The organism is uncultured Turicimonas sp., assembly GCF_902477955.1.
In the GTDB taxonomy this organism is placed as follows: domain Bacteria; phylum Pseudomonadota; class Gammaproteobacteria; order Burkholderiales; family Burkholderiaceae_F; genus Turicimonas.
This window is the reverse complement of record NZ_CABSJB010000016.1, coordinates 1-57,671: the sequence shown is the minus strand read 5'-3', so window position 1 is coordinate 57,671 and position 57,671 is coordinate 1. Positions and strand designations below refer to the sequence as shown.

Sequence of the window (57,671 nt, the reverse complement as noted above, 5' to 3'; positions counted from 1 at the left end):
GACGCCCAATGCGATGGCGACAAAGTAGGCCACAATCGTGATAATCCAACCTTTATTGATATCCGGACCCTGCTGCATCGGGCCGGCATTTAGAGCAGCCGACATGGAAAATCCTTTTTCTGAATAAGTTGTAATAAAGTGTTATTAGATTATGGATGACAGAGCACGCCTTCTTTGAATTTTCGGATAGTTTTTTGATCACCTGAGAGCGAGTTTTCACTTGTCTTCTTAGGCTGCCGGCTAATCTATCCTTATTTCTAGTGAGAATCTCAAGTGAAGACGATAGATTTTCCAAGGCTTCTTTGATATCCGGTGTTATCATGCCGGCAGGCTTTTAGAACATTGAGAGGAATTCGAATTGCATTACTACAAACTTCCTATCGTATGCTTCATCGCTGTTTGCTCTTTGGTTCTTCCCTGCTCAGCAAGTGCCGTTTCGGCTCAACAGCTTCTGGAATACCAAAACAGCACTATTCAAATTGAAAACGCAAAACGGCCCTCCGTTTCTATGTCCTATCCGGTTTTCGGTAAGAAAAATATTGATAAAGCCATTAAATTCTTCGTCGACAATCAAGCAAGCGCCTATCTGCAAATGGCAAATGAAAATTTTGAAGAGATGGATGAAGAAAGCAGAAAGCTTGCTCAGTGGGATATGAACGGCTCTTTCACAGTTACTCAACCTTCTAAAGACATTGTGAGCATAGTGTTCACCATTGAGTCTTACTCGGGAGGCGCTCATGGCAACTATTCCGAAGATGTCCTCAATTTTGACTTAAAGACTGACCGAGAACTTCAGTTCCAAGATTTGTTTGAGGAACCTTCCGTGGCATTAAAGCTTCTGTCTCAGTTCTGCGCATCGGCACTTAAAGAAAAAATCGGTGAACAAGCCGACGCAGACATGATTGCCTACGGAACGTACCCTACGCTTGCAAATTTCAGTGAAATCCAATTGGCTCCGGGTAAAGTCATTATTCATTTTCAGCCTTATCAGGTTGCACCGTGGGTAGAGGGAGCTCCGCAGATTGTCGTTCCATTGGAAAAGCTCTCAGAGGCAAAACCGGAAGCACAGGTCTTCTCGCCGAATTAAACCTACCAACCTCTTTCCTCGAAGGACTGCCCCATGAAACCTCATATCAGCAATTCTTTACTGAGTGCGCCGGCGGTCATGTTCATGATGTGCTGCGACATGCGGAATTTTTCGGCAGTGGCCAATGCCCTGGGCATAACGCAGTCAGCAGTTTCTAAGACCATGCAGAAATTCGAAAAAGAGCTTGGATTTGAACTTTTTATCCGCAGTTCTCGGCCTCTGGCGCTAACTCCCGAAGCTCGTCTTCTGCATAAAAACCTTCATGGACTGAAAGGAGAAATGCTTCGCTCGCTGTCCTCCCTGCAGAGCAAAAATTACATCAAACCTATTCTTCGCGTTGGAATCCTCGAAAGCCTTCATTTGCATCTGGGATTTGAGATTATCAAGCACGCGCTTCCGAATCTTTCACAAATCACGATGATTTCTGCAAGTGCGAATGTCCTGATGCAAAGACTCGTTGAACGTAAGCTGGATCTGATTATCACCAACGTAGTGTCCAGTGAAACTCCGCACATCTTCACAAAAAGGATTTTTACCGAACCATCCATCCTCATGCTTCCGAAAAGCTTTGAAAAGGAAAAAGATCAAACTTGGAGTTGGCAGAGGCTTGCCACTTGCGGACTGCCCTTAGTGAGGTATTGGAGCGAAACCGGCGCCGGCGAAATTAATGACACCTTCATGAGAGTTCACGGGCTCACCTTTCCCGATAGAATTTCCGTGGACACGAATGCACTAATGGTTAAATTAATCTCCGAGGGCATCGGCTGGGGATTCTCACGGCCGACCACAATCCTTCAGAACCTTCATATGCTGCCTAATCTAATTGTTAGACCCATGCAGCCTCCGCTGTTTTCTCGGGAAGTATTTCTCATTGGCCGCGAGCAAGAGTTCCTTATTGAATCAGGAATCATCTATGACGTCAGCACGCGGTATGTAGAGCGGCAGCTTATTCCTCAGATTCTTGATTTTGCTCCATGGGTCAAAGACGGTTTTAAGGTGGGATAATTGAGAACCTTTTCTCACTTTTAAGAATTATTCAGAGTTATATTCTAATTTTTCCCCGGGTTTTCCAGAGTTCTTAGGGCAATACTATTCCTACTAGTCATACTTGGCATTCTAATGACTTGGCCAAGAGGTCTTAAAATTTCTTCAAGTTCTAAGAATATGGAACTGACCTCCCCAACTTCCTTCTAAGGAGACTCTTATGCCCATTACCGGATGGATTGCAATTCTGGTACTCATTCTCATGGGTTACCTTCTCATCAAACAATACGAAACTCGTCTAGTCCTTTTTGGAGGCGGCTTCCTCCTCTGCTGCTTAGCCCTGGACCCGATGGCAGGTTTAAATGCTTTCGCAAAAACCATGGTTAATCCAGCCTTAATCGGAGCCATCTGTTCCGCTACCGGTTTTGCCTACTGCGTTACATTTACTGAATGCGACCGCTCTTTAGTTCATTATCTGACCCGTCCTATCAGAAATGTTGGTCTTTTAATGATCCCAATCACATCATTGCTGACGTTCGGCATCAATATCGCCATTCCATCAGCAGCCGGTGTTGGCGCTGTCGTAGGTACGACAATGATTCCCCTGCTCTTAAGAGCCGGATTTAAACCCGCAGCTGCTGCAGCTGCCGTTCTAATGGGAACCACAGGTTCTTTGCTCTCTCCGGGCCTGTCCCACAACGCCTATGTTTCTGATATGGCTCACATGACCATCATGGAGCTCATTTCTTATCACGGCAAGTTCTCCTTGATGATCGGTGTTGTCGGTGCAATCGGCCTTTTCATTGTTTGCTGGCTCCTTGGCGACAACAAGGGCGAAAAAACATCAGTCCAAGCATTAGAACAGCAAGAAGCAACCACCGATTTCAAACCAAGCCCAATTAAAGCCCTCGTTCCATTGATTCCAATCGTCTTAATGCTTGTTTTCACCTTCTGGGTTCCAACCGTTAAGATGGGTGTTGCTCAGGCCATGGTCATTGGTACAATTGTCTGTCTCCTCGTCAGCTTCAAAAAGCCTCAGCAATTCTCTAAAGAATTCTTCAAAGGCATGGGCGACTCTTACGGGGCCATCATGGGCATTATCATTGCGGCAGGTGTGCTCGCTGCAGGTTTAACAGCCTCCGGCCTTATCAAAGGTTTGATCAGCGTAATGGTTCAATCTAATGAAATCGCTCAATGGGGCGGCTCCATCGGTCCGTTTGTTCTTTCCGTCCTGATGGGAAGCGGTGACGCAGGTGCGATGGCCTTCAACTCTGCAGTAACACCTCATGCTGCCGAGTTCGGCATGAATATCCACAGTCTTGGCTCTCTTGCATTCTTGGCAGGCGCAGCTGGCCGTACAGCATCTCCGATCGCCGGTATTACCATTCTGGTAGCAGGATTGGCTAAAGCAAATCCTTTCGATGTAGCTAAACGCACTTTCGTTCCGATGATTGTTGCGGTTGTACTGCTTGCCATCTTTATGCGTTAATAATTAACTAAACCCCTACATCATTATGACTAAACCTCATATTGTCATTATCGGTACCGGAGGGACTATTGTCAGCTCCGGTGCCTCAGGGGCGCAAATGACCGGATACAGTATCCAAGGTTTGGATGTCCGCAGCATTATCTCTGCAGTTCCTGCTTTGGCTGAAATCGCTAACATTGATGCCCTGCCTCTTCTGAACATTGGGTCAAGCAACATCAAGCTCTCAGATTGGCTAAAGCTTACCTGCACTATCAACAAGTTGGCTGAGGATCCCAAGATTCATGGATTTGTTATCACCCACGGCACAGATACCATGGAAGAAACGGCTTTTTTCCTGAATCTGACCCTTAAGACCGAGAAACCAGTTGTTTTGACGGGCTCTATGAGGCCTGCGACGGCGATATCAGCTGACGGCCCGCTCAATCTGCTGAATGCAGTAAGACTTGCCTCGTCAAAACAGGCTTGGAACAAAGGTGTCCTTGTATCTTTAAACGGTCAAATTCACGGAGCAAGAGACGTTTCCAAAACCAACACGGTTTCCGTTGAGACCTTTTGCTCACTCACTTCAGGCCCGCTGGGATACATCATCGGAGAGGATATTGATTTCCTGACTCAATCCGTTAAACCTCATACTTTGAGTTCTAAATTCCATATTTCAGAAAGTTTCAAAGCTGAAGATTTTCCCCGAGTTGAAATCATTCTTTCTCATGCTGATGAAGACGGGCATCAACTCGAACGGTGTTTAGCTTCTAAACCCGATGGAATTATCCTAGAACTAACCGGAAACAGTACTGTCCCGGCAGTTGTCGAGAAAGTGGTGAAAGATTCGGAGCATCAACCTGCTGTTGTGAGAGCCAGCAGAACCGGATCCGGACCGGTCACCAAAGGCAAAGCCGAATGGCAGGAAATGCAAATAATTCCCGGAGGAACCTTGTCTGCTCAAAAATGCAGGATTCTTCTTCAACTTGCACTTCACAGGTTTGGCCGAAATCAGAAACTTCTTGAAAAAATTTTCCAAACTTACTAGGCTTAGGTATTCATCTCAATCACAATGGAGAACAACATAATGTACGACTTACTTCTTAAAAACGCTTGGGTAGTCGATCCTCTCAACTCCGTCAATGGAGTTGCTGACGTTGCTATTCAGGACGGCAAGATCGCGAAAGTCCAAAGAGAAATTCAGGAAGAAGCCAAAGAAGTTATTGACTTCACCGGTAAAACTCTTCAGCCGGGCATCATCGACAGTCACGTTCACCTTGGAACAATGTGGGGCTCTCCATTCGGTCCGAGAATGCTTGCAATGAACGGCGTAACTACCTGCTTGGATATGGCAGGTCCGCTTGATGACATCTTAGACAATGTTCCGGAATACGGAGTAGGCATCAACATGGCAATCCTTCAGTTTGCCTCCCCTCCGTTCACTTTCAAGAACTCCACTCCAAGTCAGCAAGAGATGATTGACCTTATCGACAAATCTCTCGCAGACGGTGCTTTAGGTGTCAAGCTCCTTGGCGGCCATTATCCTTTGGATCCAGAAGTTTCCGCTCTTCTCATCAGAACGGCTCTTGAAAGACGCGCTTATGTTGCCTGGCATGCCGGCACTACGAAGAACGGCTCCAACATTAATGGCATGATTGAAGCCGTTAAGATGGCCGACGGATATCCGATGCATCTGGCTCACATTAATGCGTACTGCCGCGGCGCTATCCATGAAGCAATGGAAGAGACAAAAATTGCTATCGATTTGCTCAAAGCTAATCCGAACATTTTCTGCGAAAGCTATGTTTCTCCGAAGAACGGTACTCGTTTGACTTGCAATCCTGACGGCACTATCCAATCTAAGGTTACAGGCAACTGCTTAAGAGCCTTTGGATTTACAGAAGATGCCGACGGCGTCAGAAAAGCTCTCCTTGCCCGCAAAGCTTTTGCTGTATACGACGCTGGCGGATACTCTGATCTGATGACCGGTGAAGAAGCACTTAAGTTATGGGAAGCTGCCAAGACTAACGTTGGCGGAAGCTTCAATATCAATCCTCCGCTTCCACGCATTGCCTTAGCTCAGGCTAAACGCGATGACGGAGCCTTTGTTGTTGACGCAATTTCTACTGACGGCGGCTGCATTCCACGCAACGTCATTCTTTCTCAAGGCTTGTCCTTAGTTAAGCTCGACATCTTGTCTCTCAGCGAATTCGCTCAGAAGACTTCTTTGAACCCAGCCCGCATGCTTCGTTTAGAAAACAAAGGACATTTGTCTGTCGGAGCTGATGCCGACATTACTGTCTACGATTTGGCAACTCAAACTCCGGTTGCTTCTTTCGTCGACGGCAAGAAGATTCTCTTCAATGGTGAATTGGTTTCTAAAGGCGCAACCGTTATCTGTACTGAACACGGTAAAGACGCTATTGAAGCCCGCGGCATGAAAGCTATCGTTGTTGACCCAGGTAAGCAGATTGAGAGAATCACAGCTCTCTAGTCTTTAGCCGGTAACTGGTTTCGAGTGCGGAAGGATCTTTGGTCTTTCCGCTTTTTCATTTTCTTTTCCTGCGCAAAAAGCGTTCCGAAAACTTCGGCAGTCTGCTCTCAGAGCTGAGTTTTAACGACTGCTGGGCCTAAACACATAGATTTCGGGAACCAAACAAGCGGAAGAAGTTTTATGAGACGAGACCACCTCCAAAGATACTCGGAGGTGGTGAAAATACGATATTGATATTAAGAAACGCTAAACACTGTTTCTAAAGTGCATATGTCGAAATCTTTCCTTCGCACGGGCGTCCATCTGTGATCCAGAGGCGGCGAGCGGTGAGGTCCATAACAATGCCGTAAATTGTGCAGAACCTCTTGTACTTAGAGTCGATTGGATCCTCGTGTGAACAAACCGAGTCTGGGAAATTTTGATGGGAAGATAAAACTCCAAAAATCGTTTTCTCATCAACCGGGAATTCAAGCTCTTTCGCCTTGCGACGCAGAGTGTTTAGACGCATAAATGTTTCGGGCAAGTCCCGCTTAAACGTATCTTGGGCCAAGAAAAGCGGCGACAGATAATGGTTTGTGTGACAGATTGGTTCGCCTTCGCTCATAAGCACATCGAAATTGTCGGGAGTGTATTCGAGACAGAACATGTAGTCCGAAGCCGTGCCAATATCAAAATTACCTGAGCCAGCTCTTTGTGCCAAAGAAACTACTTCAACGGCATCGCTCGCCTTAGTAGTATTAAGAATCATACGATACAGAACGTGAAGAGGCATACCAACCTTACCTTTTCCGACGCTCAAAGCATTGAGGCACACACCGATGCCGGCGGAGTTCAAGCCTTTTCCTCCAACCATGCCGGCTTCAACGGCGATAAGCTGATCAGGTTTTCCTTCTTTCTGAATCTTTAAGACGCAAACGTTCTCAACTGCCGGAATAAGCCAGTCCCAAGTCTGTCCCATATACACATGGCCGTCTTTTCCGTGTTTGGAAAGGAAACCGATAAAACTGCAGCCGTCAGGACGCGCAAAAATAACTTCGCTGCGGCAATTTAGCGTAAGAATATCTTCAAAAGAAAGTTCAGCACCTTCGGCAATTGCACGCATTTCTTCTAAGAGATCAGACGCACTCTTTTCGATAAGAGGAATAAAACTCTGAGCCAAATGTTGAGCCTCGTTCCACTCCATATGAGCGTATTCTTTGAAAAAGACTTTGTAGAATTCCAGGTTGCGATGAATCATGACTTTCGCTTCTTGACCATATTTCAGACCAATTTCTCTGGAAGTCCCGCTTAGTTCAATAAAAATATGTTGAGGCTTCATTGTTTTTCTCCTAACGTTTTGAGACAATTCATTATCCTCACAAATACTCACAATTGTCCAGAAAAAATTTTGAGTCTTCATGATGAGAATTTCTCCTCTCAAACAATCTAAAACAGAAAGCTTTATTCGAACTAACCATTGATATTAATTGCGTTTTGTATGAGTGCAGCACCATCTTTAAGAACTGTTAGTCGATACAGATATAGTGAGTCTTCGCTGTACTAACGACATCTGTAAAAACAGCAAACGATGCCTAGATCGAAAGTGTTCCTTGAAGAAGCGGATATGTGAATAAGTAGCTGTTTACTTCATGCCTCCAGCCAAACTTAAACGTATAAGTTCGGACCATTAAGTCTCTCCAAAAAATAACCGACCTCACTGACGGAAGTCGGCCGAACTAAAGTTCAAGGAGAAAAGTACCAATCAATCAAGAAAATAGAATTAAGGAACTTTATATTCAAAGTTGTGGCACTGCCCACAGAAGTTTTCCGAAGGCTCATGGCCTATATGGCAATTGTTGCACTCTAATTTATTTTGATAATGAGGAGATGTATGCGGGTTTTGCGGCTTAACCGAGGCGGTCTTTGCGGTTAAAGCCTCAAGTTCATGACATTTGACACAATTGTTGATAGTCGGCATCTGCGGCTTTTCTTTGGAAACATGACAGGCTTCGCAAGGAACCCCTTTTGATGTATGTCCGTCCGCAAAACCTGCCGCCTGAGCGCACATGCATCCTGAACCCAACATAAAACTTACCAAACAGCTTACGAGTAAAGAATTTCTCATTTATCCTCTCCTGCTAGGGGTGCCGCAGCACCCCTACTAGCCTTAAATTAGCCTTGAGTTGCAGCGGCTGTACCGGCAGCTCTTCCCATAACTAAGCAGTCAAGAATTGCGTTTGTACCCATGCGAACTGCGCCATGAGTTCCGCCTGTAGCCTCACCTGCAGCGTAAAGTCCGGGGATAGGTTCAAGAGTTGAGACATCCAGTACCTTGCCGTCAATAGTAGTTGCCAAGCCGCCCATGCAGTGGTGAACTTTAGGAGACATTTCCATAGCATACCAAGGGCCTTCTTCCATTGGCTTCAGATCCTTAACGATTCTTCCAAATTGAGGATCTTTGCCGTCCTTGAAATACCCGTTAAGCTGGGCAATACTTGCTTTAAGAGTATCGGCCGGCATCTTCCAATCAGCAGCTAACGCATCCAAGGAATCATACTGTTTGATGAGGTTATCCTTAAGTGCCTTATCCATGAATCCTGGACGACGACCTTCAAGAGAAGCTGTCGCTGCTTTATTGGCAACGGCAACTGCCTTGAGACCTTTGCCTTGTTCAACAAGGATCGCATCGGCACGAACCTTTCGGTTAGCATTTTCGTTAACGAAGCGCTTGCCTTCTGTATTAACCCAGATACCTGCCTCGCCGGCAACGTACTGGCCGAAGTTCCAGGTGTAGCCCATGCCTTTTTCAAGCGGATTGTTCCATGGAGTGCACTGAATCCAATCGGACTGGATCATCATTCCTCCGATACGTGCTGCTTCCTTCCACATTTCTGAAGTGGCACCCGGCTGATTCGTTGTTTTGAAAATTTCAGTTAATTTCGGATCCAAAAGACTTCTGTACTTTACGTCGGCACCAAAACCGCCATGAGCAAGTAAAACTGCCTTTGTAGCCTGAATGTTTTTAGGTCTGCCGGAACCTTCTTTACCAAAGCGATAACCTTCGCGCACGCACAGACCAACGACGCGGCCGTTGTCATCACGATAAATACGTTCAACGTAGTTTCTGGTTCTCGGTTCAATACCTTTTTTCTTTAGGTAGGCAGCAAGCGGCATGATAATGCCTGAGCCAGATCCTGCGGTTGTTGTCACAGCGCGGGGGACACTGTGGCCGCCGGTAAATCCAACTACCGGCATGAATTCAACACCGATTTCGTCAACGAGCCATTTGTAATTGTCATTGGCATGCTCTGCGACAAACTTCACTTTCTTCGGATCGTTGAGGAAAAGACCGTTTCTGAGCATATCCTGAGCGAGCAGTTCTGGAGAGTCTTTAACGTTTTTTGCAGCCTGCTGAGGAGTTCCTACAGCGCACATGTCACCGGCGTTGATGACAGAGTTTCCACCGATGGTCGGCATCTTCTCAAGAATGATTACCTTGGCACCTGCGTTGCTGGCGCCGACGGCAGCTGAGAGACCGGCAAAACCGGAACCAACAATAATGATATCTGTGGTTTCATCCCATTGGGTAGGAATCTTAGTTGTTTGAGCAATAGCAGCTGCTGCCGGAATAAAACCAGCGGCAGCAAGAGCTGTGGATTTCAAAATATTTCGACGAGAAAGCTGAACAGTCATTTTTTATCTCCTTTGATTTGGGTTGATGCGTTTTCTTGCATCTGGGAGAAATTTTAGAAATTCAGCTTCAACGGAGAAATAGAAGGTTCTCAATCCTTTATTGACAATTAATCAAAATAAATAAGGGTTTACACTGCTGTCTTTTTTGTTCTTTTTGACTTAAAAAAAGCTTGCTCGGGATGATAGAAATCCTCCTCGTCGGTAAAGACATCTCGAAGGTTTTTATTCATCAAACTCAAGGCCTTTAGCGTTCTTTGGTTTGAAGCTTTACCTTCATAAAGCGTCATCCAGTCAACAAAAGTTTTAATTCTTTCATCTGACTTATATAGCTTCTCGGTCGTCACCACCGAAGCCATAAACGGCGTTCTTCGCCAGTTATTAAGAACTGGAACCAGAAGTCCGTTTTCCAACTCATCAATGAAAAAACCTACAGGCAAGTCAAAAACAATGCCAACTCCTTGAACTGCAAGCTTTTTGAGAAGGATCGAATTTTCTGCTTTAATTTCCTTTCCCCAGGAAAGAGCCTTGAAATCCGTGCCGTTGGTGACCAAGTCTTTGGAAATCGGGAAATTGTTTCCGGAACGCGTAAGCCCTACATGCAGAGCAGAGTCCTGAGGATTTTCCAGCATGCCATATTGCTGAATGTAGGATGGAGAGGCGAAAGCTAGGCATGGCAATGTGGCATAAGGCTTGATAACAAATCCTTGCCGATTGAAACGGTGTACGGCAAAAAGAACTTCAATTTTTCCATCCGCCAAATCCTTCAAGTTCCTTTCAGTGAGAGTGTCGAACGTGATATCGGGATAACATTTCATGTATTCAAGCAGACGCGGCATCAGCCAACCGTGGCCGTATCCTTGGGCTGCAGAAACAGTGATAACTGCCTGTGTTGCTCGTGTTTTACGCCGGGCTGCTTTTCCGATTCGATGTAGCATTTGCTCCTGGAGAGCCAAAAGCTTGCAAGCATCTTCATAAAGATCGTCTCCTTCCGCAGTAGCGATAAAGGGGCGCCGGTTGCGATAAAGTAGCTGAACTCCAAGCGCCTCCTCGAGACTATCCAAATGTCGGCTTGCGGCTGCCGGGTCAATATCTAACATGATGCTGGTTTGCGTAAGGTTGCCGGTTTCAAGAGCATTAACGAACACCCTCCACGCAAGGAGGCTATCTTCTTTTTTCATTTGGGGCTTCCAGTAAGGTTAGTCCTGATTGCAAAAGGATCGCTTTAAAGAGAGAATGAGAGATGAAATTTTGGCACTTCAATCCTCCTCTCCTATCTCCTTAAACACAAATTAACTACTTTGATATTTTATCAATGTAGGGTCGAAAATTCGTTGGCAAAATTTTTCAGAAAATCCATACAGAAATTTATGTTTTTCTTTAACCTCTTAGTTCGTTATCGAGGAAAACTAAGGAATGGGCGGCAAAAACTTATAAGTATTTTTCTCGGAACTCTGCGTGATACTTTCTTCCGCAAATTTAACCCAGCAGGCACTCCAATTCATTCTTTCACGCATCTCCAACCTTTCCAAAACAATCCGCATAACCAACAAGATTGGAAGATGCCAACCGAAGTTATCCTTGGTTTACTCGGTTCCCAAATCCTTAGTTTTTGCGAAGGATGTTTCTCTTTGTAAGTTAGAGTGAAAATTTTTTGGCTACTGCCAGCAAAGAAGTTGAAACGATGCAAGGATGGTATAGCTTTTCTTGAATTCTTTCCCATAAGTAAGACGAATGATGTTGGTATGCTTGCCCAACCTTACAACCATTGAAAATCTCAAAACCTTAAATGATCTTGCATCAGGTTATATTGTTCTTGTCAGATTTAACTAATAGCTTCGAAAGGAAGTCAAGACGCTGATTTGTCGTACGGAGATTTTTACAAAGCGACAAGCGGCCAAATTTACTTCTCCTTTAATCTGAACGCTCGGCATTCAGCAAATATAGTGCGAATATTAAAAACCTTAATAAACCAAATAGCAATAAATAATAAGAGACAAAGGATTATTCGCTCTTCTAGAGAATTGAAGCCGTAAAGAGGATTAGGTTTTCGTAGTTCCGAAACGCGATCTCTTTGCGACTTATTTGTCCTTTCTCAACCTCTTAAAACTTAAATCGGATTGAAGAAAGGCTAAGCAAATGTGTTAAAAGCAAAATTCTTAGGAGAAGACATGAAAAAGCTTGTGGTGGTTGCTTTGGCGTCAATGTCCGCGATGGGTATCGTGCAGGCGCAATCAGATGTCACATTGTATGGTGTTTTAGATGGCGGCATCACAGTATCTAAACTGAAAGGAGATGATACAAAGGTCCAAATGAGTAACGGCAACCTTTATGGAAACCGTTGGGGTCTTAAAGGCACGGAAGAGCTGGGCGGAGGGAACTACGTTGGATTTGTTCTTGAGCAAGGATTCAAAATGAGCTCGGGGGCGGAACATAAAACCGGAAAGGCTTTTAGCCGACAAACTACGTTAAAAGTTGGCGGCCAATGGGGTGAAATCGGACTCGGGAGATTTGGTGGATTAGGTTCTGATCTCGGTTCATATTCAATGCTTGGAGGCACTCCGCTTATGACCGGTTACTCAATCCTAGGAGATATGTACGGAAGTTTTTACCTCACGGATCGTTATGACAATTCTATCGTTTATGTATCCCCCAATTTTGGAGGCTGGAAACTTCAAATGATGTATTCAAACGGAGTAACCGGTGACGATAGTAAATGGTCAAGAAACGGACACTACTATGGTGTCGGTGTTGCCTATGACTCGGGCGCTTTGAAAACAAATTTGATCTACGAAGTCTTGGATAATAAAAACAAAAAGCAAATTGATGGATCAAATTACAAGGCAACTCAACTTCTCAATCTGGGAATGTCCTACGATTTTGGCACGATAAAAATCTACGGTGCTTATGAGCTTGCCATCCACTCCCCACTACCCGGAGTGGATTGGAAGAAATATGAAGCCGGAACGAATGTTATTCCTCCAATCTTGCAATCAACAGGAAAAGGGGCGAATTTTAATGCCTTTTCCCTTGGCGCGAGCGCACCTTTATGGGGAGGAACTCTCATGGGGCAAACTCAGTATGCTTTCGGCAAAGTAAAAGATAAGATGAATCCTGACATTTCGGGTGAGGACAAATTCAATACCTTCTCGATTGGAGCTGCCTACGTTTATCCTATCTCTAAACGTACCGGACTTTACAGCTATGGCGGTTGGAGCACGGCAGGCAAAGCCGCTAAGTTAGTAAATGACTTGAGAGGCTGGACTGGTATTTTTGGCATGTATCACAGGTTTTAACCTCTTCGAGGTCTTAGAAAGACCCTATAGCTGAGATTTTGTGCCGAGGAAGTCTATAAAAGGTTTTACTTCCTCGGCCATTTTTGCTAATCCGGGGAGAAGATAGTTGGCTGGGATTACACCAACTCCCTGAAATCTTTTTTTGCAATGGATTCAGATAACTTTAAATAAGGAGCTAATTCAGGAAATCTAGATGTCATTACCGGAACAAACTTGTCCATTATTGCCGACACTAACAAAGATATTAATAGATTTTCAAATTTGGGCATCATCCATTGCTTATGAACAAAATAAAAAGGCTTATAAAAGCGGGTATAAGGAGGGCGAATGATGGTTATATTTTTGAGAAAGTCTCGACCTATCCAAAGTTCAAGGGGAGTTAGCAATGTCCAGCCGTGACCTGAATTTACAATCTGACAGACAGTTGAGAAGTCGTCCAATTCAATACTTTTAGGAGGCTTAATACCCAAGTTATTAAGAAATCTTGTCTGTGTCAACTTATCAAAGGATAAGTTGGAAAGATAGATAAAACTTAATCTGCTCATAAGCTCTAAATTCTCACCGACGGTGGAATTAGCGTGCGTCAGAAGAGACTTTGGAAGCACAATAACGTACTCTTCAGTAAAAATTAGTTCGGAAACGATTCCTTCCTCTTCCTGAAGATCCATATTCAGTATGGCTATATCTATTCTGTTTTTCTTTATCCAATCAGCCAGCTCCAAAGTGGAACCTTCTTCAATGACTAGTTTCTGAGTATGTTCTAATAAATTCGGCACAAAATAAGGGTTGATATTAGGGCAAAAAGAATCAACTGTTCCAATTCGAAAAGAAGGAAGGAATCCTTTTTTAAAAGTCTTAATATAGTTTTTAGTTTGATCATCCAATTCGACAAATTTTTCAAATTGATGAGAAAGCATCCGTCCTAAAGGCGTGAGTTTAATGGGACGTTCATTATGGTAGTAGATGTCGCCTTCGACCTCAGATTCTATTTTTTTGAGGATGACAGAGACGGTAGGCTGGGAAATATTTAGCTCTTGGGCTGCTTTACTAATACTTCCTAACCGTTGTACAGCCAACAAGATTTTTGCATTTTGCAGAGTACCCATGTCTATCAGCGTATTAGCAAATTTAATATAAACGATACAGAAATATTATAAATCGTAATACACAACTCCTGATGTCGATACAGTGAAACTGTTCTTATTAACCACAAGGAGAAAGCTCTAACAAGGAGAGCAGGAGTTATTCAAAATGTCTACAGTCATTCAATTTTTAATAGTAATCGGCGCCATTTTGCTTGGTACGCGATTTGGTGGAATGGGGATCGGTATTATCAGCTGCTTAGGTCTGGGAATATTAACCTTATTTTTTGGAGTTACTCCCGGAGCGCTTCCAGCAGATGTTTGTTTTATTATTTTGTGCGTTTGCACGTGTTCTGCTGTTATTGAACAGTGCGGAGGCCTAGATCTTCTGACGGCGATAGGAGCAAAGATTCTTAGGAAACATCCTAAGCACCTAACCACTCTGGCTCCTCTGGTAATGTTCTTTTTAACATTCTTTGCGGGCACAGCAATGGTTTGCTTTGCACTGCAGCCAGTTATTTTTGAAGTAGCTTACCGAAATGGAATTCGGCCAGAAAGGGCTATGGTAACCGGAACGATGGCTGCTCAGTGCGCTATAACCGCAAGTCCGATTTCTGCGGCAACCGCGGCGATGATCGGTCTTTTCATCCACTACGGACATCCGGAAATTTCACTGCCTCAAATTCTGATGGTGAGCTTGCCTGCCGGTTTGATCGGAGTACTTGCCACTTCGCTCTTTTTTATGAAATGGGGCAAGGAATTGGATAAGGATGAGGAATTTCAACGTCGTTTAAAAAACGGTCAAATTGAGTCTCCTAAAATTGTAGAACTTAAGGACATAGGCTTGAAAGGAAAATTCTCATTAGGATTTTTCCTGTTAGGCCTTATTTACATCGTTTTGGCAGGTATCTACCCTGAATTAAGAACTCCCTATGCTGCCAAACAGCCCATGGGAATGGCAGCCACTATTGAACTCACTATGCTTCTTGTCGGAGCGATCTTGGTTATTGTCTGCCGACCAAGCGTTAAGAAATTAGCCTCGAGTCAAATTTTGCAATCTGCAGTGACGACAATGGTTTGCATTGTTGGATGTACTTGGCTTGCTGACTCTTTCGTTGCAGCTAATAAAGATGTGTTATTAGAAACATTCGGATCCTTGGTTCAAGCCGAGCCATGGACTTTTGCTTTTGTCTTGTTTTTAATGGCGGCAATAATGAACTCTCAGGGTGCCACAACAAGAGCAATTATGCCGCTGGGATTTGCGCTTGGCCTCTCACCTTTAGCTCTTATTGCCATGTATCCGGCGGTAAACGGCTTCGCTCTCTTTCCAATTAATGGTCCGGCGATTGCTGCTTGCTCTTTAGATCGTTCCGGCACGACCACAATGGGTAAATACCTCATCGATAATCCATTTCAAATCTTCGGCACTATTTGTGCAGTTATCTCCGTGTCATTGGGGTTTCTCATTGTTTGGCTTCTGTAATTGTTAAAAAGGAAAGCAAATGGACTATCAAACTATTTCTGAATATGTTGACTCCCATAGTGAGGAAGCCACTACATTTCTTCAAAACTATCTTCGAGTTCCCTCTCCAACCGGGCAAGAAAAGGAATCTGCTCTTTACCTCGCTAGTTTTTTGGAGAATAACGGATTTAACCCCGAACTTCTAGAAGGGGAAAAAGATCGTCCGAACCTTCTCATGGACTGGAAAGGAGGCGAGGGCAAAACATTGTTATTTAACGGACACTTGGATGTCTTTCCACCCGAATCTAACCCTACCAGAGATCCGTGGTCCGGCGAAATAATTGGCGACAAAATATATGCCCGCGGGGCAACAGACATGAAAAGCGGGAATGCTGCGGGGATTATGGCTATCACCTTTTTAAAAAGATTAGGTTTTAAGCCATCCGGCACTATCTCTCTTGCTCTAAATTGTGATGAAGAACAAGGAAGCCGCGCTGGACTGCTTTACTGTATAGAGAAAGGACTCATGAAGGCCGACTTCACGATCTGCATGGAAGCTTCCGAGGAGACCATTATTGTGGATACAGACGGCCGCATTGCTTGGAAACTGGAAATTACGAGCGATGGTTGGCATGCCGGAACTCGTCTAGCACAAGAAGATGCCCTGCAAAAAGCTCATAAGGTTATTGAAAAAATCCATCAATACGACAAAAAGCTAATGGCGGAAAGATATTTCCCGGAAGATACGTCTGGCGCTGTTATTTCGGTCACTTCGATAAGCGCGGGATTTGAAGGAAAAACAGTAAACATGCATCCGGCAAAATGTACTCTCTGGATCGACAGGAGGTACACAAGGGGAGAAAGCATTGAGAGCGCCCAACAAGAATTTCTCGCACTTTTAGATAACATACCTCAAATTAAAGAAGCTTATAGCCTTACAACTTTATTTGCCGGTCCACGACTGGTAATTGATTCCAATCATCCCGATATTATTAGATGTATGGATGTCTACCGCACGGTTTTCTCGAAACCCCTCAGGCCGGGCAGAAGATCTGGGGCCGGCGATGCAGCTAAATTAGCGAACGCTTACAAGCAAAATGTCCCCCACTTCGGGCCAGGTATTTTTGCCGTGCTAGGCTCTGATGACGAACATGTAAATTTGAGTCAGTATTTAAAATTCATTAAGACTTATATGCTTTTCAGCATTGGCTATTTTGAAAGTCAGAAGTAATACTTAATAATCCCAGGCTCCCAAGAAGTTGTATCGTGTGCAATTACTTGGGAGTTTGGCTGAATCGTTTTCAATGGGGAGACAGTTAAGTCAATACTTTTAATAGTTTTTGAGAAATTTTCTTAACTATCTTTTTGTAGGACGAGTTTTATATTTTATAAGCTAAACGTCTTAGCAACCCAGAAATATCATCAATCCTTCATAACTTTATCAGCTGTCCTTCACCGCATTCTTTCATTCGCTTAAACAAAGAGCTCTTTTTTCGTTAGGTAGCTAGGTTAGTTCCGATAATAAGAAGTCTCTGTTTCGTTCAATAGGCTCAAACCTTTCCAAGAATGCCTTTAATCATGTTCAGGGAGTTAGGTTTCAACTTTTTGCGAGTAATTTTGCCGAGAATAACTGGAGTTTCAACCGAAAATTCATTGAATTTATGAGATATTCAAGAAAATATATTTATTTGGTTTCCAACCTTAGGAAGTTGTCATAAATTTGCCTTTCTCAACGTTCCTTGATTATTAAGGCTAACGCCTTGCGGTTAGTGATAGAGCTGGGAGATTTCCTCAAACGAGAACATTGCCAATGATGAACGCTCAAACTCATCCCGTAACAATGCAAACTAACTAATAACTCGGCTAAACTCTTGGATCGATTTTTAGGTTAATTTTTATATGGGTTTCAATAGATTAGTTAGTTGCTTATGCGCCGCGGCGATAGCTTTTACCGCTATCCCTATGACTGCTGACGCAGCAGCTGTGCCTGCTTCTAAGAAGGAGCTGAATCTGGTCTTTGATCCGCCAAAACCTAAAAAATTCTCTCCTGATAGCTTGCCTGAGATTGAGCTCACCGGAGGACTCCTTTTCCAACTAATCGCCAGCGAAATTGCTTTGCAGCGTAATGAATTAGGAGCGGCATACAGCACTTACATGAATGTAGCCGAAGAAACAGGTGACCCAAGACTGGCAGAAAGAGCTGTTCAGATTGCACAAGTTGCCAAAGCTCCTCGTGAAATCATGCGGTCAGTGCTGCTGTGGAATAAACTAGCCCCCGGCAATAGACATGCTCAGGAGATGCTCATTCGCATTGGCCTCCACTACCAGGAATACAACAAGATTCTGTTGACTACACAGTCTTTCTTATCCCAGGTAGAGGATCCGGGAAAAGTCATCCTTGGGCTGCAGAGCCAACTTTTAATCGGAAAAGACAGGAAGAAGGCTCTGACGTTCTTTCGCAAAGCTACTGAGAAGTTCAAGAGACTTCCGGAAACGAAACTCGGTTTAGCCCGATTAGAAGGACTGGCCGGCAACCAAAAAGCAGCCGAAAAGTTTGCTAAAGAGAGCTACAAGCAGAAACCCAATCCGGAAAGCGTAATGACACTAGTTTCTGTCTTGTTGCAGAAGAAGTCCAATGCAGGTCAAAAAGAGGCTCGCCAGGTTCTCGGCCAGTATCTGGCAAAGAATCCTAAAGATTTAAGAATCCGGGATTCGTATGCTCAACTCTTGCTGCTCTCTTCCGACTACAACCAGTTAATTGAGTTGGTCAAGAAATATCCGGACGACTACGAATTTGAACTAAGTACTGCAGTTTCTCTGCTTCAAAATAATCATGAAGCAGAAGCAGAGGCCTTGCTTACTAAATTAGCAAAGCTTCCTCAAGACGATGCTGAGAACGGAACTATCCCACAGAAGGCTCTCTTGCTGCTGAGCGAAGTTGCCCTGGAAAACAAAAAATATGAAGAGGCTCTCGCGCTTGCTGATCGCGTTGTCGGCTCAATGAAGCCTGCCGCTTTGATTCAGAAAGCCAATGTTTATTCTCATGAAGATAAACATAAGGAAGCACTTGAAGTCCTCAAGCAAGTTGACCCCGGCGACAACAACGCCGTAGCCGAAGAGGTCGCAGCAGTTGAGTCTCGTTTGATCGCTGAACTTAACGGCGATACAGAAGCTCTTAAGACCTTAGAAAAGTATTTGCAAAAGTATCCTGAATCTAAGAGTCTCTTCTATGAAGCAGCCATGATCGCTGAGCGCTTGGATCTTATTTCTATGGCGGAGAATTATTTAAAGAGAGCCCTAGAGATAGACCCCAACTTTGCTAATGCTTATAACTCTTTAGGTTACACACTTCTTGAAAGAACTAACCGTCTGAAAGAGGCAGGGGAAAACATTCGCAAGGCGTATCAGCTTGATCCGTCTAATCCGTATATTTTGGATTCCATGGGCTGGCTAAGCTTTAAAGAAAAAAATTACACCGAAGCAATCGGATATCTCAACGATGCTTTACAGCTTCTTGAGAGCGAAGACATCATGCTTCACCTTGCAGAAGCCTATTGGGTTTCCAATCAAAAGGACGAAGCTCGCCTGGTCTTAAAGAGAGCTAAAGAACTTTGGCCTGATTCAGAAGACACTGAAGCGTTAATCAAAAGACTTGGAATCAAAGAATGAAGAAATTTGGTTTCTCCGTTTTGATTGCAGCGATGCTGGTTTTAGCAGGCTGTTCTACACCATCCATTCAAAAGAGTGCTGCTATTGAAGAGTGGCATGGCCGTTTTTCCATTACTCTTTTGAAAGACGGAAAAGCTGACAGGAATTCCGGAACTTTCTTGCTGACCTCTTCTGCGGAACAGAAAGAATTAATTCTGAAAGGGCCGTTGGGAGCCAATGCTGCCACACTGACAGAAAACTCAGACGGGGCTGTTCTTGCCATTTCTAATGAAGAGCCGATTAAAGCCCGCAGAAGCCAAGAAATTACGGAAAGAGTCATTGGCGCTCCTTTAGATCTCACTGACTTGGTAGATTGGCTCTCTGCCAAGAAAGACGCTCAACAATCAGAAAAAGAATTAGCCGCCTCCGGTTGGGAATTGACGGCTGAAAGAAATAGCGAAAACAAACTCACGAGAATTATGATGAAAAGACAAGAGTCCTACCGCACTCCTGCTGTGACTCTGATCCTTTTGCCAAGATAGAAGATAGTTATAAGATCTGCAAGCCTTAGCGGGGAAGGGACAGAGTTCCTCTTTGTTTTCAAACTTTGAATTGTTGCAAATTAATAGGAGGTCTCCTTTTTAGACTCAATTGGTTACAGCTGTTAAGTTAAGAAATCAATTAAATTATCGTAGGCTAATTGTAGAAGCGTCTCTCCTCTTGCTTCAGCACAGCTGGGAAGCCAATCTGTGTAAGAAGGAGATGCTATATTTTCTGCCAAAACGAAATATTTTTGTTGGGATTGCAGAGCCGCCACGGACTTTTTAGAAAGATGAAGCGTCTCTATAATTTTTGCCGCCTCAGCCGGATCCTTCTCCGCTAACGCGGTGTAGATTTTCTTTTTTAAATCCCAAGAATTATTCTTTAAGGAGCTGTTCACATCCTTGGGCAGCAATAACAGATTTCCGATACCGTCAAGCTTATGCTTCCCTTGAGGGGTATAGAACTCCGAATACTTTTTCTGCGTCCAGTCTTTGTCGGGGGTTTGAGGGGCAATGTGTTCAATTGTTGCGTCAATCCAAGTCTCTACGTCTAAAACAGAAACACTTCCTTTTTTCCCTCGGATAAGCTTGTCATGAGAACAAATAGTGTCATTAGCTGCAAACATAAGTATGAACTTAGCTACAACGGAATTGTTATAGATGGGAACTTCTTTCGCAGTTTCTATCCATTTATTTCTATCCCCTATTCCTTCCATTCTCAGTTTTTCTCTCATTGCCGCTTTTAGCTCATTGACTTTTGCAATTTGTCCGTAAGAAAAACCTTTTTCTAACAAAGAGAGAGGCTTAAGACGTTGGATTCCTTTATCATCCTTAAACCCCTCTCTACAGAAGGAGCGATACACGTCGTCTATTCCATCTGTTCCTCCTTTTGCTCCTCGCCATAGAGCCGAGAATGCAGCACACGCTTTTACGGCCTCTAAAAAATCTCTATTTGTCTCTGTCGAGGGGAATAAGCGTGTTAGGCGATAAAAATGAAACAAGGTACCAATCGTAATTGAATGCTTGATGTCATATAAAAAATAAAAACAAAGCTTAAGAAGCTCTTTCTCACTTGACGACAGACCGCTACATGTTGAATTTAGTCCGCTCTTCTCCTTATCCCACCAAATATGTCTAAAAAACTCTGTTAAATGAAAGAGATCTCGAACGAAATCTACCTTAGCAGATTCAGAAAGCTGGTCGTAAACTTTCAAAAACTGACGTTGGTCATTGAGGTGTTTACTTAGTTTTGTTCCATTTATAATTAATGCGAATGCAATCAGCACCTCGTTAGTTCTCGTATTTTTCGCTTTCGTTTTTTCAGCCTCAAGATTTCTCTCTACTTGTTCCATCCATTTGTAGGTGTCCGTTTCCTTTATCCCCTGGAGTTTCTGACCCCTATATACCTGTGGCTTGAAAGTCTCAATAGCTGTTAGAGGCTCTCCTGAAGCATTTAAAGCCTCAAAAATTTCAAAAGCTTACTCGTCAGCCCTAGTCTCTACCTTTGTTAAAGCGACTCTTCCGAGAAGGTAAGAGGCGAGTCCAAGGAACTGTAATAACTTAAGACTCAGCTTAGCTTGCTCCGTATCCTTACCCAGACTCGTTGTTGCTAACGCATCAAACTCGTCTCGAAAAAGTCTCTCCTGGATATCTTTCTTGTTTACCATGGCCTCTCTATCCAGGACTTCAATTTCTTCCGTATCAAAGGACTCGCTTTTATTATTCTCAATGGCTTTTTCAAATACGTCCAACAAGCTTCGCAAGTGGTTATAGGCAGTTTCTACCTTTTTAAAGTTGTCTTTTTCTTCGCAAGCGACTGGAATTAACGTGCCAAGATCAAAGATATATTCCTCTTCTAATGCGGATGGATTGCTATGGAGCTTAACAGCGTGGGCGTTGTATTTATTAAGAAAAAGGGCGAGGGGAGAGTGATAACAGTTGCCACTCGGCTCCCATTTGTCTATATTCACACGGATTATCCTTGGGTAGAAAAACGCAGTCCCTTCCGGATTGAAAAATGACTGATCTGTACACAAAATTTTTCTAAGAACATTCTGTGTTGAATTCGTTATTTCCGAGATAGTCTCCTCTAGTCGTTTATCCGAGTCCTCAAAATGTAGTTTTGAATAAAGGGCACTAATTTTCTCATGAAGAGCTGCTATAAATAAGAGCAAAGTAGAAATTCGCTGTTGTCCGTCTATAACAGAAAGAATGTTCCCGGGAAGAGAACGTTTTGTCCCGAAGATTTCATTCCCCACTTGAGTTACTGTAATTACGGCTCCAAGGTAGGTTGCTGATTTGATATTATCCTTGAGACTGGCATATCCATGAGAAATATCTGAAACGAGTTTGGTGATTTTATGGCTGTCCCAAGAGTAAGGCCGTTGATATACAGGAATACAAAACCCTGTACCTTGTGCAAGAAAAAATGTTTGGACACAGCTCGTCTCTGGTTTAAAGTATTCGCTAAGATCTTCCATTTTTTACCTTTACTTCGTGCAAATTGAGCAAGCTCCGTTACCCTCGTCTGAATTGTACAGATCGTCTATGTCCAACACCTGTTCTAAACCTCTGCGTAAAGGGTTTACCCTTCTAGATCTGTGTTCTCTTTCTTGCCTTTTTTTGAAATCGGCCTTAATTTCTTTAATTCTCTGAGGCTGAGATAGTTGCTTCAGCGACTCCCCTTGAGACCATGTAAAAGGAGACCCATTTTCTAAAGAGTCTTTTTCATAAGCCATAGCCTCTGCAAATTTATCTGGATGTCGCTCCAACAAATGAACCCATTCTATTTTTTGTTGAAAAAAACAAAATGTGCAACCGGATCTTGATCTCCATTCGTAATAACTAGGCAAGCCGATTCCTGAACTTTCTAGTATTTCGTACACTTGCGCCTTATCGATTCCATCTTCTCTAAAAGGCAAAATTATGTGAACATCATTATGTTCAGATTGCATTGCGGTTCGGTACGGTTCGTCAGAACGAATAGCAACGTAACTAAAAACTTTATCTCCCTTTTTAAGCATTTCACTCATCCACTCTTTAAGGGGAGCTAGCTTGAGCATTCTTGTACACCAACGAGTATTTGGAGAAGGTAAGAAGTTATTGTAAAGTTTGAGGTAATAATTAAAATCTCTTTTTGGATTTAACACCCTAATAGACTTACCTAAAAATCCTTCTAATCTTCCTAAAAATTCGTAGACCTCCGGTAGTTCTTTTCCAGTATCCGTAAAGAAATACTCAATGTCTAATTCAGGATGATTGTTGCACATATAAACCGCCAAAGCCGCCGAATCCTTTCCCCCAGAGATGCCCAAGATGTGTCTATTAGCCATTTTTCTTCTCCAGCTCAAGACCACTTTCGATCAAAACTGCAATTGCAAGTTCTTTAGGCAGCGTTTTAAGTCCTTTCAGAATATTGTCACGAACCTTCTTCGCCTCTAGAGGCAGTTTTGACGGGATATCGACCACGACATCTGTCCGTCCCTTTTCTCCAGCTAAGACCAAGCCGAACAATCGACGCGCTCCAGTACCTGCTTCATCTAGAGTCGCCAACCCTTCTAGATGCCTAAAAGAGAAAGCCAAATCTGAAATTTTTGTGCGCGCATTATCGATATCAGAATCTGTCCACTTTCCAGAAAGCTTTCCTGTGGTCAATCCCAAAATTTTTTCCACCTCCTCATCTTCGCCTCTAAAATCAATGAGGTTTGAAATGAACCGTTTAAGTTGAAGATGATTCGTCAAATTTATAATCTTTTTAGCTCTAGCTCGGAGCTCTTTTTCCTTTCCCTCTTCAGCATCAATTGCCCGATAGAGGATGACCTTAATTTCATGGATCAAATTTTTGTTTAATTTCTCCAACTCGTCCAAAACTTCTTTTGTCCTTGAAACAATAAGACTATTCTCTTTTGTTTCAAAGATTTTAGGAAGCTCTGTATAAAGCAACTCCACGGGATCGTGAGCCTTCAAAACAGCTTCTCGATAAGCCTTTGTTCTCGGCGATGCACGAACAGTGATTTGTACCCATTTAGGCTGTTCGAGAAGTATTTTGACTAATGAACGTGCAATTGAAAGGGTATCCCGAGCTTTCAGCGATTCATCGTAATTTTTCAGAATAGCAAAGAATTTTTCACCTAAGTCATTATTGGCAGGTTTATTCTTGTGATATCGAATCTTGAGATGTTTAGGGTTTGCTAAGAACAAATCCACTACCTCGGGAGTCAAAAAAGGTTCATACATATCGTCCTGGTAAAAAGACATAGACTCCTTATTTACCAGAAAAAAATACATCAAAAAAATTGGCATCGCTGCAGCTTTTAGTCCAAAAGGTGGTTTTTGCCACAAAGAATAGAGTTCTAGAACATCTATAATTTTTCTTTCGGAAAGAATCTGTTCCGTCTTTTTCCAAAATCGTCTAATTCGCTCTGAATTCTCTCGTAGGTCTTGGGGAAGTGTGAATGCATAAGTTCCATCCGATTGCTGACGATGAAGAGCATTATTTTCGAACAGAGTCATGTAAATCATGACTTCAGCCGGTGTCCCTGTCATTCCTAAGCGCTTCTTTTCCTCCTGATTGACCATGGCGAAAATGAGTTTCTTTAGGGCCGTACGGCCTGCAACTGAAGTCTTATTTCTATTTACTAACTCGTTATGAAAGTATGGAGTCAACGGATAAATCTTGTGACATAGATCTGAAAGCAATGCATTTAACTCTCGGTCATCGTGGCTCTCTCTTAAAACACCTCCGGGTAATATCCAGCTTATTCCTTGGTGTAAATGACTAACCTCTTCTCGGAACTGTGAAAGGAGCTGATCAATATTTTTAGCCACCTCAGCTCGAGAAACCCTATCTCCTTCTAACAGTGGATCCTGAGAAATTCTTCGCATGATAAGAATTTCTTGAGCAAAACTTGCTAATTTTTTTGCGTTATTTGGGATAGCAATCAGCATTAACTTAGAAGGATTTAATTGCAAAAACTCTTTAAGACGGAAAATAAACGCAGCCCTTTCCTGTGAGCTCTCAAAAATGTCTAGAAGCAGATAAATTCTGTTAATACCGTCATCTTTTGGATCTTTCACTGCGTAGTTGATCTGCTCTCGAGATGAAAACTCAAAGTTGAATAAACGGATATTGCCCGTTTCTGCATAGTATCTTTTAGCTACAATTGAAGGCAACCGAACGTATTTGTTGAGCGCCTCGGTATCAATTTGAAGCTCTTTGTATTTCGTCTTTTCTTTTTCAATATCAAAGTTCCCGGCATCGTATAAGGCATACGTATCATGTTCTCTTCGGGAGATGATAATCTTCCACTCAACTAAATCCTGCAGAATAATGCCGATCTTTTTTAAAGATAAGTATGGCTGACTTGCTTGAAGGATAAGTTTATTGCTGTCAATTCCAGTCCCAGTATTAAAAATGGAAATCATCGCAATAACTTGGACCATGCGTACATGATCTTCAGAACCTTTATTTTTTGTCCTTTCTATACAGTCAATTGCGTTAACCCAACGATGCCCATCACTGCGATCAGGAATAATTAAATGAGAAAAATTATTATTAAGATAATCCCAGAGGTGATATGGACTATAGAGCTCGGTTGACTCGGTGGAGGTAGTTTCTAAGAAATGTTGAAAGCCAAATGGTTCACGAGAAGTCAAAAAACTGAAGATTGAACGAGCATTCTGCCAAAAGTTTCTTCTAGAAATAGATCCCAACAATAAGCATACAATTGGATTTACTGGCCAACTCTTTAAAAATGATGTTCTATAAATCTCTGTGGAAATTAAACTTTTCTCTTGAAAATGTTTTAATACACAAGATACTGCTTTTTCAACAACGAGTCTGCTTTTTTCTGGAACACTTTCCTGTGCTATAGCTTCGCTAAGTATCTTTAGCGTCTCTTCCATATGTGATATCAAGGGAAGATCTAGAAAACGGCCTTGGACTTTGGCCCACTCATCTTTTTCACTTCGATTATCGGAATAGGCAGATAAGTTTTGATGAAGGATGCCTATAAAAACGAAATTAGATCCAGATGAATTTATGATCTCGGCCAAATCCTGCAAGACGGCGCAATTCTCCATTTGCCCTCCCGCTACATACCGGCCAAGCTCGTCAATCATTAACAATGTTGGTTCTTTGATAATTGACGGATGAGCTTTCAGATTATCAATAAAGTCACTTTGACGGAGATCTGGAAAGAATACTTTATTTAAGTCTTCGGCAAGAGAACCTTTCCGGCCATTAAAAACAATGACTCTACGGCCCGGTTCGCTTAGTTTTTTCACGTTCTCTTCTTCTTTTAGCCCCGTGAGTTTGTCCTTAGCTACCTTCTTTAGGCTATCTTCCTGCCCAGCCAAAGCACACAGAAAAAGTCCGAGAGAAGATTTTCCACAACCGTATGGCCCAGTGATTGTGAAAGCTCTCTGATTCGTTTGGGAAAGATAAAGCGCCAGAGTCTCAAGAATCTGGATGCTTGAACCCAATAGCTGATAGTCTCCCATACAATCGGAACCATCGAACAAACGCTGCCGTTCGGCAGCAATATTTACGGATCTCTGAAATCTTGATGAGACACTAACAATTGAGTTGAGCTGATTCATTGTTTTTACACTTAGAAAGACGCTTTAAATAAGGATTCTTTGAGGACGGCGAGAGTTTTTGCGTCACTAGTACGGCGAACCAGTGTTTTTACTCCCAATTGATCAGTCCATACTAGCAAACCTCCAGTCAATTCAGACGCCTGCTCTAACCGATCATTCAGTCCTGCTTCTGATAGTTTGAACACCCTACCAGGAGAATTCTCTGCATAGGCAATTTGATACCAATCCAAAGTATTCATCATTGAAAGCCTTTCGTCGTTTTTCCACATATCTAAGATGGTGTAAAAAAACAATGGTGTCGGCAAATTCGAACGTACGTCCCGGAAGAGCTCCACCACTCCTTGGGAAGAATAGTGAAACAAGCCCAGGTCTCCGAATAAAGTTTCAGCGCTATCTTCTGTTTCTCCTCCCTGATGTTTGTTAGAGACCTGGGGAAGATAGGAGCGGAAGAGAACCTCAACATCTCTTTTGATTGAATTAAGAGAAGGTTTGTGTCCATAGGACATAGCATACTCGGTCACCTCTTCGGCCAATTTCTCTCGTGAAATCAAGTTATTATTCACACAATTGAAGAGATACCAAAACGTAGTTAGTCGGCTCCTGTCCGAACACAATTTCCAATGAGCAAACCAAGAAGTAGTCAGGCTTTGCATATATGGATCAAGTCCCTGGTCATCATTTTCACCAAAGATGAGTTCTGCCTCATGGGTAGGAGCTAACTTGCTAGATGGATCTAAGATGCCGCATGCCACAGACCAAAAACGAAGGCTGGATACCATATTTTTCCCAAGTCCCAACTGCATAATAGTACCCTCGTCCCTAAAATTAGGTTCTCCTCCCGCACATAATGCAGACTGAGCAAAACGAACCGCCTTTCTCAACCATAACTGCTTGAGGGTGAAGGTTTCATGGCCGGCAAACCGTAGTTCACTTGTATGATTGTTATACATGGCTTCTTAAATAGTTTCTTTTCTATCAGGCTTGAAAGAATGCTTTCAATATCCTTCTGGTTATTCGAACCAGAATCCTGAAATCTACACCGTAACGATACACGAAACAATTGGGACCTTCTCCACCTCCCGATCAAGAGAATATAGCAACACAATCAGTTACAGCCTTTCAATAGAACCTAAGCAACCTCTCAAAAAACAAAGAAATTACAGAAAGAGTCATCGACGCTCCCTCCGACCTCACTGACTTGGTAGATTGGCTTTTTGCCAAGATAGACGCTCAACAATCAAAAAAAAAGAATTAGCCGCCTCCGGTTGGGAATTGACGGCTGAAAGAAATAGTGAAAACAAACTCACGAGAATCGTGATGAAAAGACAAGAATCTTATCGCACGCCTGCTGTAACGCTTATTCTTCTCCCTAGATAACGGGCCGTTATATCAGAAAAATCCTACATCCTCTCTACAAACTCTAAGGCCGATGTTACAGCAGCGAAGAAGTTCTTAATGCTGCCGTTTTGAGTCTTATTGTTGATATTTTCCTGCGCCGTTCGCCACCACTGAAGAACCTCTTCAGAAGCAAATCTTTGGGCCTCTTTCACCTTGTTTTGCGCTAACAGATGACTTAGAAACGTAAGTTCAATTGCCAAATGGTCATCGGGAAGAGTTGAAGTGTTGCTCAGGCCGCTGTCGTGATAAGTTTTAAAAGCCTCCCGAGTTTTTTCTCCTGCAACGGCGATTAAACCGCCGCTCCAAAAAGAATGGGTCAACCCAATAGTTGTATCTCCGACTCCGTAGAAAAGCTTTGCAAATTTTTTTTCAAACTCTTCGTCAAAAACAACATTTTGGAAAACTGCTCCGGGATAATCCACACCCTCTGCAAAAGCATTGAAGGCAATTTGTGCCTTTTCGTAGTCTGAGCTGTTGTCTTGCGGCTCGAGAACAATCCGGCTCAAAACCATAAGGATTCTTGCCATTGCTTCTGCACAGTCTTCTCGAGTGATTTCTTGATAATCCATATTTATCCTTTTTTCCGCAATTTTGGCCGATTATTTATTGTTATTCGCAGGACGCGGCACCCCGCTAAAGCAGGGCGCCGCTGCGAGATTATGCTCTCACCTTGCGACCGGTAAAGTCAGTAATTGAAGATACAAATCTAACCTTCGGAGAGGTTCCTGCGCCTTGGTTGATCATCTGGGCCCTTGCAATCAAAGCTTTTTGAGCATCGGTCGGTTTATCGTAATCGACAAGCTGTAAAGCATGTGTTGAGCACACTTCCACACATGCTGGTAAACGGCCTTCAGAAGTACGATGCGTACACAGTGTGCAGTGTTCAGCCCTCCCTGCTATACGCTTCTGCCAGCTCTTAAGGGCAGCCGATGGTCCCCCTAATGGTTTCAGCTCGCCGAAGTATGATTGCTTATTAGGGTCAGAGAACTTCGGTGCTCCATACGGGCAGGCGGCCAAGCAGCCTTTGCAGCCGATGCATTTAGTCTGGTCAACTAATACTTCTCCATGAGGTCCAAAATACACAGCTTTCACCGGACAGACTTTCATGCAAGCCGGATCTTCACAATGCATGCAGGACACTCGGAAATACTCAATGACTTGCTCTGCCGGATGTTCCAGTCTTTCCAAATGATTCCACTTAACACCCGGTGCAACCTGATTTTCTTCTTTGCAGGCAACGAAGCATGCATGACAGCCTACGCAGTCATCGGCGTTAACAATAATTCCATACTTACTCATGACTTTCCCCCTTAGGCTTTCTTTTCGATATGAACAGGATTTTCAAAGTAACTTGGGTATCCGGACATCGGATCTCGGTTATCTCTGTTCATGAGTTTTTGGGTGTTCTGGTTATCGAGCCAACCGTACTGGGCATCGATGGTTCCCTTCGGGACAATCAGCGAAACAACTGCCGTTGCTTCGATAGGTCCTCCATAAGGTGAAGTAATCAAAATCGTATCGCCTTCCTTAATGCCTTTCGCTTCAGCGTCTTTCGGATTGATGTGGACATGAAGACCATCTTCAATTTCCATCAGATAAGGCTGGTCCGTGCGAGTCTTGCTATGAGTGATATACGGCTTGCGGGTTCCATTGATGAGGCGCAAATCAAACTCTTTGGTTAACGCTGTCATCGGTTTATAGATCGGAAGTCCCGGATATCCGAACTTAGCAGCTCTGTCAGAGAAGAAATCAAGCTTACCGGAAAGCGTATTGAATCCCGGTTTGCCGTCCGGGCGCAATCTGCCGTCTTCATACTTCTTGAAGCCGGGCTTAGGAGCTGGGATACGGCTGATCTTCGGCAGCGCATTTCTGAAAGCATTCAAGTCGCCGCCTTCATACTGATGAAGGATGAAGTCAAGAGCTTTTTGCGGATCTCCGTCAAAGAAGTGTTCCGGTTTATCAAGAATGCATCCAAGTTCCAAGGCAATCTGCCAGTCTTCCTTTGCCTCTCCCAGCGGTTTGACCGGCTTGCGGACAGCAATATTCGGACCGTACCAACCGAACGGAGCATGACGCTCGTAGTTCATTGCGGCCGGAAGAATAATATCCATATAGCGATGGCTGTCTTTGCGATAGAAGTAGTCGGCTGCAAAGGCAAAGTCTAAATTTTTAAAGGCTTCGTTATAGATCTCCGGCTGAGGCCAAATATTGACGTTGAATCCCCATCCGCAAAATACTTTAACCTTGCCGTCTCTCACCCACTCAGGCAAGTTGTTAGGACTAGTTTGATCCTGCAAGTTGTGCCAGAGAGGTACTTCATCTTTATCAAACCTACGGGCTTTTGTTTCCGGTGAATTCCACCATTTCTTTTCCGCCATTGCAGTATGAAGGCCGAACGCTGGCATTGACAGGCCTTTAGGAGGCTGCGAGAAAGGCACTCCGCCGGGGATATCAATATAACCCATCAAAATCGGCAGCAGTAACAAGGCACGGGTATTGTTAACGCCGTTTGAATTATGAGACAAAGACTGAGTTGTCAATGTAAAAGAGCCGGGACCTTGTGCCCAAAGCCGTGCAGCTTCAACAATCTTATCTGCCGGAACGCCGGTAATTTCGGCGGTTTTCTCCGGAGTGAATTCTTCAACATACTTAGCGTATTCTTCGAAACCATGCGTCCACTGATCAATGAACGGTTTATTAATCAGATTTTCTTTAATAAGAACGCGGGCCAAACCGGCAGCCAAAGCAGCGTCTGTTCCTACGTTCGGAGCCAAGTGAACGTCTGCTATTTCAGCGGCTTTTGTTCTTCTTGTATCAACGGTGATAATCTTGCATCCGCGCTCCTTGGCTGCCTTAATTGCTTCCCACCAACCAAGCGGCTGCGCCCAAACGTTAGTCGCCATAATCATGTAGACCTTCGTGTCTTTAGTCGGCGCTGATCCGTTGTTTGGTTGGCCGAAATTGAGTTGTTCAGCCATCATACAGCCCGAACGGCAAGCTGCTGAGGATTCTGTAGACCACGTTGGAGAGTCAAAGTAGCGAGCCAGACGGTAGATGGCCGGTCTTGGTTCTTTAGGATCCCCGGCATAAAACATGACGGATTCAGGACCATATTTTTTCTTGGCAGCAAGCATATTGCCCGCAATGGTCTTATAAGCTTCGTCCCAAGAGATGCGGATCCAACCGGGATCTGCAGCCCCTTTAGGAGCAGTTCTCTTCATCGGATAAAGCAAGCGGTTGGGATTGTATAGCCGCTGTAACGTACTCATCCCTTTGGAACATAGCCAGTGACGAGGATTCTCTTTCCAGTTTTTAATGCTGATAACGTTATTGCCTACGGCTTGAAATTCAATACCGCAAAAAGGTACGTGGTTACAGGAATCGCAGAGAGCAAATCCGGTCCATTCTTGTGTTTGTGGGGCAGCGGCTTGCGCCAGCACTGAGGTAGCCGGAGAGAATACCGGCAGTGCAGAAATAGCCTTTAAGATTTGCCTTCTTGAGAGTGTTTGCATAGTTAGTCTCCTTGGCAGCATTGGGGGTCTGCTTAGGAAAGATTGTGGAATTTCCTCTTAGTTTTGAGTAGAGGTATTTACCTGTCATATTTGATTAAAATTGACAAAACAACCTATCAAAATTGATAACGATATGACTAGTAAAGAGCCTTCAAGTGAGTTACTTAGATTTCTTGCTGAGTTCTATGAGTCCCGCAACCTCGAATCCACACCCGGCCGTCTAGGAAAAGGAACTGCGACCTGTTTTCGACTTTTAGCCCAAGCACGCGCAATATTTGACGATCAACTATTCGTGAAAAGCGGCAGAGCAATGATGCCGACTCCAAAAATGGAATCGCTGATTCATGAAATACAGGAAATATTACGAAAAATTGAACAACTATCCAGTCCGACAGTTTTCTCAAGAAAACATCTTACGCAGGAATTTAGGATAGGATGCATCGATCATGCCGTCATAAAGTTTGTCGTCCCCGCACTCAGCAATTTGTTTCAGCAAGCTCCTAACATTCGTATTTCGATCATTCCCATCCACGAGCATTTCAAGTGGTCTCTTGAGAAAGGAAATATAGACATAGTTATTTATGCTCCGCCTAACTTAAAACTAAAAGAATTAGGCAAAAACTTTCATTTCAAACAGTTCTACAGCACCAATCATTTGTATTGCGTGAGAAACTCTCATCCTCTAGCGCTCAAATTAAAAGCAGGAAAAGTTATCAAAAAATCCGACCTAAAGAACTTCCGCTTTGTCGCAGTAAAGTACGGATACTCCGAAAACAAAATTACGCCTGAGTCGTCAGGATTTGAAGATGGAGACAACATTGCTTTCGATACTCCGTATCTGCTGACGGTGCCGCACGTTTTAGCCAATAGCGATTTTATTGGACGTTTGCCCGAAACCTCCGCCTCTAAGTTAATTGGTAATTTACCGCTGACAGTACTTCCGAAGGACTTAGTAACGGAACAACCTTGGTCTCCGGTCTTTCTCTGGCACGATCGGACTCACCACGAACCGGCTCATCAATGGTTCCGTTCAGTTCTTTTAGAAGCAGCTGAGAAAACTATGAGTCGACCTCTTTCCTCTGCCTAACATTGAAAACAATTAAATTGGATACTGTGCAAGATAGTGATAAAAAAAGTTTGGAGAACGCCAAGCTGCTCTTCTCCACAGTAGCGGTCCGTCAATTCGAAGTTGGAAATTTCAAAAGTTTGAGGCAACTTCATTTGTTTCTTTTCAAGGAGTTTTATCCGGACGCAGGTTGCCTGCGGCAAACCAACTTGTCCGAAGGAAGTTTCAGATATTTGAGTGTCGTATATCTTGAGGATGCCTTATCAAAAATCGAAAAATTGCCCCAAAGTAACTTCCAAGAGATACTCTCAAAATACATTGAGATGAACTTAGCTCATCCGTTCAGGACGACGAGCGGCTGGACGACTCGAATTTGGCTCAATATGCTTTTACGGAAACAGTTTGGAAGAGTCATAGATTGGACCAAAGTCGACAAAACATCATATCTCCAGGCAATGGATAGGAGTTTGATTAACCAATTGGAATTGAACGTTCTTTCGCAAAGAGCATTAAGTGACGATATAGACAACCTCGACATGATTTTGAACGGACTAGAGTCGTCTTACTTTTTCGATGAGACTTAAACTATTCTTCACTTCCAAGCAAAAGCTTTCTGAATAGATAGAATCAACAAAAACATCTGAGCGGGAAATTTATGGCATCACAAGATTCTTCTGAGAAAACCCAGAAACTTAAGAATTACTTTGACTTACCGGCACCGGCAAAGATTAATTTGTTTCTACATGTTGTCGGGAGAACAGACAACGGTTATCACCTTCTTCAGTCAGTTTTTCAATTAGTTTCACTTTTTGATTACATCGATCTGGAAGAATTGCCCGACGGAAAAATCGAAAGAGCCGGCGATATCAACTGGTCCGTCGAAAGCGATCTATGCTGGAAAGCTGCCAAACTTCTCCAAGAAAAATGCCCAGACAAAGGCGTACGAATTACCGTCAGAAAGAATATTCCTGATGGGGCCGGTCTCGGAGGAGGGTCCTCGGACGCAGCGACTGTGCTCATCGGCTTAAACCAAATGTGGGGCCTCGGACTGACCCGGCAGGACCTCTGCGGACTCGGCGTAAAACTCGGGGCCGATGTCCCCTTCTTTATCTTTGGCCAAACCGCATTTACAGAAGGCATCGGAGAAGTTCTGCAGCCGGTGGAAACTGAAGAGATGCAATTCCAAATAATCTTCCCGGGAGTACGTGTTTCAACGGCAGAAATCTTTAATCACCCTGATTTGACACGTAATACGAATTTGTGCACAATAGCGAACCTTAAACAGCAACTGCACAATTTTGTTCAGTCACCCTGGGGTCGAAATGACTTGGAAACAGTCGCCCGATCCTTGTATGCTCCGATTGAACAAGCCGTTAAGTTGCTGACTCCTTTCGGAAATCCGAGAATGTCCGGGTCTGGTTCAGCTGTTTATGTGGCTGAAAAAAATCCGGGTGAAAAATCGGTTAAAATACCACTTCCTGAGAACTGGAGACAGTGGACTGTCAAAGGTTTGAAGAAACATCCGTTATGGAGTTGGACTTGTTAAAAGTTAAAAAAAATTAGATAGTTGCAGGAGAGTAGCCAAGTTGGTCAAGGCACCGGGTTTTGATCCCGGCATGCGAGGGTTCGAGTCCTTCCTCTCCTGCCATTTATTTTGGGCTTTTACTTTCCGTTCTTACCCTTATTTATTTGAGCATACAAATCATGGTCCAAATGGTCCCAGACAACCTGATGGTTTTTTCAGGCAATGCCAATCCAAAGCTTGCTGAAGCTGTTGGCAATCACTTAAATATCCCCCTTGGTCGCGCTAAAGTTTCCCGTTTCTCTGACGGTGAAGTTCAAGTAGAACTTCTTGAAAATGTTCGCGGTAAGGACGTATTCGTTGTCCAGCCAACCTGCCAACCGACTAATGATAATTTGATGGAATTGATCATTATGGTTGATGCATTGCGCAGAGCTTCCGCAGCTCGCATCACGGCTGTCATTCCTTACTATGGTTATGCCCGTCAGGACAGACGTCCTCGTTCAACCCGCGTCGCTATCAGTGCAAAAGTCGTAGCTAATATGCTCCAGGCTGCCGGCATTGACCGCGTTTTGACAATGGACCTCCACGCTGACCAAATTCAAGGTTTCTTCGACGTTCCAGTTGACAACATCTACGCCAGCCCGATTCTTCTCGGTGATTTGTGGAAGAAGAATTACTCTGACTTAGTCGTCGTTTCTCCGGACGTCGGCGGCGTTGTCAGAGCCAGAGCCGTTGCCAAGAGAATGGAAACGGATTTGGCCATTATCGATAAGCGCCGTCCCAGAGCTAATGTCTCTGAAGTCATGAATATTATCGGTGAAATCGAAAACAGAACTTGCGTTATTGTTGACGATATCGTTGATACTGCCGGAACATTGTGTCATGCTGCTGATGCACTTAAGGAAAGAGGAGCTAAGAGAGTCTTGGCTTATGCAACTCATCCTGTTTTCTCCGGTGCAGCAGTTGAAAAAATTACAAATTCAGCTCTCGATGAAGTCGTAGTTACTGATACAATTCCGCTTCGCGAAGACGCATTAAATTGTCCGAAAATCAGACAGTTGACATGCGCTTCATTGATTGGTGAAACAATCTCACGCATTGCTTGCGAATCCTCGGTAAGCAGCTTGTTTGCCGAATAAAAAAGCAAAAATTAATTTTATTCCTCTACTGACTGGTCGCGGTCAGTAGATTTGTTTTTGGAGTTTTTTAAATGAAATTTACTGCATCTACACGTAAGGCTCAAGGTACGGGTGCGAGCCGCCGCCTTCGCCGCGCTGACAAACTTCCTGGCATTGTTTATGGCGGAAAGGTTCCAGCTACTCCTATCGAGCTCGATCACAATGAAATTTTCCACGCTCTCCGCAAGGAAAAATTCCATGCTTCCATTCTCGATATGGAATTAGACGGTCAGAACGAAAAAGTTCTTCTCCGTGCTTTCCAGATGCATCCGTACAAACCGCAAGTTTTGCACATTGATTTCCAACGTATCGCTGCTGACGAACCAATCCATATGCACGTTCCACTTCACTTCATCGGCGAAGAAAAATCTCCTGCCGTTGTTGTTGAAAAAGCAAACGTTACACACACTCTTACTGAAATCGAAGTTGCCTGCTTGCCGGCTAACCTTCCTGAATTCATCACTGTTGATCTTTCCGGCTTGACAGTTCAGGATCCGATCCACGTTTCTAACTTGGCTCTTCCTGAAGGCGTTACTGCTGTTCTCAAACCTGAAGAAGATCCTACAGTTGCTTCCGCTGTTGTTATCTCTGAAGAAGTTGATACACCGGCTGAACCGGCAGTTGCTGCTGACGCTGTTCCTGCAACAGCTGAAAAGTCTGCTGAGCAATAACAAAAGGTTACTTACTCAAAATGCCCTGTGCCCTTTCGGGTACAGGGCGTTTTTTATTCATAATGCAGACAATATTAATTGCTGTGCAGGCACAGCACTGGAGAATTTAATGTCTGAAAATCTATTCATGAAACTCGGCCTTGACGAAAAGCTGGCCAACGCTTTATCAAGGTTGGGTTTTGAAGAACCGACTCCAATCCAAACACATTCTATCCCAGCCCTTCTTGAAGGACGAGACGTCTTAGGTCAAGCAGCCACCGGTACCGGTAAAACAGCTGCATTCTCTCTGCCGTTGATTCAAAGATACTGTTTGAACAGTGAGCCAAAGAATCCGAAAGTATTGATTTTGACCCCGACACGTGAATTGTGTATTCAGGTCTCTGAAGCTATTCTCAGCTACAGCAGAGACTCCGGTGTTTATGTAACCCCGATTTACGGCGGTCAGGATTACAGCCGTCAGATCAAAGCCCTTAACAGAGGCGTTCACATTGTTGTTGCAACACCGGGCAGAGCCTTAGACCACATTCGCAGAGGTACCCTCCACCTTCAAGACATTCAAGCCGTTGTTCTCGATGAAGCCGACGAAATGCTTGATATGGGATTTGCAGAAGATTTGGATGCAATTCTCAGTGCTCTTCCTGAAGAAAGACAAACCGCATTGTTCTCAGCTACATTGCCTGCCAGAATTACCAAGATGGCTGAAAATCAGCTGAACAATCCGTACCGCATTCTTATCCCGAAGGAAAAAGTTCCCGAAGGAGAACAGCCTAAAGTCAGACAATCTGCATATATCGTCGGCAGAAACCACAGAGTTGCTGCTTTAGGCAGAATCTTGGATATCGAAAGCCCGAGACTGGCTATCGTCTTTGCACGTACAAGAAACGAAGTTGATGAACTTGCCGAAAGCCTTAGAGGCAGAGGCTACAGCGTAGAACCATTGCACGGCGGCTTGGATCAGGCCCAAAGAGACCGTGTCATGAAGAGAGCCAGAGCAGAACAAGTCGACGTTATTGTCGCAACTGACGTTGCTGCCCGCGGTATCGATATCGAACACTTAACTCACGTTATCAACTACGGTATTCCTGCTACAACTGAAACCTACGTTCACCGTATCGGCCGTACAGGCCGTGCAGGACGTGAAGGTACAGCCATCACAATTCTGGAACCGAGAGAAAGCAGACTGCTTAAGAACATTGAACGCATGACAAAACAGAAGATTCAAATTCTTTCTGTTCCGACAGCAACAGATGTTCACGCTAAACGCCTGGATCTCACCAGAGCCTCCGTTCATGAAATTTTGGTCGGCGAAAACGATTTGGGACGCTATCGTTCTATCGTTGAAACTCTCAGCAATGACTTCGACGTCTTGGATGTCGCAGCCGCTGCCGTCAAACTGGCCAACGAAAACAACTGGAAGGATTCTTACGACGTTGAAATCCCAAGCCAGATTGGCGTTAAGGAAGAAGGCCGTAAGCCGAGAAAACCGTCTAAGTCTCCGCGCCGCACATCTGAAGGAATGGTTCGTCTGTTCATCGGTACCGGCAGAGATTCCGGCATCAGACCTCAGGATTTGGTTGGCGCCATTGCTAACGAGGCAGGTGTTTCTTCCAAGCTGATTGGTTCTATTGATATTGCAGACCGCTACTCACTTGTAGAAGTTGACGAAGAAATTGCTCAGAACGTTATTTTTGCATTACGCAGTGCCTACATCAAAGGAAAACAATGTGTAGTGCGGTATGATCGTCCGCCTGAAGAAAGAGGTTTCTTAGACGCAGAAGAACCTGTTGTTCGTAAAAGAGCAAAGAGAACTGCCGATAAGGACAAGAAAAAAGGAAAGAGCAAGTAAATGAGCGGTGTGAAGATGCCTCCGATTAAATTAATAGTCGGGCTGGGAAATATTGGTAAACCTTATGTTGGAACCAGACACAATGTCGGATTTCAGTTTACTGATGAAGTTCTGGCAAAATTCGGAGGCTTCTTTGAACCGAACAAACGCTTTTTCGGAGAAACAGCTACTACCCATATCTCGGGGGATGCAATTCTGGTATTGCAGCCCTCGACCTTAATGAATTTATCGGGTCGAGCTGTTTCTGCTGTCATTTCTTTCTATAAGTACAAGCCGGAAGAGATCCTCGTCGTCCACGACGAACTTGACCTTCCTCCGGGCTCAATTAAATACAAAATCGGCGGAGGATGCGCCGGCCATAACGGCTTAAAGAGCATTTCTTCTCTGATTGGATCTCAAAACTTTCAGCGTCTGCGCATCGGCATCGGCCATCCCAGGGACAAGCAGCTTCAAACACCTGTTGCCGACTATGTCTTAAGTCGTCCGAGTTCCGATGATCGAATCCTGATTTCTCAGGCCGTCGCAAAAGGCATTGAGTTTCTTCCTCTGATTGCAGAGGGAAAAACTGAAGACGCCTTGCAAAAAATTAATTCATGACCGTCTCCAAAATTTTAGTAAGCGCCTGCTTGCTGGGAGACAAAGTCCGCTATGACGGTGCGGGAAAACCGTGCCGTGAACTGCTGAGTTTCCTCAAAAATAAAGATTTCGAAGTCCACAAACTTTGTCCCGAAATGCTTGGGGGCCTTCCTGTTCCGCGAATCCCGGCGGAAATAGATGAGCATACGGACAAAGTATTAAACAAAAGCGGAACGGATGTTAGTAAACAGTTTTTATTAGGGGCTGAGAGCACCTTAAAATACTGCCAAAATAACGGGATAAAAATAGCAGTTTTAAAGTCTAAAAGTCCTTCCTGCGGAAAAGACCGAATCTATGACGGTACTTTTTCGGGCAAGCTGCGCGACGGTACGGGTTGTACTGCTCGGCTTCTTATGCAGAACGGCATAGAGGTCTTCGACGAAACTGAATTGGAAAAATTAGAAATTAAGCTTAAAGAATAGGAAATCTAAAAATGGGTTTGAAATGTGGAATCGTAGGGCTGCCTAACGTCGGCAAATCTACTCTTTTTAATGCATTGACAAAGGCAGGGATTGCCGCAGAAAACTATCCGTTCTGCACGATCGAACCAAACGTCGGTATCGTCGAAGTTCCTGATCCGAGACTTGCCAAGCTCGCTGAAATTGTTCATCCTCAGAAAATCATTCCGGCAACCGTTGAATTTGTTGATATCGCCGGCTTGGTAGCCGGTGCAAGCCAAGGCGAAGGTTTAGGAAACAAATTCTTGGCAAACATTCGTGAATGCGACGCTATTGCGCACATCGTCAGATGCTTTGAAGATGAAAACATCACTCACGTTGCTAACCACGTCAACCCGCTCGAAGACATCGAAGTCATTAATACGGAATTGGCTCTTGCTGATTTGGCCACCGTTGAAAAGCAATTAGCTAAATACTCCAAGCAGGCTCGCTCCGGCGGCGATAAAGAAGCTTTGAAGCTCGTTAAAGTCTTGGAAAAACTTCAGCCGGCTCTCAATGAAAACCAGCCTGCGAGAAGCGTAGAACTTACTCCGGAAGAAAAAGAAGTCATTAAGCCTCTCTTCCTTCTGACAATGAAGCCGACTATGTACGTTGCCAACGTCGAAGAAGGCGGTTTTGAAAACAATCCGCTTCTTGACCAAGTCCAAGAACATGCCGCCAAAGAAAATTCCATCGTCGTTGCCGTTTGCGCCAAGATTGAAGCGGAAATTTCCGACCTTCCGGAAGAAGACAAACTGGTTTTCTTGGAAGACCTCGGCATGCATGAACCGGGCTTAGACCGAGTCATTAGAGCCGCTTATCAGCTGCTGGGCCTCCAGACTTACTTCACCGCCGGTGAAAAAGAAGTCAGAGCTTGGACAATTCATATAGGCGACCTCGCCCCTCAGGCAGCCGGTGTTATTCACACTGACTTCGAAAGAGGGTTTATCCGTGCTCAAACCATCAGTTATAACGATTACATCAACTTCAAAGGCGAAAATGGAGCCAAAGAAGCTGGTAAATTAAGAGTTGAAGGTAAAGACTACGTTGTTCAGGACGGCGACGTCATGAACTTCTTATTTAACGTTTAAGAGACTCTTATGGCGCTTACCAGCACCAAGCAGAAAAAAGAAATCGGAGACCGACTGCGTTTCGAGAGAGAAAGGCTGGGCTACACGGAATTGCAGATTGCCCAGCTTCTCGGTATTCCTCTCGAAACTTACCAGCGTTTTGAGGCCGGTGAAACTGATCCCGGCATCTTCAGAATGCCGCGGCTTTTTGCCATCGGCTTCGACATCCTTTTTATCATTGCTGATGAGCGCCACATCCCCGGCGTGGAAGAAGACGTTCTGCTTAAAAAGTTCCGGACGCTTTCTCTCAAAGGCAGAGCAACCGTATTCAACACTATTGATGCGTTAGAAAGACTCGGCCCGAACATTAAACGCAAAATTAGAAACGCCACCAGAAGCGATCATTCTAAAGACTGAGATGCGCGCTCATTCTTTCCTTGGTTTTATACCCAAGACCTGCGTCCGGTTTCTATGTCTTCCAACTATGAGGTCATGACCAAATGACTAAATCGGCTCCCGGCATTTCTCGGATGAATTTGGAGCATCTGAAAACATTCCACGTTGTCGCTAGTTTGGGAAGTTTTACCGAAGCCGCCAAAGTATTATTCCTGAGCCAGCCAGCGGTATCTCAACAAATACAAGGCCTCGAACACGCTTTAAAGAACCCTCTTTTTGACAGAGGCAAGCGCCAAATCCGCCTTACTGCCAGAGGAAAAATTCTTTTTAACCACACCCAACGGCTATTCGGAATATTTAAAGAAATTGAAAGTGTCTTCAACGATCTCAATCAACTGCAGACCGGAGAGCTGACCATCGCAGCTAGTGCTGTCATGGGCAACTACTTCTTGCCCGACATCATCGCTGAGTTTTCCAAAACGTATCCTCTCATCAATATTCGGTTAGAAATGGGAGACTCGGCCCATGTCACGGAATTGGTGGAGAAAGGTGCGGCTGATTTGGCTTTATCAAGGCATGTAGAAGGCCTCAAAAACTGCCATCAGGAGCTTTTGTCCAAAGAGCCTTACGTTTGCGTGTGCTCACCTACTTTTCCTCTTGCAGCTCTTAAAAAAGCCATTACTCCGGAAGAGTTCGGCAAAAACTATTTGGTTATGCGCCAAAGAGGCAGCAGAATGCGTTCCAAGATAGAAGAATGGTTCGGATCGGTGGGTGCATCTGAATTCTTGTCAGCACCATTGATTGAAGTCAATAGTCTTGAGAGTTCAAAACATTTAATCCAAAGCGGAATCGGAATGGCGGCTTTTCCGCTGGTCGCTGTTAAAGAAGAAATCAAGCAAGAAAAGCTATTAGAAGTACATGTGAAGAACTTTAGCGTCACGGCCGACTATTTTCTAGGCATTAATCCAAACCAAGACTTATCTCCGGCAGCTTTTCAGTTTATTTCATTGTTAAAAAACAAAACTTCTGGAACCGATTAGCTACCATTTCATAAGATTAGCTTATAGGTCTTATATGAATTAATAATTTTCCTTTTTGCTACTGAGGATCCACAATGTTCCTATCCAAACTTAGTAACTCACGGACACTCTAAGGAGACAAAAGTGGCAAAAGAGATTGAAAGAAAATTTTTAGTTATCGGCGATGAATGGAAGAAAGGTGCCGTCGGAACTCTTTACCGTCAAGGCTATCTCAACAGCGCAAAAGAAAGAACCGTCCGAATCCGCACAATTGATGACAAAGCTTTTCTCACTATCAAGGGTTTGACCGTCAGCTGCACTCGTCTTGAATTTGAATATCCCATTCCTCATGCCGATTGCGTAAAGATGCTTGACGATTTAGCCGAAAAGCCAATCATTGAAAAAACCCGCTACAAGATCCCTGCAGGAAATGGCTTGACCTGGGAAATCGATGAATTCCATGGCGTCAACGAAGGTTTAGTTGTGGCTGAGATTGAGTTGCCTTCCGAAGAAACACCGTTTGAAAAGCCGGCTTGGCTTGGCGAAGAGGTCTCTTCCGATCCCCGCTATTTCAACTCAAACTTAGTTGCACATCCTTTCACAACTTGGGACAAGTAGGAGAACGTCATGGCCAATCCATATGAAAAGAATCAAGCAATTAGTGCCGAAGAGGCTTCAAAGATCGTTCCTAGAGCCGAGTTCCGCGTTTTTGGCAAAGACATCATCAAAGGCGTGCAGGAGCACATGTGGCAATGCAAAGCTACTCTTTATGCAGCCCGCGTTATGCCGGCTGAGACCTATTTCTTGTCAAGAAATACCAATGATGCCAATGTGAAAGTCCGTGACGGTTTGCTCGATATCAAGACCAAGGTCGGCGAAACTCCGGAAGGTTATGAAATCTTCCAACCTCGCGGCAAGTTCCGCTTCCCCGTCAAAAAGGAAGAACTGGAAGTCATCCTCTCTCATTTGAAGGTTGAAATTCCTCTTACTCAGGAAACATACACGCTTGAGGAATTCGTAGACATCGCCCGCAAGAACAGCGAATTGGCTGTAGTTGTGGTCGAGAAGAAACGCTTCGGCTTCTCCGTTAACGGCGTTATCTGCGAATACGCCAAGGTATGGTTCAACGGCGCAATGGTTGAAACCGCCTGCTGCGAAAGCGAGAACTACGAAAGCATGAAGACAGCTACGGAAGCTTTAGGGATCTCTGAACTTCCGAATACTAACTATCTTAAAGCCGCTAAACAGGTACTTGGAATGGTCTGAACCTTCCGTGTTTAGGGTGGACTGAAAAGGGAGGCGGTGAAATACCGCCTTGAAGAATATGACTACAAATACCAGCCAGCAAAACTTTGATCCTCTGGATTTGAATGCTTATTCTTTGAATAAGCTTCCGAAGAAACAATTAACAAAAGTCGGTGAATTCTTTAAGAGTTGGGGCCTGCCTATTGCCGCGGCCATCTACGTGCTTTTGGCTTACTTCATTCCGATTCCAATCCTTAATGACAAACAGCAAATTATGTTCGCTCTCTTTGCGACATCGTTGTTTCTCTGGATTAGCGAAACGGTTCCAAACTATGTCACCTCCATGATCTTGATTTGCGGACTGGTTCTAACCGGAATACTCAAAGCGAAGCCGGCAATGGCAACTTTGGGCGATCCGGTTATTTGGCTGAACGTTGCGGCATTCATTTTGGCTAGTGCCTTAGTGAAGACTCAGCTCGTCAAGAGAGTCGCTTTGTGGTTGATTCTTCGATTCGGTAAAAATGCTTCTGCCATATTTCTGACATTTCTAGGGATCAATGTAATCTTGGCAGCTTTCATTAATGCGACCGCTGCTAAAGCCGCTTTGATGATGCCGCTGTTCATGGTGATTTCTGCCGTTTACGGAGCACCGGGCACCGATAAGACCAATAATTTCTCCAGAAACTTGGTGCTGTACAACCTGGTTATGATTAACGCCAGCTGCAATGCCTTTATGACTGGCTCGGGCGCCAACTTGCTTGCAATTGCACTCTTAGCCGGTGCCGGCTGCACAATTTATTACTTTGATTGGTTGATGGCCGGCCTTCCTTTGGTCATCGGTTTTGGAATCATCGGTTATGCTCTCGGCATGAGATTCATCTTTCCGGTCTCGAAAGAAGATACTCTTCCTAAACTTGAAGGCGGGATGGAATCTCTTAAGAAGGCCTACGAGGATCTAGGTCCGGTTAAACTCAATGAGCTCAAAGCCATCATTGTTTTCGGATTAGTGCTTTTAGTGTGGGCTACCGATAAAATTCACGGTCTTAATGCCACCGTCGTTGCCATGGCAGGCGCGGTCATTATGCTCACTCCTCAATTCAAACTCTTAAATTGGAATGACGTTGATGTTCCTTGGCATCTGATGATTTTCTCGGCAGGTGCGTACGCTCTCGGTGCAGGCTTAACTACAACGAAGTTAATGGACACGCTGACCAAGGCCATGATGGACACGCTCGGTCTTGCTTCCATGAGCTATTTCTCACTTTATGCTCTTTTGACCGGCATATTTATTGCCAGCCACTTTATTTTCCAAAGCAAGAATATGCGCACGATCATTTTCATGCCTATCGTTATCGGCATTGCACAAGAGCTGAAGATTGACATCTTATCCTTGGCCATTCCAGTTGCTCTTTGCATCAACGTATGCTGGAGCCTGCCATTCAATGCAAAACCAAACGCCATGCTGTACGGCACAAACAAATACACCATGGGCGAATCGTTCTATTACGGTTTTGTAATGTCTCTGCTGTACTGGGCAGGACTTTTATTGGCCGGCGCTACTTACTTCAAGTGGCTTGGCATCACTCCGGGATTTTTCTAAAAATTGAGCTACGGGCAGAGCTTAAAAACTCTGCCTGTTTCTTTCCCTTACCTCTCTAAAACTTCCTCTTAACCAAACTTGAGTTATCCAATCCGTTGTATTCCGGCCAGATCAAGGACACGGCATATGGCCCGGGACATTTCTTTTCCTCAGCTCTTTGATAGCTTCTTCAAGTTTTTTGTGAGATTCGGCAGATAACGGAAAAGAGTCTTCATATTCAAGAATCTGTTTTCGAAAAACAAACAGATCAAAGCCACTGTAGGTAGGATCCTCGAAGTACGTCGGCAACTTCGCATCGATCACGCTATCGGCGTCAGAGAAAAATTCAACTGTGAAACCTTTTCGGGAAGCCACCTCAGCGATATAGGTCTCAATTGAATCATCAATCATATCCATGAAGTCTAAGCAACAAGCCCAGACAAACATACGAGAGTACTCCCCATTTTCATCTGCCCTCCACAACGAAACGGAAGGCCCGAGATATGGATCCTCAGCGTACTTGAGATCACAGAATTGCAACTTGGACATCACAGCTATGAAGTATCCTCCGGCCGGATCCGGAAGGACCATCAACATTGGCTTTCTGTACGGCTCAAATGCCTGTCTAAGTTCTACTAGACTCATGAATCTCTCCTTTACTAATTGGATATGGATAAATTTTCCCGCTTGCTTTAGTTTTTATGGAATGTCCTACAGCTGTATCCTTCTCATTGATTTTCTGAGAACTCGAAAAGATTTTTGCCGGTCAGTTCTTGGCTTGTTATCTGTCGGCTAATGAATTTTCTTAGAGGAACAACCAAAGGAAATTTTTCTTTAAGTCAGTCCGAAAGCCTGCGGAAAAATGATTAAACGTTTTAAAGCTGAATGCGCAGAAATTGTCTTTCTACCTTCAATCAACTTTTGGTCACACAACGTACAACAAGAGCACTTACGTTATTCAAATTCGCTATATCCTGCTGTAAAACAAAATAGATGCAACTGCTTCAACCTTAAGACAGTCAATAGTACTGTAGGGGGTTCTTCGCCAGCGGAGCCCTACTCTATTCTTTCGAATTACCAGGCATTAGTAAGCCGGTAAGAGAACACTCCTCCCACAGAATATTTATTTCTGGCCTTAAAAATATGGGAATTAAATTCAAGATCAATGAAACGTTGCTGAGGAAATTGTTTTCGCTACTTTACGGCAGTAAAAAAGATTTTGGAATAGAGATTTTTCCTGTGTCACAAAACTTTTCGTCCTCGGCCACGCCTCAAACAGGCGGAGAGATTCGATAGTCCACAACCTTTAAACTTAAAGCTCTTGCCATTCAACAAATTCTCGCTTTTCCATACTGAACACAAGAGCAACTCGTCTGACGTCACTATAGAGGACGTCCCGAATCTTCTAGGCCGCGTTAAGAAAAATTTACCTCTCCTTGAAGCCAATTTACATACGTGTCAGTCTTATCTACGTAAATCTGGCCTTCTTTCAGGTGCGCGGCAAAAGAAGATGTTCCTAGAGATAATCTATCCGGAAGTTTTTCCGTCATTGTTTCACTGAGATCCTCAAAGTTTCCCATAATTATAAAAAGAACATAAAGCTTCAGTTGGAGAAGGCAAGTTTTGTACAATTAAAATTCTTTGCTAACGCTCTGAAATCTAAATATTTTCGGAGTTGACGTAGAGATCATAAGACGCACTTATTAAATTAATTGAAGAAAGAATAGGACTGAAAAACATGCCTAACCTATGCGAGAGAAAGGTAGTTGAGATAAAAGACTCCCTCCGACACTCCAATCGCAAGGATCGCCATTACAACTCTCCGTTGGATTTAAAATCGAAACAGCTTCTGGATGTAAGCAATCTATCTGCAGCCCAACTTAATTCCGCACTCGAAAAAGGCTACAAACAGATCTTGGAAGGAAAAGGCATTCCGTCCCACATAGCTTTTGAAGCGCTTCGTAAGAAATATCATTTTTAAAATCAATTTCCTTCGGGAAAAACAGGGCCATCAATTTGAGCGTCCTGCGACAGGCCTTCTTCTCATTAATCCTTTAGTCGCTTTCTATCTCCAGCCAATATAAGGACTTAGCTCACCGGTAAAACAAATGCCCAAGTAATCTCTTATCCTACCGCGGTTCTGTCCGTTTAATGTTCGCTGGGTAAAGTAAGCGAAACGGATGCCGTCTACCACTGGGCGGATGTCGAAATTACGAGCGGTAAGAATGTGGTCGAACTAGAAGACGGCAGAAAGACGCCTAATCAATAACCTTTGTAGTGTCTCTCTTCGGCTCCTGATTGAAGTCCAATCTCCAATTTCCGGCTGCACCTTCTTGAAAGGTTGGTACAGCCGGTATGCTGTTAAGCCACTTCAAGCAAACCCAAGGCCATCTCACACGCCTGATTAACAAGGTCCGCACTTTTTGCGGACTCTGCCATGCCCAGATACGTAGAATTTGAACGATTGAGGCAAATTCAAAAGAAAAAACGAGAAGCATTTTCCTGAATCCTATCAGAAGTATGCTTCCCGATAATGGTTTCTCTCTACTTTCAGTTTTGAAGTTGTTTACACCTCTTGCCTTGGATATGCTCCTTCCATGATTCTTTGATAATTAGCCTTATCGGTGTCGCCTTCAGTCGAAATGCACAGCACCTTTGCATTCTCATCAAGCCCCATCGCTTGACGATGTTTTACAAAACGAGGATCCGTCATTATTTCAATGAGAGCCGCAACTCCTGCTGCACCGCTCTCTCCGGCAACGATAGGCTTATCACCGTCAATTGGCCTAGCAAGGGTACGCATAGCTTCTGCCGCTAAATAATCCGGAAGCGCGGCAAACCACTCAGCATGCTGCTCAAGAATACCCCAGCCGAGTCTGCACGGCACCCCGCACGAAAGTCCGGCCATAATCGTGCGCAGATCTCCTTCAACCACTTGCAGTTCGCCGTTGTCTTTCTCAGCAGTCTTAAAGACGCAGGCTGCATTATCAGCCTCAGCAATGAGGATTTTGGGTGCTTTGTCCTTGTAGAAGTTGCAGAAGAAAGCGACCATAGCTCCGGCAAAAGAACCGCAGCCCGCTTGAAGAAAGATGTGGGTCGGAACATTGTCTCCAAGCTGCCTTAGAGTTTCCAGTGCCAGCGTGAGATAGCCTTTCATAATGATTGCAACCGTTTCTGATTTCTCTCCGTTGTCAGTGTCCTGAACGAAGACCCAACCGTTTTTCTCAGCAGCGGCTTTTGCAATTTCGTAAGTACCGTCGTAGTTTTTATCGGTTACAAATGTTTCCGCACCAAGATTTTGAATCGTACGGATTCTTTCTTCAGTACTTCCGGCAGGCAGGAAAATCACGCATCTTTGCCCCATCTCTTTGCAGGCCCATGCAATTCCGTGGCCGTGGTTGCCGTCGGTAGCTGAGCAGAATGTAAGAGTATTAGGAACCTTTGCGCTAGCTTCGCAGAGCTTAACGAAATTAAGCTTCTCAGAGGCCATTCCTAAGTATTGACTCATGTATTGGGCAACACAGCGGCTTCCTCCGAGACCTTTGAACGAATTAAGCTTAAACCGAGTGCTCTCGTCCTTAACGTACAAAGCACCGATTCCTAACTTCTTCGCAAGTCCCTTTAATTCCACAAGATTAGTTTGCCGATAGCCGGGAATAGAGCTGTGAAAGCTGAGAGATTCTTCCGCAGCTTTCATATCAAAAATCTTATCCACTCCGCAGGATTCACTAAGTCGCTTGTTTTTATGGATGAGTTTCATAGCTCTGTCCTTTCTTTCTACATAAGAAGCTGATTGACGATTTCCTGGTAAATCTTCGGGCCCTTATATAAAGCTTCTTGATCAAAGTGCATTTCGGGATCATGAAGGCCCGGAGTTAATCCGCAGCCGATTCCCATATAAGCGGCCTTGAGAGTCGGCTTGTGAAGTTTGTAAAAGTGGAAGTCATCTGCCCCAGGAGAAACGAGCTTATCCACGATATTTTCAGCTCCTACTACTTTTACTAAAGCATTCTTGGCTACCCTGATTGCATCTTCATCAATTTCTGCAGCCGGAACTCCCTCTGGAGCTTTGATCTCTGAAGAGCCTCCGTAGAGCTTAGGAACTTCTTCAATAATTGAAGTTATCTTACTAATGAGGCTGCGCATGATTTCATTAGTCTGCGCTCTCAAGTCAAATGCAATCTCACAAGAGTCAGGAATAGTATTCAAAGACTTTCCTCCGGCTACAATCTTTGTAACCTTAGCGCTATGCTGAATGCTGGGATCTTCTCGAAGCGAATTAACTGCATTGATTATCTGGACAGCGATTTCGGCTGTATTAACTGCAAGATGGGGTCTGCCTGCGTGGGCGCCTTTTCCGTGAATAACCGCCTCCATGATGTAATTAGAGCCGTGCTGCAAAAGTGGACAACATTCATTCGGTTTTAACTCTTGAACGGGCCTCAAGTGCATGGCAAAGAGCCAGTCCAAATCGTCGACTACTTTATCTTTAATGACAGCGCGTGAACCGGTATCAACTTCTTCTGCCGGCTGGAAAATGAGCTTCAATTCTCCTCGATTGATTCCGGTTTTACTTATTTGGTCAGCAAAGGCAAGAAGCATCGAAGCATGAGAGTCATGGCCGCATGCGTGAATAGCAGTGGTCTTTCCGTCTTTGTTAAACAGAAGAGCATCGATGTCAGCTCTAAATCCAACTTTCTCTCCGGGCATTTTGCCTTTCATCACAGCAACAACTCCTGTTCCTCCGGCTAAACCGGTCTGAACTTCAAACCCCGGAAGTGACTTTAGGTAATTAGCAATATAAGCTGCTGTTTTGTGTTCGTTCCATGCCGGTTCCGCAATACTATGAAGATCTGCATAAATATCAAGAAGTGGTTTAGTCATGATGTTGGTCTCCTTAAACGATGAACTGCATAATGAACATGCAGATAATCGAATTCAAAATTGAAATGGCAAAATAAACTTTGTAGAACTTAGCCTGAACGCCGGAAGTTCCCAGGACGCGTCCCCAGTATTGGAGCTGGGCACCCATAAGGAAAATTGCCGGAATAAGGATCGTGACCTGCTCGCCTGTCAAAAGACCTTGAGCATAGAGACTGGCGGCAATGCCGACCCCGCCTCCCATGGAAAGCCAAGCTCCGATAAGGACCGTGATCGCAACTCCCGGAAGAGAGAAAACGGCCATGACCGGATCAAAAACAACGGCAACAAGGTCAAGAAAGCCGGTAATTTTGAGGACGGCAATGACGGCAAATGCCATAAGTACGTTTGGCACGGTGCTTTTAACGCCGATATTCCAGCCTTTAAGTGCGCCTTCTACGAAAACATCAGCGATAGTCTTTTTTTGAATAATTTGTGAAGAAGCAGACATTTTGTTTTCCTTTATTGGGTTTAGCGTTAGTTCTTAATTTGTTCATCCGAAAAACGTTTCAAGTAAATGCGCATTAAGTTGGCACCGAACACCTTGAAGATGAAAAGAAAGACAAATGGAACTCCGATTGGAAGCGTAAGGAATGCAAAAAGCGCACTTCCCGTTGATAGATAGTTATCAACCGTAGAGCCTGCCGAGAACTGGAAGGCTACAAAAATTGCTCTTTCTCTATCCGTGAGGTGCCCGGATTCAACTAAGTCTCTGGTCATTGCAGCACCCCCGTCTGTGGTTTGCAGGCTGCAAATAAGTGCCAAAGCTGCGACTCCCGGGATACCCATAATTGGTTTAAGAATTGGAGTTAAGAGCTTACGAGCGGCTTCTAAGCCGTGCAGATGGTCAACAACGTTAATGATTCCTAACGCCAGCATCATGCCAGGCACGATACCAAGCGCAAAAAGAAATCCATCCTGCGCTCCGAAACCGCCTTTTCCCTTGAAGTTAACGCCGAGATCTCCCATTGTGCCGAAGTGTCCGACGATGTTCGCGAAGTCTAATGCTCCCCAACCGGACTGTATTCCGTGAAGAGCTCCTGAGAAGAAAACAAGCGCGGCAAATAAAGAAATATAGCCGCTTGCCATACGTTTAATGTTTTGGATATTTGAGCTGGAACTCGAGACTAGCGAGCCGGCTTCTAATTCCGGATTGATAGAGTTATTCATGAGGTTCTCCTTGGGTAGTTTTGGGTATTAGTTGAGTTAAGAGAGGAACAACACTGAACTCATATATAACAATAATCTTAAACAGCCTCTATTTGTAATAAAATATTGACTAAAAATATAACTATCTTATGGAAAATAAAAATCATGCTTCATGCAGAAAAATTTAATATTGATGCATCCTTAAGAGAACTTATGCCCCACGGCTCTGCCTCCTTTCCGATGGAAGTGGAATGGGCCGACTTTCGACGCATGGTCGGTGGAATGATTAGTTGGCACTGGCATGAGGATCTACAGTTTTTTTGATCTCGGAAGGAGAAGTAGAAATCACAGTGGGTCGAGTACGCCATCATTTAAAAGAAGGAGAAGGACTATTTGTCAACAGCGGACTGCTTCACATGAGCCGCTCTTTGAGCGAAGGATGGCGATCTGCCTATTACTGCTTAGATTTTTCTCCAATGCTTCTAAGTCTTTTCAGTGGAAGTATCTTTGAGAAGAAGTACGTACGTCCATTTCTCAGCACTTTGTTTTTGGACGGCTACAGACTTAATCCGGAAACTTTGTGGCAAAAAGAGATTTTAGATAATACGCTTAGGATTGCCGAACTCACGGAAGGCAAAGAATTCGGATACGAATACAAGATTGTGAACTTATTAACCGCTATGTGGCTTGAACTTCTTTCTCATTCAAATGAAGATAAGGCCGCTGATGGCAATCGTTTGCAGGAAAAAGCAGTTTGCAGCATCATCACCTACATCAACGAGCACTATTCAGAAAAAATAACTCTCGAGGAAATTTCCGAAGCTGTTCACAAAAGCCAATCCGAGTGTTGTCGCCTTTTTAAACTCATTGCCGGAAGAACGATTTTTCAGTATTTAGAAGAATTAAGAATTGAGAAGGCCACGATACTTTTAAAAACATCGCCGCTGTCCGTTGATCAGATCAGTATGCGCACAGGTTTTCAGTCTTCGAGTTATTTCATTAAAAAATTCCGCGAGAAAACCGGCTTGACACCCCTGGCGTTTCGAAAAAAGGTTAAGGCGCCGTGATTCATGCCTAGGAAGAGAAGTCTCAGGATACAGTGTTCTTCTAAATAGGAGCTTCCTCGAATATGAGGGCAGAATGTTACATAGCCATATCTTAGAGAGAAAACTAGGACTCATAACTTTCTATCTTTACGAAAATCCGCCAATAAAGATTGCTTTTCCCAGCATACTGTTATACGGTCTGTCGCATCTAACTCGATTATTGATCATCTTACTCTCACAGAAATATAGTAAGGAAAACGGCGAGCATACCTATATGCAAACAAAAAAATAAATAATAATTTCAACAAGTTAACCACAAAAAACCGCCAAAGGCGCTTTAAATAACACTTTCGGCGGTATTAAATGCTTTCAGCAAAAAATTAGGCAATTAGATAATTTGCCATGTATGCAACTACCGTACACACTATCAAACCAAATATATGATTAGGCCTTTGAAATAGATTAGCCTCCTTCAAAGTCGAGCCAGGTGTAACCGGTATAAGAGTCGGTAAATTTGCGACCGGACCTCCGGTTAAAAAATGTTGAAATATTGCTGCAGGACCACAGGCAGCAATCGCTGCAGCCAAAGGTGTTACGCCGGCACCGATAATGACGGGAAGAAGCGGGATCGTTAGGGCGCCCGAAGCTGAATATGATTGAGTTATCAACCCGGCAATACAAGAGACCAGAATCATAATCAAAATAGGCGAAAAATCTAAGACTGGTTTTAAAGCCGTATTAATGGTTTCCGTCAGTCCTATGGCTTTGATGACAGAGCCCATAAATACGAATCCGATTGTAGCCACGAGAGGAATGGACATTCTCTTAAGACCATCTATCATCTGAGCCTCCCCTTTTGCAGGATTAACTCGGGCCATTAAGATAGTAATCAGCCCGCATGTAATACCCACTATAAAAACCGGAAGTCCCACAGCAAAGCCAATCATCATAAGCAAGAAAGGAAAGAAAGCCTTCCATGAAGAGATGTTATTAGTGTCTTCTTTTTCCATGCTTTGAAGAATCTTTTGCGCTTGCTCGGGCGTCAGCAGTTTTCCTTCCTTCTTCATTTTCATGTAATTTCGGAAGAAGGCAAAACTAATAACAGATAACGCTGTGATTGCTCCAGCGATATTAATTAAACCAAATCCAATTCCTGCTGAGCCTATTATTGCTACTTGAGTAGGATGTGTAAAACCACCGAAGTTACCTAAAATGCCAGCGTGGCCTTGCGCACCTGCAGCTCGATTTGGATCCATTCCCATTTTAACGGCAGCTGGACAAGCAATGGCGCCGGTAACAATGGGTGGAGCATAACCCGTAAGCATTCCGATAATACCGGCTGCGACAGAGCCAGCACATATCACCCCTGGGCCACCTCCTAACCGGGTTCCAAAACGAATTACTGAACGGACTATTGCTGCCAGAAAACCTGTTGCTTCAAGAACTCCGATGAACATCAGCACACCGGTCATATCTGCAATCACTCCAATTAGTCCGCTGCTTACTAGTTTAGCAACAGTAATTGGTTCACTTCCTGCAAGAGGGAAACCTGCGATGATAGCCACCAACGCTGATCCCAAAATAGCAGTTAAATAAAGAGGTGTTTTTCCAGAAATCATTAGCAGGAGAACGATTCCCATCACACATTGTGCAAATATCATTTGGCTTGTCATTGAGGTTCTCCTTATTTCCTAGGCGATAATTCTTGAAATGCTCTGACAACAGACAAAGCCAGCAATTCTTGCCTTTGTGAAAAACTATCCTTCACTGCGTATTCTCTATCTGTGTGCAGATTTCCTCCTACAGGCCCCATGCCGCAGATAGTCGGAATGTTCATGCAAGAAGTAATCCCCGCATCAGCTGCTCCTCTTACTTCAAGACCTTTAACCTCCCATCCAAGTGCATCTCCGCTTTCTTTAACAATATCAAAGAGTTTGGTATTGCTTTCATTAACTAAAAAAGGCAAGAACCCAATTGGTTCATCGCAAACCACCGTGATCCCATCTCTAGAGTTCTTTTCGCACGCTTTCCTGATTTGGCTTAAGAGATATTCCCTCTGCTCAATGGAGGAAAAACGTGTATATATCTTTGCACTAGCCTCTGGCGCAACTATGATCGCACCTTCTCCGCCCTCTATTTCTCCTACGTTGACGCTGTATCCTTGCTCTTCGTTTTCAAGGCTCGAAATCTCCGCAATTACTTTTGCAAGTGCATGAATTGCAGATCTTCCTTCTGAATATGCATTTCCAGCATGAGAAGAACGTCCTTTTACCTTAATCGAAATAAGATCTCCTCCGTTCCTTCCGATAACTACAGAACCGTCTGCACGCGCAGGTTCGAGAAAAAAAGCTGCAATTGCGTTCTTTGCTCTTTCTGCAACAAATGGCTGGGAAGCCTCGGATCCAATCTCCTCGTCAGAAGTAAAAACGATCTCAATCGGAATCTTGGGTAGAGTATGTTTCAGCTCAGATAGCGCCTTAATCACAAAAATTCCGTTTGTGATTCCGCCTTTCATGTCCGCACAACCGGGCCCATAAACATTGTTTGCATCCTCTGAGAATGGACGTACCGCAACAGTTCCGTGTGGGAAGACCGTATCGCGGTGACAGACTAAAAGAATTCGCTTCTCATTTGACTCTGGTTCGCAGTTAAAACATGCACTAATAGGGTTGCCAAGAGTTTCATGATGTCTTACTACTATGTCCGCTCCCATTCTTTCGCAGGTTTCAGCAAGAAAATTACCCAAACAGTCAACATCTTTTTTATTTCGGCTTCCGCTTTCCATGTTGACAATAGTTTCAAGAAAAGCAAAAACAGCTGACTCTTCCTTTGCGAATGTCTTTTTGAATAATTCAGCTACTGAGTCTCTTTTGCAGTGATTCATTTTTTCTCCTTGGGATGAAGTAAAAGTCAAATTCCACCTCGGAGTCTATGAATACATTTTTTATATGTTAATAGTTGTCATATTGATATGACAACAACTATTGACATAAAAGAGAGCTCTCCATAAAAATAGTATTAAACATCGCATTTTTCTCGTAACAGCAGATTTGTCTTTTTCTAAATTTTCTAAGTACAGCTTCGGAAGAGAAATGCAAATGATTCTTTAAGCGGAGAAACTCATGTCATTAGAATTACATCCTCACTTTCAAATTTCTGGGTCAGCAGAGCAAAGAGGCTTCCAATATGGAGAGCTCGCATCGTCGTACATTTGTAAAAACATTGAGTTCTACAAAAAAATGTTTGCTTCATATGGCATTTCTTGGGAAAAGGCTAAGTCAGCAGCCCTCCAATATGTTCCTCATATACAAAATTATTTACCACAAGCTTTAACCGAGATGAGGGGCATTGCAAAAGGAAGCAATAAGTCTTTTGAAGATATCTTAACTCTCAACTGCAGAAGTGAGATTATTTTTGCTATGCCAAATGGCTGTTCTTCCATTGGCGCATTACCAGAACAAACCGAAAATGCGCATACTTATCTCGGTCAAACCTGGGACTGGCTAAAAGAGGCAAATGAAACGACAATAATCTTAGAGATTCATCCGGATCAAGGACCCTCTCTTCTTATCTGTGCAGAAGCTGGAATTATTGGCGGAAAAGGGTTAAATAGTTCTGGCATCGGAGTTTGTCTAAATGCGTTGAGTATCGGAGAGGGTACCTTAGGCGTTCCTCTTCATGTCATGTACCGCGCTATCCTGTCTCAAACAACCATAAGTAACGCTTTAGATTGTGTTGCTCATCCGCAAAGAGCGGGTTGTGGAAACTTCGCCATTGGTTCTGGTGAAGGTTTCCTTATGAACGTTGAATTCACTCCTTACAACTTTGATGTGCTCATGCCAACCCAATCTTTAATGTGTCATACCAATCACTATTTGTCTCCTTTGTTCCAAGGACAAGACTCTTTCAAACGTGATTTGTGCGATACCTTCGTCCGACTTAATCGCCTTCAAAGATTAGCAATGAATTCAAGCTACCCCTTAACCAAAGAAAAACTCAAAGTGTTCTTATCCGATCACAAAAACTATCCAGATTCCATTTGCAGCCATGAAGATCAAAAGGATCCAGTAGGAAAACGCCTCTCAACAGTCTATGCGGTCTTAATGGATCTAAACGAATGTTCTTTAGAGGTCACGCCTTCAGCACCTTGCGAATCTTCATTTAGGACTTACACTCTCGATCATTGATAATTTGCAAAGAATAGATTCAATAGAAATGATCCAAAACCTTCATAAAACTCTCGGTTCCACTGTTTTTGAAGATTTATTTCAAAAGATTGAAAGCGGCTTCTATCCGGAGGGATCAAAACTTCCGGCTGAAAATGAGCTCGTTTCCATCTATGGAGTGTCTCGTCCAATTGTTAGAAATGCTTTGCAGGCCTTGCGAGAGCAAGGTTACATAGAATCTACGAAAGGTCTTGGAAGTTTTGTGACACGGAATAAATCCTTGAGGTTTATGGATTTTCGCCCCGTAGTCGCCCAAGAGGACATGCTTAGATGCTACGAATACCGCGCGGCCTTTGAAGGAGTAATGGCTGCTCAGGCTGCTCTAAGAAGGAATGCTAAGGACTGCGTACAATTGCAAAAATCCTATGAAGAAGTCGAAAAACTAACAAATAGTTCTCCGGGTGAAATTTGGGAAGCCGATATCAGGTTTCATGAAACCATAGCTCAAGCTTCTCATAATCGTTTTTTTTATGCAGGCTCTTCAAGCCATACGTTTTCAAATGTCACAGGGCATGAACAATGTTTCGTTGTTTTTTAAAGCAGATAAGGCAAGACATGCTTTGATTAGAAGCACTGAACATAGCTTGATTCTTGAAGCCATCTTAAAAGGTGATCCGGAAATGGCAAAAGCAGCCATGACCTTACATCTAGAAAGATCCAAAAATTGGTTAAATTGAAAAGTCTGCTCTTGCATTGTGATTATGCGCCTTATAGGATTAGCCTACTAAACTCGAAGGCAATTGAACTTTCAATTGGGTTTCTTACAGCGATTGAACATAAGCTTCGACAGCCTTTAGGCGCCATTGTCAACTATTCACTTGCCTTAATAAGAATAATCGAGAAGTCAGAAAATCCATCCCAGGAAAACACTCTTTTAAAAGAAGCGAAGAAAATATAGGAGAGAACTTACAGCGCCGAGCGAATAGTTAAAAAAATTGAATTGATCATTATCAATCTTTTAAAAACACCGCAGAAGCAGCATCTAATTCTGAATGAGAATTCTGATGGAGAGGGACGATGGCGCGTTTTTTGTTGACACTGCAAAATACGGGCGTTTCTTTGCCTGACTATTTAACTTATTCCCCGAACGACTCATCTTTTGTGACTCTTCTCGAATCGTAATTCGACATAACGGACTTAAGTTAACGGAGGAACAGTTCTAAACGTTAAACATTCCTCTTAGCAGCATGAAGTCTGAGGCTCCAGGATTAGACTTGGCAAATGTGCGTTGATGGATAGAAGATTTAGATTCCGTAACTTAGTTTAAGAAACTAGTTCTTCAAGGAATTGAGTTTCAGTTATCTTCCAAAATCCTGTTTCCCTAACTCTATGTACCAGTAAAGGTATTATGCTCACTGATGCCAAGATTGAAGAACGCTTCATGCCAACGAACCACTATTACTCAACGGTTGTTCGGAAATTGTGAATTGCACCCGTAAAACACTGGATTTTGCAGTGAGTCAAAAAATGGCGTTAGAGATGAAAAAATCATCTCATCTTCAAGAAATATAAGGACCTCAGATGACACAATCTCTCTTTTCTCAATACAAAGAAGCAATATCAAACTTTACCGATGTTAAAGATAGAGACGATCTTCTCGTTAAAGATTGTGGTGAACAGAGAATCTACTATGCACCATTTGACTACGTAAATCCGAAAGCGAAATTATTCGTCATCGGCATTACGCCAGGCGAACAACAAATGGAAAATATGCTTATTGAAGCAAAACGGCTTATCCGATTAGGTTTATCCGATGAAGAAATTCAGAAGAAATGCAAGCCAATTGGAAGTTTCAGCGGCGCTATGAGAAAAAACTTAGTGGCAATGATGGATCATGTCGGAGTAGCCGACTACCTTAGCATTGAATCAACTTCTGAGCTATTCGATAAACATGTAGAGCTCGGAAATCTGACCTCCGCTATACGTTATCCAACCTTCCTCGTCAAAGACGGAAAAGAAACGAATTTTGCCAGCGATATAAAGCCGAAATCCGCACTTTTCAGCTTTGCTGCACCATTAACCATTGAAGAAATAGAAAAGGCTCCAGAAGCTCTCCTTTTGCCTCTTGGTCCGAAGGTAAGCAACTATCTTCAGAAAGTCCTGAAAGGAACCGAATATGAAAAAAATTTGCTGCCGCAGATTCCTCATCCGTCCGGCGCAAATGCTGAAAGAATTGCTTATTTCTTGGGAAAAAAGAAAAAAGAGGATTTAAGTCCAAAAACCAATCCGTACAAGATTGACGCGGAAAAGCAAGAAATCCAAAAAATCCTGCGAGAACGCATGAAATAATTTCTCGGCAGAAAAAACTAAACCCTCGGAGCCGTAATGACTTCGAGGGTCTGTTTTAAATAATTGAGCCCGGAGGCTACCTACTTTCGCAAGAAATACAACTCACTATCATCGGCGTGGAGGCGTTTCAC

The 57,671-nt window shown here is 43.7% G+C and carries 52 protein-coding genes and 1 tRNA gene (1 of these 53 running past the window's edge); 31 read left to right on the top strand and 22 right to left on the bottom strand.

Annotation, left to right across the window (positions count from 1 at the left end; genetic code table 11):
• On the bottom strand, positions 1 to 105 hold the start of the coding sequence (locus RDK53_RS06325; protein WP_308513787.1) for a dicarboxylate/amino acid:cation symporter. 1,155 nt of this gene lie to the left of the window's left edge; 105 of the gene's 1,260 nt are visible here — the first part of the coding sequence; the start codon lies at positions 103 to 105; the stop codon falls past the left edge of the window.
• 253 nt (positions 106 to 358) lie between these two features.
• On the opposite strand from RDK53_RS06325, the gene RDK53_RS06320 reads away from it, so the two are divergent.
• The 5 genes from RDK53_RS06320 to RDK53_RS06300 all read left to right on the top strand — a co-directional run bounded on the left by RDK53_RS06320 (position 359) and on the right by RDK53_RS06300 (position 6,033).
• Complete coding sequence (locus RDK53_RS06320) at positions 359 to 1,087, top strand: DUF3298 and DUF4163 domain-containing protein (protein WP_308513786.1); 729 nt, start codon at positions 359 to 361, stop codon at positions 1,085 to 1,087.
• Between the two features lie 33 nt (positions 1,088 to 1,120).
• Positions 1,121 to 2,092: a LysR family transcriptional regulator gene (locus RDK53_RS06315; protein ID WP_308513785.1), complete on the top strand. Its 972-nt coding sequence runs from the start codon at positions 1,121 to 1,123 to the stop codon at positions 2,090 to 2,092.
• Between the two features lie 199 nt (positions 2,093 to 2,291).
• Positions 2,292 to 3,560, top strand: a complete 1,269-nt coding sequence (dcuC, locus tag RDK53_RS06310) for a C4-dicarboxylate transporter DcuC (protein ID WP_066594558.1) — start codon at positions 2,292 to 2,294, stop codon at positions 3,558 to 3,560.
• A 25-nt stretch (positions 3,561 to 3,585) separates the two neighbouring features.
• Positions 3,586 to 4,587 (top strand): asparaginase, encoded by a 1,002-nt coding sequence (locus RDK53_RS06305; RefSeq protein ID WP_308513784.1) that lies wholly within the window; start codon positions 3,586 to 3,588, stop codon positions 4,585 to 4,587.
• A 39-nt stretch (positions 4,588 to 4,626) separates the two neighbouring features.
• Positions 4,627 to 6,033 carry an amidohydrolase family protein gene (locus RDK53_RS06300; RefSeq protein ID WP_277030181.1) on the top strand — a complete coding sequence of 469 codons (1,407 nt, stop codon included), beginning with the start codon at positions 4,627 to 4,629 and terminating at the stop codon, positions 6,031 to 6,033.
• A 259-nt stretch (positions 6,034 to 6,292) separates the two neighbouring features.
• Here the strand turns inward: RDK53_RS06300 and RDK53_RS06295 are convergent, their stop codons facing one another.
• The 4 genes from RDK53_RS06295 to RDK53_RS06280 all read right to left on the bottom strand — a co-directional run bounded on the left by RDK53_RS06295 (position 6,293) and on the right by RDK53_RS06280 (position 10,883).
• Positions 6,293 to 7,351 (bottom strand): C45 family peptidase, encoded by a 1,059-nt coding sequence (locus tag RDK53_RS06295; RefSeq protein ID WP_277030183.1) that lies wholly within the window; start codon positions 7,349 to 7,351, stop codon positions 6,293 to 6,295.
• A 441-nt stretch (positions 7,352 to 7,792) separates the two neighbouring features.
• Positions 7,793 to 8,137 (bottom strand): cytochrome c3 family protein, encoded by a 345-nt coding sequence (locus RDK53_RS06290; RefSeq protein ID WP_277030184.1) that lies wholly within the window; start codon positions 8,135 to 8,137, stop codon positions 7,793 to 7,795.
• A 47-nt stretch (positions 8,138 to 8,184) separates the two neighbouring features.
• On the bottom strand, positions 8,185 to 9,705 hold the full coding sequence (locus RDK53_RS06285) for a flavocytochrome c (RefSeq protein ID WP_308513783.1): 1,521 nt from the start codon (positions 9,703 to 9,705) through the stop codon (positions 8,185 to 8,187).
• Between the two features lie 128 nt (positions 9,706 to 9,833).
• Complete coding sequence (locus RDK53_RS06280; RefSeq protein WP_308513782.1) at positions 9,834 to 10,883, bottom strand: LysR family transcriptional regulator; 1,050 nt, start codon at positions 10,881 to 10,883, stop codon at positions 9,834 to 9,836.
• A gap of 990 nt (positions 10,884 to 11,873) precedes the next feature.
• Between RDK53_RS06280 and RDK53_RS06275 the strand changes: the two genes are divergently transcribed.
• Positions 11,874 to 12,998, top strand: a complete 1,125-nt coding sequence (locus RDK53_RS06275; protein ID WP_308513781.1) for a porin — start codon at positions 11,874 to 11,876, stop codon at positions 12,996 to 12,998.
• A gap of 116 nt (positions 12,999 to 13,114) precedes the next feature.
• On the opposite strand, the gene RDK53_RS06270 is transcribed toward RDK53_RS06275, so the two are convergent.
• Complete coding sequence (locus RDK53_RS06270) at positions 13,115 to 14,104, bottom strand: LysR family transcriptional regulator (protein WP_308513780.1); 990 nt, start codon at positions 14,102 to 14,104, stop codon at positions 13,115 to 13,117.
• A gap of 145 nt (positions 14,105 to 14,249) precedes the next feature.
• On the opposite strand from RDK53_RS06270, the gene RDK53_RS06265 reads away from it, so the two are divergent.
• The 4 genes from RDK53_RS06265 to RDK53_RS06250 all read left to right on the top strand — a co-directional run bounded on the left by RDK53_RS06265 (position 14,250) and on the right by RDK53_RS06250 (position 19,732).
• Complete coding sequence (locus RDK53_RS06265; protein WP_277030194.1) at positions 14,250 to 15,563, top strand: anaerobic C4-dicarboxylate transporter family protein; 1,314 nt, start codon at positions 14,250 to 14,252, stop codon at positions 15,561 to 15,563.
• 19 nt (positions 15,564 to 15,582) lie between these two features.
• On the top strand, positions 15,583 to 16,773 hold the full coding sequence (locus RDK53_RS06260) for a M20/M25/M40 family metallo-hydrolase (RefSeq protein WP_308513779.1): 1,191 nt from the start codon (positions 15,583 to 15,585) through the stop codon (positions 16,771 to 16,773).
• 668 nt (positions 16,774 to 17,441) lie between these two features.
• Complete coding sequence (locus RDK53_RS06255; protein ID WP_308513778.1) at positions 17,442 to 19,211, top strand: tetratricopeptide repeat protein; 1,770 nt, start codon at positions 17,442 to 17,444, stop codon at positions 19,209 to 19,211.
• On the top strand, positions 19,208 to 19,732 hold the full coding sequence (locus RDK53_RS06250; RefSeq protein WP_308513777.1) for a lipoprotein insertase outer membrane protein LolB: 525 nt from the start codon (positions 19,208 to 19,210) through the stop codon (positions 19,730 to 19,732). The genes RDK53_RS06255 and RDK53_RS06250 overlap by 4 nt, the downstream gene beginning before the upstream one ends.
• Positions 19,733 to 19,854: 122 nt before the next feature.
• Here the strand turns inward: RDK53_RS06250 and RDK53_RS06245 are convergent, their stop codons facing one another.
• From RDK53_RS06245 to RDK53_RS06210, 8 genes are all read right to left on the bottom strand, one after another.
• On the bottom strand, positions 19,855 to 21,084 hold the full coding sequence (locus tag RDK53_RS06245; RefSeq protein ID WP_308513776.1) for an HNH endonuclease family protein: 1,230 nt from the start codon (positions 21,082 to 21,084) through the stop codon (positions 19,855 to 19,857).
• A gap of 126 nt (positions 21,085 to 21,210) precedes the next feature.
• Complete coding sequence (locus RDK53_RS06240; RefSeq protein WP_308513775.1) at positions 21,211 to 22,212, bottom strand: DUF262 domain-containing protein; 1,002 nt, start codon at positions 22,210 to 22,212, stop codon at positions 21,211 to 21,213.
• A 9-nt stretch (positions 22,213 to 22,221) separates the two neighbouring features.
• Positions 22,222 to 23,064 (bottom strand): phosphoadenosine phosphosulfate reductase family protein, encoded by an 843-nt coding sequence (locus RDK53_RS06235; RefSeq protein ID WP_308513774.1) that lies wholly within the window; start codon positions 23,062 to 23,064, stop codon positions 22,222 to 22,224.
• Positions 23,057 to 26,332, bottom strand: a complete 3,276-nt coding sequence (locus tag RDK53_RS06230) for a hypothetical protein (RefSeq protein ID WP_308513773.1) — start codon at positions 26,330 to 26,332, stop codon at positions 23,057 to 23,059. The genes RDK53_RS06235 and RDK53_RS06230 overlap by 8 nt, the downstream gene beginning before the upstream one ends.
• Before the next feature lie 11 nt (positions 26,333 to 26,343).
• Positions 26,344 to 27,282, bottom strand: coding sequence for a DUF4007 family protein (locus RDK53_RS06225; protein ID WP_308513772.1), 939 nt, complete (start codon positions 27,280 to 27,282; stop codon positions 26,344 to 26,346).
• A 450-nt stretch (positions 27,283 to 27,732) separates the two neighbouring features.
• Positions 27,733 to 28,299, bottom strand: a complete 567-nt coding sequence (locus tag RDK53_RS06220) for a molecular chaperone TorD family protein (protein WP_308513771.1) — start codon at positions 28,297 to 28,299, stop codon at positions 27,733 to 27,735.
• An 88-nt stretch (positions 28,300 to 28,387) separates the two neighbouring features.
• Positions 28,388 to 29,029, bottom strand: coding sequence for a 4Fe-4S dicluster domain-containing protein (locus RDK53_RS06215; protein ID WP_308513770.1), 642 nt, complete (start codon positions 29,027 to 29,029; stop codon positions 28,388 to 28,390).
• Positions 29,030 to 29,040: 11 nt separating this feature from the next.
• Entirely contained in the window at positions 29,041 to 31,242 is a 2,202-nt protein-coding gene (locus RDK53_RS06210) for a molybdopterin-dependent oxidoreductase (RefSeq protein ID WP_308513769.1), read from the bottom strand.
• A 133-nt stretch (positions 31,243 to 31,375) separates the two neighbouring features.
• Between RDK53_RS06210 and RDK53_RS06205 the strand changes: the two genes are divergently transcribed.
• The 15 genes from RDK53_RS06205 (at position 31,376) to RDK53_RS06135 (ending at position 43,931) form a co-directional block, all read left to right on the top strand.
• A complete protein-coding gene (locus tag RDK53_RS06205; RefSeq protein WP_308513768.1) occupies positions 31,376 to 32,329 on the top strand; it encodes a LysR substrate-binding domain-containing protein in 954 nt (317 codons plus the stop codon).
• A 212-nt stretch (positions 32,330 to 32,541) separates the two neighbouring features.
• Complete coding sequence (locus RDK53_RS06200) at positions 32,542 to 32,892, top strand: hypothetical protein (RefSeq protein WP_374041570.1); 351 nt, start codon at positions 32,542 to 32,544, stop codon at positions 32,890 to 32,892.
• 71 nt (positions 32,893 to 32,963) lie between these two features.
• A complete protein-coding gene (gene ispE, locus RDK53_RS06195; RefSeq protein ID WP_308513766.1) occupies positions 32,964 to 33,854 on the top strand; it encodes a 4-(cytidine 5'-diphospho)-2-C-methyl-D-erythritol kinase in 891 nt (296 codons plus the stop codon).
• A 25-nt stretch (positions 33,855 to 33,879) separates the two neighbouring features.
• Positions 33,880 to 33,956, top strand: a tRNA-Gln gene (locus RDK53_RS06190).
• Positions 33,957 to 34,021: 65 nt separating this feature from the next.
• Positions 34,022 to 34,972, top strand: a complete 951-nt coding sequence (locus RDK53_RS06185; RefSeq protein WP_066595976.1) for a ribose-phosphate pyrophosphokinase — start codon at positions 34,022 to 34,024, stop codon at positions 34,970 to 34,972.
• Between the two features lie 71 nt (positions 34,973 to 35,043).
• A complete protein-coding gene (locus RDK53_RS06180) occupies positions 35,044 to 35,682 on the top strand; it encodes a 50S ribosomal protein L25/general stress protein Ctc (RefSeq protein WP_308513765.1) in 639 nt (212 codons plus the stop codon).
• 109 nt (positions 35,683 to 35,791) lie between these two features.
• The gene (locus tag RDK53_RS06175; protein ID WP_308513764.1) at positions 35,792 to 37,528 is read left to right on the top strand and encodes a DEAD/DEAH box helicase; all 1,737 of its coding nucleotides are present in this window, start codon (positions 35,792 to 35,794) and stop codon (positions 37,526 to 37,528) included.
• Positions 37,529 to 38,125: an aminoacyl-tRNA hydrolase gene (gene pth / locus RDK53_RS06170; protein ID WP_308513763.1), complete on the top strand. Its 597-nt coding sequence runs from the start codon at positions 37,529 to 37,531 to the stop codon at positions 38,123 to 38,125.
• A complete protein-coding gene (locus tag RDK53_RS06165; protein WP_308513762.1) occupies positions 38,122 to 38,586 on the top strand; it encodes a DUF523 domain-containing protein in 465 nt (154 codons plus the stop codon). The genes pth and RDK53_RS06165 overlap by 4 nt, the downstream gene beginning before the upstream one ends.
• Before the next feature lie 11 nt (positions 38,587 to 38,597).
• Positions 38,598 to 39,692 (top strand): redox-regulated ATPase YchF, encoded by a 1,095-nt coding sequence (gene ychF, locus RDK53_RS06160; RefSeq protein ID WP_308513761.1) that lies wholly within the window; start codon positions 38,598 to 38,600, stop codon positions 39,690 to 39,692.
• A 9-nt stretch (positions 39,693 to 39,701) separates the two neighbouring features.
• Positions 39,702 to 40,088 (top strand): helix-turn-helix domain-containing protein, encoded by a 387-nt coding sequence (locus RDK53_RS06155; RefSeq protein ID WP_066594589.1) that lies wholly within the window; start codon positions 39,702 to 39,704, stop codon positions 40,086 to 40,088.
• Positions 40,089 to 40,171: 83 nt separating this feature from the next.
• Entirely contained in the window at positions 40,172 to 41,107 is a 936-nt protein-coding gene (locus tag RDK53_RS06150) for a LysR family transcriptional regulator (RefSeq protein ID WP_308513760.1), read from the top strand.
• 123 nt (positions 41,108 to 41,230) lie between these two features.
• On the top strand, positions 41,231 to 41,704 hold the full coding sequence (locus RDK53_RS06145) for a CYTH domain-containing protein (RefSeq protein ID WP_066594592.1): 474 nt from the start codon (positions 41,231 to 41,233) through the stop codon (positions 41,702 to 41,704).
• 9 nt (positions 41,705 to 41,713) lie between these two features.
• Positions 41,714 to 42,352, top strand: coding sequence for a hypothetical protein (locus RDK53_RS06140; RefSeq protein WP_308513759.1), 639 nt, complete (start codon positions 41,714 to 41,716; stop codon positions 42,350 to 42,352).
• A gap of 58 nt (positions 42,353 to 42,410) precedes the next feature.
• Positions 42,411 to 43,931: an SLC13 family permease gene (locus RDK53_RS06135; RefSeq protein ID WP_308513758.1), complete on the top strand. Its 1,521-nt coding sequence runs from the start codon at positions 42,411 to 42,413 to the stop codon at positions 43,929 to 43,931.
• A gap of 111 nt (positions 43,932 to 44,042) precedes the next feature.
• On the opposite strand, the gene RDK53_RS06130 is transcribed toward RDK53_RS06135, so the two are convergent.
• Together RDK53_RS06130 and RDK53_RS06125 are read right to left on the bottom strand one after the other, a co-directional pair.
• Entirely contained in the window at positions 44,043 to 44,555 is a 513-nt protein-coding gene (locus RDK53_RS06130) for a hypothetical protein (RefSeq protein ID WP_308513757.1), read from the bottom strand.
• A 770-nt stretch (positions 44,556 to 45,325) separates the two neighbouring features.
• Entirely contained in the window at positions 45,326 to 45,460 is a 135-nt protein-coding gene (locus RDK53_RS06125) for a hypothetical protein (protein WP_308513756.1), read from the bottom strand.
• A 188-nt stretch (positions 45,461 to 45,648) separates the two neighbouring features.
• On the opposite strand from RDK53_RS06125, the gene RDK53_RS06120 reads away from it, so the two are divergent.
• The gene (locus tag RDK53_RS06120; protein ID WP_308513755.1) at positions 45,649 to 45,891 is read left to right on the top strand and encodes a hypothetical protein; all 243 of its coding nucleotides are present in this window, start codon (positions 45,649 to 45,651) and stop codon (positions 45,889 to 45,891) included.
• Between the two features lie 585 nt (positions 45,892 to 46,476).
• Here the strand turns inward: RDK53_RS06120 and RDK53_RS06115 are convergent.
• From RDK53_RS06115 to RDK53_RS06100, 4 genes are read right to left on the bottom strand one after another with little or no spacing between them, the layout of a single operon-like run.
• Positions 46,477 to 47,670: a diaminopropionate ammonia-lyase gene (locus RDK53_RS06115; RefSeq protein WP_308513754.1), complete on the bottom strand. Its 1,194-nt coding sequence runs from the start codon at positions 47,668 to 47,670 to the stop codon at positions 46,477 to 46,479.
• A gap of 17 nt (positions 47,671 to 47,687) precedes the next feature.
• Complete coding sequence (locus tag RDK53_RS06110; protein ID WP_308513753.1) at positions 47,688 to 48,794, bottom strand: amidohydrolase; 1,107 nt, start codon at positions 48,792 to 48,794, stop codon at positions 47,688 to 47,690.
• Positions 48,795 to 48,807: 13 nt separating this feature from the next.
• Positions 48,808 to 49,281 (bottom strand): YjiG family protein, encoded by a 474-nt coding sequence (locus RDK53_RS06105; RefSeq protein WP_308513752.1) that lies wholly within the window; start codon positions 49,279 to 49,281, stop codon positions 48,808 to 48,810.
• A 26-nt stretch (positions 49,282 to 49,307) separates the two neighbouring features.
• Entirely contained in the window at positions 49,308 to 50,000 is a 693-nt protein-coding gene (locus RDK53_RS06100; protein WP_308513751.1) for a nucleoside recognition domain-containing protein, read from the bottom strand.
• 299 nt (positions 50,001 to 50,299) lie between these two features.
• Here RDK53_RS06100 and RDK53_RS06095 point away from each other — a divergent pair, with 299 nt between their 5' ends.
• A complete protein-coding gene (locus tag RDK53_RS06095) occupies positions 50,300 to 51,046 on the top strand; it encodes an AraC family transcriptional regulator (protein ID WP_308513750.1) in 747 nt (248 codons plus the stop codon).
• Positions 51,047 to 51,405: 359 nt separating this feature from the next.
• On the opposite strand, the gene RDK53_RS06090 is transcribed toward RDK53_RS06095, so the two are convergent.
• Both RDK53_RS06090 and RDK53_RS06085 read right to left on the bottom strand, forming a co-directional pair.
• Positions 51,406 to 52,698 carry a citrate transporter gene (locus tag RDK53_RS06090; protein ID WP_308513749.1) on the bottom strand — a complete coding sequence of 431 codons (1,293 nt, stop codon included), beginning with the start codon at positions 52,696 to 52,698 and terminating at the stop codon, positions 51,406 to 51,408.
• 11 nt (positions 52,699 to 52,709) lie between these two features.
• A complete protein-coding gene (locus RDK53_RS06085) occupies positions 52,710 to 53,909 on the bottom strand; it encodes a M20 family metallopeptidase (protein ID WP_308513748.1) in 1,200 nt (399 codons plus the stop codon).
• A 238-nt stretch (positions 53,910 to 54,147) separates the two neighbouring features.
• On the opposite strand from RDK53_RS06085, the gene RDK53_RS06080 reads away from it, so the two are divergent.
• The 4 genes from RDK53_RS06080 (at position 54,148) to RDK53_RS06070 (ending at position 57,540) form a co-directional block, all read left to right on the top strand.
• Positions 54,148 to 55,212 (top strand): C45 family peptidase, encoded by a 1,065-nt coding sequence (locus RDK53_RS06080; RefSeq protein ID WP_308513747.1) that lies wholly within the window; start codon positions 54,148 to 54,150, stop codon positions 55,210 to 55,212.
• A gap of 28 nt (positions 55,213 to 55,240) precedes the next feature.
• On the top strand, positions 55,241 to 55,789 hold the full coding sequence (locus RDK53_RS06075; protein ID WP_308513746.1) for a GntR family transcriptional regulator: 549 nt from the start codon (positions 55,241 to 55,243) through the stop codon (positions 55,787 to 55,789).
• Positions 55,722 to 55,928 (top strand): FCD domain-containing protein, encoded by a 207-nt coding sequence (locus RDK53_RS12270; protein ID WP_374041569.1) that lies wholly within the window; start codon positions 55,722 to 55,724, stop codon positions 55,926 to 55,928. Before RDK53_RS06075 ends, RDK53_RS12270 begins: the two co-directional genes overlap by 68 nt.
• A gap of 844 nt (positions 55,929 to 56,772) precedes the next feature.
• A complete protein-coding gene (locus RDK53_RS06070) occupies positions 56,773 to 57,540 on the top strand; it encodes a hypothetical protein (protein ID WP_308513745.1) in 768 nt (255 codons plus the stop codon).
• The last annotated feature ends 131 nt before the right edge of the window (positions 57,541 to 57,671 follow it).

Excerpts from the sequence above, each read along its gene's own strand:
- RDK53_RS06245 (WP_308513776.1), bottom strand. The coding sequence starts at position 21,084 with ATGGAACAAGTAGAGAGAAATCTTGAGGCTGAAAAAACGAAAGCGAAA.
- RDK53_RS06080 (WP_308513747.1), top strand. The coding sequence starts at position 54,148 with ATGTCATTAGAATTACATCCTCACTTTCAAATTTCTGGGTCAGCAGAG.
- pth (WP_308513763.1), top strand. The coding sequence starts at position 37,529 with ATGAGCGGTGTGAAGATGCCTCCGATTAAATTAATAGTCGGGCTGGGA.
- RDK53_RS06270 (WP_308513780.1), bottom strand. The coding sequence starts at position 14,104 with ATGGGTACTCTGCAAAATGCAAAAATCTTGTTGGCTGTACAACGGTTA.
- RDK53_RS06215 (WP_308513770.1), bottom strand. The coding sequence starts at position 29,029 with ATGAGTAAGTATGGAATTATTGTTAACGCCGATGACTGCGTAGGCTGT.
- RDK53_RS06185 (WP_066595976.1), top strand. The coding sequence starts at position 34,022 with ATGGTCCCAGACAACCTGATGGTTTTTTCAGGCAATGCCAATCCAAAG.
- RDK53_RS06140 (WP_308513759.1), top strand. The coding sequence starts at position 41,714 with ATGGCCAATCCATATGAAAAGAATCAAGCAATTAGTGCCGAAGAGGCT.
- RDK53_RS06230 (WP_308513773.1), bottom strand. The coding sequence starts at position 26,332 with ATGAATCAGCTCAACTCAATTGTTAGTGTCTCATCAAGATTTCAGAGA.
- RDK53_RS06260 (WP_308513779.1), top strand. The coding sequence starts at position 15,583 with ATGGACTATCAAACTATTTCTGAATATGTTGACTCCCATAGTGAGGAA.
- RDK53_RS06100 (WP_308513751.1), bottom strand. The coding sequence starts at position 50,000 with ATGAATAACTCTATCAATCCGGAATTAGAAGCCGGCTCGCTAGTCTCG.
- RDK53_RS12270 (WP_374041569.1), top strand. The coding sequence starts at position 55,722 with ATGCAGGCTCTTCAAGCCATACGTTTTCAAATGTCACAGGGCATGAAC.
- RDK53_RS06275 (WP_308513781.1), top strand. The coding sequence starts at position 11,874 with ATGAAAAAGCTTGTGGTGGTTGCTTTGGCGTCAATGTCCGCGATGGGT.
- RDK53_RS06150 (WP_308513760.1), top strand. The coding sequence starts at position 40,172 with ATGACTAAATCGGCTCCCGGCATTTCTCGGATGAATTTGGAGCATCTG.
- RDK53_RS06130 (WP_308513757.1), bottom strand. The coding sequence starts at position 44,555 with ATGAGTCTAGTAGAACTTAGACAGGCATTTGAGCCGTACAGAAAGCCA.
- RDK53_RS06175 (WP_308513764.1), top strand. The coding sequence starts at position 35,792 with ATGTCTGAAAATCTATTCATGAAACTCGGCCTTGACGAAAAGCTGGCC.
- RDK53_RS06225 (WP_308513772.1), bottom strand. The coding sequence starts at position 27,282 with ATGTATAACAATCATACAAGTGAACTACGGTTTGCCGGCCATGAAACC.
- RDK53_RS06205 (WP_308513768.1), top strand. The coding sequence starts at position 31,376 with ATGACTAGTAAAGAGCCTTCAAGTGAGTTACTTAGATTTCTTGCTGAG.
- RDK53_RS06235 (WP_308513774.1), bottom strand. The coding sequence starts at position 23,064 with ATGGCTAATAGACACATCTTGGGCATCTCTGGGGGAAAGGATTCGGCG.
- ychF (WP_308513761.1), top strand. The coding sequence starts at position 38,598 with ATGGGTTTGAAATGTGGAATCGTAGGGCTGCCTAACGTCGGCAAATCT.
- RDK53_RS06300 (WP_277030181.1), top strand. The coding sequence starts at position 4,627 with ATGTACGACTTACTTCTTAAAAACGCTTGGGTAGTCGATCCTCTCAAC.
- RDK53_RS06135 (WP_308513758.1), top strand. The coding sequence starts at position 42,411 with ATGACTACAAATACCAGCCAGCAAAACTTTGATCCTCTGGATTTGAAT.
- RDK53_RS06070 (WP_308513745.1), top strand. The coding sequence starts at position 56,773 with ATGACACAATCTCTCTTTTCTCAATACAAAGAAGCAATATCAAACTTT.
- RDK53_RS06290 (WP_277030184.1), bottom strand. The coding sequence starts at position 8,137 with ATGAGAAATTCTTTACTCGTAAGCTGTTTGGTAAGTTTTATGTTGGGT.
- RDK53_RS06085 (WP_308513748.1), bottom strand. The coding sequence starts at position 53,909 with ATGAATCACTGCAAAAGAGACTCAGTAGCTGAATTATTCAAAAAGACA.
- RDK53_RS06120 (WP_308513755.1), top strand. The coding sequence starts at position 45,649 with ATGCCTAACCTATGCGAGAGAAAGGTAGTTGAGATAAAAGACTCCCTC.
- RDK53_RS06305 (WP_308513784.1), top strand. The coding sequence starts at position 3,586 with ATGACTAAACCTCATATTGTCATTATCGGTACCGGAGGGACTATTGTC.
- RDK53_RS06285 (WP_308513783.1), bottom strand. The coding sequence starts at position 9,705 with ATGACTGTTCAGCTTTCTCGTCGAAATATTTTGAAATCCACAGCTCTT.
- ispE (WP_308513766.1), top strand. The coding sequence starts at position 32,964 with ATGGCATCACAAGATTCTTCTGAGAAAACCCAGAAACTTAAGAATTAC.
- RDK53_RS06155 (WP_066594589.1), top strand. The coding sequence starts at position 39,702 with ATGGCGCTTACCAGCACCAAGCAGAAAAAAGAAATCGGAGACCGACTG.
- dcuC (WP_066594558.1), top strand. The coding sequence starts at position 2,292 with ATGCCCATTACCGGATGGATTGCAATTCTGGTACTCATTCTCATGGGT.
- RDK53_RS06240 (WP_308513775.1), bottom strand. The coding sequence starts at position 22,212 with ATGGAAGATCTTAGCGAATACTTTAAACCAGAGACGAGCTGTGTCCAA.
- RDK53_RS06210 (WP_308513769.1), bottom strand. The coding sequence starts at position 31,242 with ATGCAAACACTCTCAAGAAGGCAAATCTTAAAGGCTATTTCTGCACTG.
- RDK53_RS06110 (WP_308513753.1), bottom strand. The coding sequence starts at position 48,794 with ATGACTAAACCACTTCTTGATATTTATGCAGATCTTCATAGTATTGCG.
- RDK53_RS06315 (WP_308513785.1), top strand. The coding sequence starts at position 1,121 with ATGAAACCTCATATCAGCAATTCTTTACTGAGTGCGCCGGCGGTCATG.
- RDK53_RS06075 (WP_308513746.1), top strand. The coding sequence starts at position 55,241 with ATGATCCAAAACCTTCATAAAACTCTCGGTTCCACTGTTTTTGAAGAT.
- RDK53_RS06090 (WP_308513749.1), bottom strand. The coding sequence starts at position 52,698 with ATGACAAGCCAAATGATATTTGCACAATGTGTGATGGGAATCGTTCTC.
- RDK53_RS06280 (WP_308513782.1), bottom strand. The coding sequence starts at position 10,883 with ATGAAAAAAGAAGATAGCCTCCTTGCGTGGAGGGTGTTCGTTAATGCT.
- RDK53_RS06115 (WP_308513754.1), bottom strand. The coding sequence starts at position 47,670 with ATGAAACTCATCCATAAAAACAAGCGACTTAGTGAATCCTGCGGAGTG.
- RDK53_RS06250 (WP_308513777.1), top strand. The coding sequence starts at position 19,208 with ATGAAGAAATTTGGTTTCTCCGTTTTGATTGCAGCGATGCTGGTTTTA.
- RDK53_RS06295 (WP_277030183.1), bottom strand. The coding sequence starts at position 7,351 with ATGAAGCCTCAACATATTTTTATTGAACTAAGCGGGACTTCCAGAGAA.
- RDK53_RS06180 (WP_308513765.1), top strand. The coding sequence starts at position 35,044 with ATGAAATTTACTGCATCTACACGTAAGGCTCAAGGTACGGGTGCGAGC.
- RDK53_RS06265 (WP_277030194.1), top strand. The coding sequence starts at position 14,250 with ATGTCTACAGTCATTCAATTTTTAATAGTAATCGGCGCCATTTTGCTT.
- RDK53_RS06220 (WP_308513771.1), bottom strand. The coding sequence starts at position 28,299 with ATGGATTATCAAGAAATCACTCGAGAAGACTGTGCAGAAGCAATGGCA.
- RDK53_RS06105 (WP_308513752.1), bottom strand. The coding sequence starts at position 49,281 with ATGTCTGCTTCTTCACAAATTATTCAAAAAAAGACTATCGCTGATGTT.
- RDK53_RS06165 (WP_308513762.1), top strand. The coding sequence starts at position 38,122 with ATGACCGTCTCCAAAATTTTAGTAAGCGCCTGCTTGCTGGGAGACAAA.
- RDK53_RS06255 (WP_308513778.1), top strand. The coding sequence starts at position 17,442 with ATGGGTTTCAATAGATTAGTTAGTTGCTTATGCGCCGCGGCGATAGCT.
- RDK53_RS06125 (WP_308513756.1), bottom strand. The coding sequence starts at position 45,460 with ATGACGGAAAAACTTCCGGATAGATTATCTCTAGGAACATCTTCTTTT.